This window comes from Metabacillus crassostreae, assembly GCF_016908395.1.
Lineage (GTDB): Bacteria > Bacillota > Bacilli > Bacillales > Bacillaceae > Metabacillus > Metabacillus crassostreae.
Window position 1 is genome coordinate 519,043 of the sequence record NZ_JAFBDU010000001.1, and the last position, 57,138, is coordinate 576,180.

Here is a 57,138-nt window from a genome sequence, read left to right on the forward strand (position 1 = left end):
GAAAAACTTATCCGAGGATTTAACAAAGGCTAGTGAAAGTAGTCTGGATTTTTGGGATAATGACATTGATGATGAGGTTTGGAATGATGTATAAACAGGGTGATATTGTTTTATTACCTGTTCCGATCTCTCAAATAGAAAGCAGCGTCCTGTTCTCGTCATTTCAAGTAATAGCTATAATAATGTAACTGACGATATCGTTGTTGTTGCCATTACTTCACAATTAAGGATTCTTGATTATTCGGTAATAATTGATTCAAAAGACTTAAGTGACGGTGAATTAAAAGTTAAATCAGCAATTAGAGCTGATAAGGTTTACACATTATCTAAAGAAATTGTTAGAAAGAAATTTGGACAAGTTAATATAGACGTTATGGAGCATGTACGTAATAAAATTAATGAATTAATTAAGTAAAGTAAAGAAAAGAAAAGAATTGATAAAGGACTGTGATTTTACAGTCCTTTTGATAATTGTGATATTTGTGAAATGTTGTACTTAAGGAAACGGGCGAGTGTTCAATAAGAGCAGTCGCTTTTTCACTAACGGTACAGCTTTGTTTAATAAGTCCAAATGATAAAAGAAATACCTGAAGTTCTGACAATATGGGGGGATTCAAGATGGAAAACTGGAGGAATAGGGCGATTTGGTTTGAACAAATTCCAGATAATCTTCAAGCTTCCTTAAACTTGAAAGAAGATAAATTTGATGGAATTCAGCTTGACACCATTCAATATTTAACACTTTGGCATCATAAAAAGAATAAGCTGGGCAACTTTATTGGTACTCCAGAAAATCTCCTCTATCTAGAATTAAACTGGTCCAATATCCAAAATTTACAAGGTGTAGAAAAAATGAAGAAATTAAAGCGTTTAGAGTTACATTATTGTACTAAATTACAAAATGATTCTGGTCTGTCTGATTAGTCGATACGCTAGAACATTTACATATTAATCAATCAAAGAAATTTGTACCAAGTGAAGAATTATTGTCTCTGAAAAATCTTCGGGTTTTGTGCCTCAATTCTTGCGGTAATATTGAGAATTTGAATTTTTTATATCAATTTCCTAACTTAATTGACTTTAGATTTGTTGATACTAATGTTTTAGATGGTGACTTAACACCAATTTTAGACCCTCCAACTATCCGAAGTGTGGGCTTTATGAATAAGAGACATTACAATATTAAAGAAGATAAGATGGATGCTTTATTAAAGGATAAAAATGGTGGAGAAGAATTTCAAACTGTTATCAAGTGTGGAAAATATGAGACTTATAGATATATATACTAATTCAGATTGTTATTGAACTAGCATGAATTTAATCACCTGAAACTTTGAAATATGACAATATCAATAAAACCCCATCTCATTGTGGAAAATATCTATTAACACAACCAGAAACTAGTAGTTAAAACGCCTTGAATCCTTAATAATACTGGGTTTTAGGCGTTTTTTATTGTATCAGTAACAAATGTAAGTGTTAAAACACGTCTAGAGGGTAAAACCTAAGGCTAAACATATCTCTCTTCCGCATTCTGGTCGGTTTGTGGAGTAACTCTAATATTGCGTATTAGTAAAAGATTGCGACACAAATTGTAGATGTGCTACATGCCAAAAGATGTATACAAAGGAAAAATGTAGTGATACAATTTACTTATTATAGAAATAGTAAAAAAGTAGGGGGATTGTATGAAAAGTTATATCACGAAGTCATTGTTTTTAACTGGTTTTATCTTGCTGTTTTCTTTTAACTCTGTTTCCGCATCTACAGATATTGAAGGATCGTATGCTAAAGATGCAATATTGGAATTAGTTGAAAAGGGTATTATTACAGGGGATGCAAATGGAGATTTTAATCTAACAGGTAAGATAACGAGACAAGACTTTGCTATTATCCTAGCAAAATCACTTGAATTAGACACTTCAAGTTCGTCAGTTACTGCTACGTTTTCAGATGTACCAGTTAACCACTATTCTTTTGCAAATGTAGAGGCTGCTGTTAAAGCTGGCTTGATAAGTGGAACTGCGGAAGGTAATTTTGGAATTAACGCAAATCTAACTCGTAAAGACATGGCAACTATTTTTGTACAAGCACTAGGAGCTGACGCGGTTGGTTATGGAGACAAGTTAACATCTGCTGATCAAGATAGAATTTTAGAGTGGAAAAGAGACTCAGAGGCTTATGCTGTTGACCTAGGATTAATGGTTGGTGAGTCGTCTAACAGTTTTAATCCTGAAAGAGAACAAGTTGCTTTAGTTGCCAATAAGTATTTAGTAAAAAAGAGTCAGTAGGTATTCTTCAAAGTATACTTAATTCAAGAAATTGAAAAAAGCCCTTCCGTAATTGGAGGGGCTTTTAAATGGGATAATTCATAATGTTTGATTAGTGTGGACTTAAACGATTTATTTATTCACATATAAAAGAAATCTCTTCTATCCACTTCATAAGCAAAACTTTTCAAAGCTCTACTAATTTTAGTCCATGTTTCAATCCTCGACTATACTCTGGATCACTACACATTGTTTGATACAGTTGTGCCTTCCTACATTAGCTTTCTTCGCAATTTCATTTTGAGTCAAACCCTTCTTATCAATCCATTTTCCAAACTTACTGCATTTTTAGCCTAATCTGAACATACTTCAACTCCTAGACAAGTAGTTTTGCAAGCGGTGTAGTAATAACACATATATATGCTCTCTTTTACTATTAAAAACTATTTCTGGTTAAGTGGAAACTATAGGGGATTTTTATTTATTCAAAAAATTAAACGCAAGTGTTGAAGATCTAATCATAATATTTCTAATTATACTATGTTAGATGCTTTTCCATTGGATATAATAACAGTTAGGAATAGAGGGAGGAAACTCACTCTCATTCTTAAAGTCTCAACTTCGTGTAAAATATCTATATCGTGAATAGAAAATGAGATGTACAGTCTAGGCAAGGGAAAGTATCATTAAAATAAGGTATTATTTGGGATTTATGGTGTTTCTTTATAAGATAAGACTTATTCATTTATCAGGTGCTTTTCCAAAATACATACGAAATCTGGTGATACTATGGTAGGCTCATTTTTTATTTATTTTGTATTGTTTTTTGTTATTGCAAGATTTCTTAGTTTTATAGGTAGTTTCGAAAAGATGCCAACAGTAAGAACTACACCAAAGAGGGATGCAATAGTAGCAGCTCTTATGGCTTTATTATTTGTAGCAATAATATAAACACTCTTCAAGTAATCACTTTTTCACTAACAAAAATTTAACATAATAGCTGAGTTCAAAAAGTGACGGAAATTTCAACTATAGAAATAGGTTTTTCATAGAATATAGAAAGTGAGGTTCATACATTCTTTAGTTTTTTCTTTTAAAACTCTTTTAAGGTATCAGACTGTGTTAAAAGAATTTTGCATTTTCATTGGACAGGAGGAAGAGTCTATGTTTTACGATTTACAAGGTGATACTGATATGACACCAATAGTTGGAATGTTATTTTCAGCTGTAAAAGAAAATAGTCTAAGGCTACAAGATATAACGAATGACATGTCACAAGATGAAGTAGATTACAAAGGACCAAATAATAAATTTAACAGTACAGCTCAGTTGATAAATCATATCATGTTTGTTGACCTTAATTGGATTTATAGAATAAATGGAAAACCACTTCCTGCTTCGCTAAATAAACAATTTGGTCCAATGATAGATGAAAATAATAGGTTACCGATGATCAAAGGAAAATCTATGGAAACACTTATGGATGACTATAAAGAAGTATTAAAAATGTTGAAAGATACATGTACAATATTAAATGATGACGATTTAGCTTTAGTCGTCACTTTTGGTCATGGTAATGAAAAGAAAGCAACTATTCGGTGGGGGCTATGGCATATGGCTGATCATAATCGCTATCATCAAGCTCATATCAATCAGCTAAGAAAATGGTATAAAGAATAAGCTTATTTTCACTTTGTTTGATCTTCAAAAAATAAAGCGCATATTTCAATTTAAGAATTAATTAGAAAATTTAGAAGAATATTAAAATAACCAGCAGAACTGTTGAAGAAGAAAGTCATATCGGTGTAAAAAACGAGTCAATGACAGATGAAATTGTACTAATAACATTTGATAAAGTCTATCCTTGAGTTATAGCTATACATAACGATTGCGGTGAATAGAAAGAGGAGGTACACAATGGAATACACTCTTATAATTGTTTGTTTTGTGTTAGTATTTTTAGTAATTTCTTTGTTCGGGAGATTGGATAAGTTAGACGGTCGTGTAAAGGTGTTGCAATATAACTTAGAACAAATATCTAAACATTTGGAACTACCTGAAAACCCGATAAATGATGAGTTACGTAAACTTATTAAGGAGGGTAAAGATATAAAAGCTGTTAAGAAAGCAAGAGAAACTTTAGGTCTCTCTTTGTTAGAAGGAAAAGAATATATTGATAAGTTAAAAATTGATGATAAATAACTCATAAAGCCGAGTCAATTAGAACAAGAAACCATCTTAAAATTAAAATTGTGAAATGATGTATTAAGGTAAAGCGTGCACTCCTTCAAACAGGGGGTGCATTTTTCTATGTCAACAAAAAGGAAATTAATGTTAAACTAAAGAAGCAACTTACTTTAATACGAAAAGAGATTGGGATATGTTCAAAAAAATAATGAGACATACTTGGAATACTCTTTCAGGGGTATTTGTATTGTTATTTTCAATTTGGCTGAGTGGTCCAGGAATAGGTGAAACAAACACACCAACTTACAGATGGTACTTTATGTTGTTATTCGTGTTGTGGGCAGTCGGGTTTCTATTACAGTTTAAAGAACGAACCAAGTTTATCGGAGTTTTTCTAACGCTTATTCCATTCGTACTTTATTTGGTGTTTTATGTAAGAGCAGTAATTCTCTAATGTGAACTTATACTTTCAAAAAGAACGTTCTAGGATAGCTCATATGCCCTTATACTATCTCAGGAACGCTTAGTCCAATATATTCAAGCTGCTTCACTTGAAGTGGAAGTGGATACCAATAATTCTATTAATAACTCAATAATTAAGTTAAGGTTTTAAATCTAGAATGATATTGCTTTTTCAATATCATTCTAGATTTTTGTGAAGATATTACAATGATTATTTCGTTTCGAATATTAATTTATTTTATCAGTATGTGCGATGGCTGAGATTTCAATCAGTTGCTCTGTAAATGCCAGATAAGTCACTCCGATGAGGCTGCCCGCTGGCCGATGTTGTTCAAGGTATTCCTTGAACAAGTCGACGACTGGCTCAGAGTGTTCTTTCGGATTTGTTAGATAGATTTCCACATAAGCTAGGTTGGACTTCGTAACTCCTAACTCTTTTAGTACATGATCAAGATTTTCAAGTGTTTGCCGGGTTTGAGATTCAATATCGTTCTCGCCAACGAACACTCCTTCTGTATTGTGTGAAAATTGACCTGAAACGTAAATAGTACCGTTGACATTGTATCCTTGGGTAATACCGTGATCCCAAAGATTGTGATTGTAGGTTTTTACATTACGCATTTTTTTCTCTCCTTTATTTTAAAGTAAGCTAAGTATAGAATGACTACAAAGAAAAAAATAGTACGCACTTTTTTCATAGTTACTACCAGAAAGGATAGTGTAAATATGAGTATGAATGACTATAAAGAAGAGGGTAATGTTCAAGAAACATCATTTGGTTATACCTTGTCAGTGATTGGTGGTAAATGGAAGATGCTTATAATTTACCTTTTAGCAGAAAACCAACCTGTTCGTTTTAATGAAATGAAAAGAAGAATTGGAGCTATTACCTTTAAAACATTAAGTTCTCAACTTAAAGAATTGGAAGCAGATGGGATCGTTCAACGGAAAGAGTATCCTCAAATTCCACCAAAAGTGGAGTACAGCCTTACAGAAAAAGCAGAAACTCTATTACCAGTTTTAGAACAGTTATGTGAATGGGGAGAAAATAACCGCAATAGTTTGTGAAATAGACTAATCAAACTACCGAGAGCGAGTGTTTAATAAAAACAGGAGCTTTTTCCCTACCGGAGCAGGTTAGTGCAATATAAGTTTAGATTTAATTGCTAATAATTGGTGATCAAGGTGGGGGTTTGCTTGAAATATTTAGCTATATTTATAATTATTTCTTTTACAGTATTATTTGCTTAAGATTACTTTTCAAGTATTACACAAGTAGTGGAAGTACCAAAATCAATTTTTGTTTTTCTAGTGGTTGGATTGTTTCTAATTAGTATTAATAGAAAAAGAAACTATGATAAAAACGCTATTTTAAAATGGCAAGTATTTATAACTTCATATATTCTACTTTTAAGGGGAGTATTTACAGTGTTAGGTGGAGAATCGGCTTCTGGTATATCATTTAGTAATAGAGTTATATGGTTTTTGTTACTTATTTCTCTCTTTGAAATTTTTTCTCAATGGAAGAAGCTAAAAAGTTCACAATCTATTTCCAGTTAAAAGGAACTGATACTTATTTTAAGTAAATGGTACTAGAATGAACGAACAGAAGAAGTTTTTCTGATCGCAGCGGTAAAGGTTCCAAACATAATAGAAATTCCTAACAAGTAAAAAAGGTTTGAAAAAGAGCCCATACATCTTATTGATATTATAAAAAAACGAACTGAATAAAATGTGGTCTAAGTTAGGGTTAAGTGCTTCAAAGAAGGTTGCTTTTTGAGATCACAACTAACTTTGTTGAAATATTTTGAGGAGGCGGGATTGTTAAAATGAGTTTACAAAATCAACTCATTATCGAATGGACTATTATTATACATTATGATGACGTTTCCTTTGCAGAGAGACTAGAACACTTAATAAAAGCACAGACAGAACAACTCAAAGAAGGAGAAGCACTCGAAATTCATCAAATCGTCTATGTTGGTGAAATCAAGGAAAAAGAAAAAACATATTTAATTATTTTAAATATCGTCCCAGAGAAATAAATTAAAGGGTTTGTGTTACTACGATAGTAATGTTCCTTCTTCCACGAAAGTAGCAGGTTAGCACAAGAAGTACTTTAATTCTTTCCGTATTTTAATATTGTTTTATATTGGGGGAAATGGAACTTTTGAGGAACACATTCAAATCAAGTATTTTATTTTTATTATTAGGAGCATTATTCTTAGCTGGTTGTAACGGGAATGAACATAACTTACAAGATGGGGATAAACATATAACCGAAGAAATGGATAACGTCATTTCTGATTACATTATTCAAAAATACTCAAGCTCATATTATGATACAGAAAAGCAATTTGAAGTCCACGAAGTATATGGCACGAATGAGTCAGATGGGGTCATAAGCGTCTATATGTGGTTTTATTATGCTGGTTTTAATAAATCTACTGGAATAGAAGAACAATCTGGGCATTCATTACCTGCCGTAATTCGATTAATTAAAAAAGAAGAAAATTATTCTGTTATTGAATACATCGAACCACAAGACGGTAGTTTCTATCAGTCCTCTCTTAAAAAAATGCTTCCTAGAAAATACTTAAAATTTGCTCAACAAGATAGTGGTAATATAGATGATGATTTACTAAGGTAGATGGATAAAAAAGTAAAACAATGGTTAGAGAAAGATGACTAATTATTAGTTAAATTTGATTCTCTGTTATTCAAGTAAATCTATAAAAAGGTGTTCAGTAAGAACAGTCGCTTTTTGACTAACGGAGCAGTTTACTTTAACAATAAGTGAAATATAAATAGCAAAATTGGTTAAAGGGAGGTTGCGATATGGAACTACGTTTGCCTAATACTATAAAAAGCTTTTTCTGGTTTCTTTTTCCTTTCATAATGGTGTTAATCAGTATTCAAAATATCTTTAATAATTGGGAACTAAACTACTATAGCTTCAATGAATTTGAGGATTTAGGAAGACTTTTGTTTGTTCTTGTAATAAGTGCTTGTGAAAGTGCTTTAATAATAGTGTTTTTATGGTGGATATTAAAATCCGTAAAGAAAGTCTCAAAAAATCTGAACAAATAAGCTAACAGGGCTAATCTTCAAGATGGAGTTTGGCTTTTTCTTGTTGAAGTAAAGGAGCAGAATAGTTTAAACAAGGGATCAAGTGATATTTATGGAAGAAGGATTTATGCGAATCGAAATGAAAATTTCAGATACAGAATATGAGGACAAAATAGATATGGCGTAACTTTGGTGAATACATTTCACTGGATGCGAAAAAAGCAGTAAACTCTGCAAAGTAAAATATTGCAAAAGTCAGGCAGATAATACTTACTTTGATGGTCGAGTAACCTTTTGGGTAGATGGCGATCTATTTTTTGAGGATAAAACAACCGATTTGTCAGGATTATGGCTTAATTTCATATCTTTCAAAGAGAATATGAATGACAAAGGTATGGTAGAGGTTTGCTTTCTTGACAGTGTACGAACTCTTTTTATTATAGGCACACCAGTTGGTTATCAACATAAATAACAATATGCACATTATACGTTTAATGACAGAGATGAATTGATTCATAGTGACCCTTTCACAATAGAAAGTAAGGTAATTGAAAGGGAGAAATTTGAGCAAGCTATTCGAAAAGGATTTAAAAAGTACCAAAATTTTGTAGTGGAAAATGAATTACCAATTTCAAGTTATCAATTAGAACAGATAATAAAGCAAAAAATATTAAGAATAGATGTTCCTTTCAAGTAATGGGGAAGGAGTTTAAATAGGAAGTTGCTACTGCAGCTTTTTCTTATGTAAAAGTAAGATTATGAAGAATTGTACTTAAACTAAAGGAATGCGTTGACCTTAAAAGGGATTGACGCTATTTTTGTGGGACTTATTCAACTATAGGACAGGATACTTCTATAAAGAAATTGAATTACTTAACTGCAATTATTCTTTAAAAAGGAAGATATTTATGAATTCACTTAAACTGAAAGAATGTTATGGAGTTGCTTCTTTAGCTTATTTTATTATGGCAGCTTCGGTGCTCTGCTACGGTTCATATTTGCCTGAATTTATGAGTACCACTTACATGGTATTCTGTTTATCAGTGCTATCTCTCGTTTACGCAGGTATGGGTGAAGGAATATGTAAAACAATCACTTTCATCGGGTTTATTTCAATAGGACCTCTTTGGCTCTTAGCTTTAACTGGTCTTTTTGATTTTCTCTTTTCTTAAATGATATTCTATCCTGTTTTACTTCTAATAGAAGTAAGGCTTTTTCTAGTCTGAAAATCATAATTGCTAGTGAGAACAGAAGCTTCTCAGACTTAAATTTTTTAGTTTACGTTCAAATATATTTTTAAATAGCATTTAGATTAAGGATGAATTGAAATTTCCCTATATACCAACAAAGTGTTAGTTTCTTAAAGACTTTGAAATGCTTTTTTAACGATAGAAGCACTATAGTAGAAAAGGGAGCGTCATTAGACGTTCCTTTTTAAGTTTATTATACATTTACCCTTTTGTTTAATAAGCAATAATCAATTCTTTAATATTTTCAGAAATTCATTCTCATTTTGTCACCCTTCCATATGTCATATAAATCTTTCTTTCTAATTAAAAAAACTGTAACTTTTTTGATTCTCATTCGATTAATAATTGAACACTTAATTAAGGGGGGGTATTGTTGTCAAACATAAACAACGTAGACGCATGGATTGCGGAAATATATGAACTTTACTACACAGATGTATATAAGTTTTTAATTTGTTTTACTGGTAATAAAGATGATGCAGAAGATCTTACACAAGAAGTTTTTATCAAAGTAATAAAATCTTACTCAAATTTTAATAAAGAAAGCAAGTTAAAAACATGGATACTTTCCATTGCTAAACATACTGCAATAGACCAAATGAGAAGAAAAAAGTTCTACTCCATTTTTAAAGAAATCTTTTTTAGTCAATTACCATCAAGTAAAAAATCACCTGATGAACAAATTCAAGGTAACGAAGATAGGAAAGAATTGTACAATGCTATTTCTCTATTAAAACCAAATTATAAGGCCGTAATAATATTAAGAGGTATTAATGAGTTTTCAATAAAAGAAACAGCTGAAATCCTTGGATGCACAGAATCAAAAGTAAAGGTAGATTATTACAGATCATTACGTCTATTAAAAAATAAATTACATATTGATTCTGAGGAGGTATTTAATAATGCTAAATGAAAAAGAAATTTTTGATAGTATCAAAAATTCACAAGATCTAAAACCTCGTAAAGAATTCGTACATCAGACAAAGTTAAATCTAATTATAGAAGCAAAAAAATATAATAAAAGGCAAAAAAAGTTAAAGTTGTCTTATTATTTTTCAGGTGTTGTAGCTGCGGTCTTGTTAGTTACTTGGATAACTTTTTTAGGTGGGACTCAATATATTGCTGAATCAGTTAGTAAAGTAAAGGCTTCATTTACATTTAAAATATCAACACCTGATAATAATAAAGATAAGACACCGATTTCAAATGGAAATGCAGAAGTATTTATATATCATACTCATAATACTGAGTCGTTTACGCCATTACTGAATATTGATGATCCAATAAAGTCTGCTCATAATGAAAAAAATGTAACTTTGGTGGGCGAAAAATTAGCTAATTCTTTGAAAAAAAGAGAAGTGAATGCCCTTCATGATAAAACTGATATTCAACAAATACTGAAAGACAAAGGATTAAGTTATTCATATTCATATGAAGTAGCAAAAGACATTATAATTAAAGCTCTTGATGAAAACTCGAAGATGAAACTTCTGATAGATATTCATAGAGAAGGAAGAACGAAGGAGTATACTACAACTAAAATTAATGGGAAAGATGTCGCTAAAATTGAATTTGTAGTTTCCAAACATAGTAGTAAATTCAAAGAAAATCTAGAAATATCTGAAAAAATTCAACTTGAATTAGAAACTGAATATCCAGGGATTACGAGTGGTGTTAAGGTTAATGGAAAAGAATCAATAGAACAAGATTATAATCAAGACTTATTTGCAAACTCACTTCTTGTTAACATAGGTGGAGCTGAAAATTCTTTAGAAGAGATATACAGAAGTGTTGAAATTTTTTCTAAAGTAATTGAAGAAGTATTAGATGAGATAGACTAAATTACTTTTGAAGCCATAAAATAGGTAAAATTCGTCTGAGTTTTTGTGAATAGCGATGGATTAATCTTCCACAAATGAGTGCAAGAGTTGGAGACCACTTTTGGATTGACAACTCTTTTTCTAGCATAAGATTTTTAAGGTAATATTCTAGTGTCACACCTTGTGTTTTTTGTGGCAGGATAGTTGAACAAACAAGAGAGAGGAAAATCTATCTCTCTATTATGTGTATTTGAAGCAAATTGCGTCATAAAAAATAGCTAAGTAGCACGTAAAAAAGACCTTAAGAAGGCCTATAAGGATTGTTGAGGAAATCTTGGATTTCTTCTGAGGAAATTCCCAATTCTAATGCAATTAATATTAAATCAACCCATTCTTTGTCCAGGTTATTTGCGCTTACTATAGAACTTAACATCTTTACCTCCTAAAATAATAACTATTTTAGGTAGTCCAGCCATCATAGTTAAACACCTTAGATCTGTAACTTTGCGTCCCGTTCTTTCGAAAAGTTTGCCTTTATCTGTTTAAAATTGTAAATAGTATAGTTAAATATTACCGTACATAATGGAAGAAATAAACAAAAAATAAGTGACATAAATCTACAATATTAAACAATTTAAGTGGCTTTTCGCATAATCGTTGAACTAAATAGCCTTGTTAAACTAATGGTGAAGGCTAGTTGAAGAAGGATTTCCTGCTTGGAGGTCGAATATAGATTAAAATATCAATTATAATTAGAACTTTTTAGGGAGAGTTTTATGAGTTATAAAATTGTGTTTTTCGATGTAGATGGGACTATTACCCATCACGAAGATTGCAGCATTCCTTCTTCTACTATTAAGGCTATAAAAACTTTGAAAACCAAAGGGATAAAAGTGGTAGCTGCAACAGGAAGACCGCTATCAATGTGTAAAGAATTACAAGAATTAGGTATAGAAACGTTTATAACAGCAAATGGTGGGTACGTGAAGCATATTCAGGAAGTTATTCATAAAGTACCAATAGATAAAAATATCCTACAAGAAGTAGTTGAATTTGCCAAGATAGAGAATAGTGGTTTGTCATTTTATACAGAAGAATTTTGTATGAATGGTGTATAAGAAAAGGAAATCTTAACGGCTTTGAAGGAAACTTTGTCTTTAAGTGAGTATCCTGAAACTAATCGATTTATTCATAATGAAGAAGTATTTTTAATGTGTTTGTTTGCAAACGATGAAACAGTTGAGAAGTACATACAAAAGTTCCCCCAACTATCATTTAAAAGGTGGCATCCTTATGTGTTAAATGTTTTGAAGGAGGATGTATCAAAGTCTCTAGCCATAGTGAAAACATTAGAATTTTTCGGTATCGATAAGTCTGAAGCTATTGCTTTTGGTGACGGTGAAAATGATGTTGATATGTTGGAATTAGTAGGGCTTGGTATAGCAATGGGGAATGGAAATGAAAAATTGAAAAATGTTGCGGATTTTGTTACAAAGCCATCTAATAAAGATGGGATTGACTATGCATTAAAAAAGTATGGAATTATATAGACTTATTAAAACTTGGTTCGGGCAGCGATGGTTCTATTAAAGAATGTCGCTGTTTTTCTTCTTGAGCTAAAGGGCAGTTTAATTAAACAAGAAAAGTCTAAATTCTTCTTATTAATTAATTCTTTTTTGTAATAACACTTTTAAAAAAGTATGGTAACTTATGTTAACGTTAATATAGATTGCAAACATTGGACTTCAGCTATTGTAAGCAGATTTGTGGAAGAATTTAAGATATATGATTGACATTAGGAAATGAATACAGAGTAAAGCAATTTATACATTGCACTGAGTTAGGATTGATGAAATAGTTGATGTGATGCTTCTATGTTTTTAGAAAAGTTCATGAAAGTATGGGTATATTTATGGATATAAAAACATTATGGAATTTAAGGGTTCAGGAATTTTATAGAAAAATGTTCAGGTACTATTCAATAATTGGTGCGAATGTTGTTTATTTTTTTCTGGTCATAGGTAGTATCTTTATTTATTATTTTAATTTATTTCTTCAGTGGATACCTTCTCAGATATCCGTTGAAGTAATTTTATCCCTATTTATAACTTTCTTTTTAACGAGAACGAAAGTTCGCACATTTGTTAAAAGGGCAGATATATTATTTTTGTTGGCAATAGAAGTGAAATTAAAGTCGTATTTTATTAAATCACTTGTATATAGCTTTGTTATTGATGTTATTAAATTGCTTAGTTTAATTACCGTTTTATTATCCCTATTTTTACACACAACTAATATAAATCTTCCCATCTTTATTTTTATAGTGGGGATTGTTTTTTATAATATTTTAATGAAGTGGACTGAACAATGGTTAGAGAACCAGGTACAATTTGTTTTACATAGGTTAAATAGGGTTATCTCAATATATTTAATGTGTTATTTTCTGTTTAAAAATGACTGGATTTTTGAGCTTGTTTTAATGAGTGTAAATTTCGCCTATTTAATTTATTTTATAGGAAAAAAAAGAAACTTGAATTGGGAGTGGCTAATAGGTGAAGAAGAAAGTGCCTTATTAAGAAACTTTAAATTTATTAATATTTTCATGGATGTCCCCAATCTTAAACGTTCTTTTCGGAATAGACGTTTGCTCACTATGATTGTGAAAAGGTGTATCCCATATAGCCAGAGTAGTACGTTCGTATATTTATACTCACACTTGTTTGTAAGATATAATGATTACTTTTACCTTTATCTAAGACTAACTGTAATTGGCATATTTGTTAATTATACTTTGCCAACAAGTGGATGGATTTTTACTCTCCTAATTTTATTTGCGACTGGATTTCAAGTCATTCCTTTACAACATGAAATTAAAGAAAGTGTATTACTTTATCCTATTTCTAAAGCCAAGATGAATGATTCTTTCTTAAAGTTTGTCTTGGTTATATTATATGCACAATTTTTCACTCTATATTTCGCTCAGTTGATTCATACTTCTACTGTTAAAATATACTATCTTGTAATTGGAAGTTTATTTGTTTATCTATTTGTATATTTCTTTGTATCAAAGAGAGTCAATGTCTCAGGAAGTGCCTTTAAAGAATAACGTGATATTCAACTAACGGAATGCTAGAGGAGAGTAAAGATGTTTAAAGAACACTATGTAATTAGAGCTACAAGAAGGCTATCGCCATTTGTTGAATTTGAAACATTAGGAACAATCGTACTTAATCAAAACGAAGACCACTATGAAATTGAATTTGTTGATGAACAAGGACAAACATTAAGCTTATTAACGGTTAACAAAAATGATATCAAGTTATTGAGGTAACGGGGTGCGAGTGTTCAATAAGTACAATCGTTTTTTACTAACGGCAGTAGAGTTAATTGTACCACCAACACTACTGATAGCATCTATAATTTTGTCTCACCATGCATTTAAAGTGATAAAAAATCACAAATAGTTTGAAAGCTCCTTCTTGAAGAAAATGGGTATATTATTTCTCCTAAAGATACAAATGAATTAAGAAAATTATTAAATGTTTAATAAAACCCTCTTCACCAAACGGGTAGCTAATCTTCAAGAAATAGATTGGCTTTTTCTTGTTGACGTAAGGAGCAAGGTTGTTGAAGGAGCCCAATATAAAAGAGTTGGGTGTGTTATAAAGTAAAAGGTACGGGGGTTTACAAGTTGAGTGTGGAAATTAAGAGTTATATAGAACAACCAATAAAAGCTAACGTACTTATGAAACTTTATAATAATGTAGGTTGGTGGGCAGAAAGAAAAGAACAAGATATTGATAATATGTTAAAGTGTGAAGTTTCAGTTGGTGCCTGGAAAGAAGGGATCCTTATAGGTTTTGCAAGAGCTGTTTCAGAGGGTAATTTTAGAGCTTATATTGAAGACGTTGTCATACATAAAGAATTTCAAAAAATAGGTATAGGCACGAAAATTGTGTCACGTTTGGTAGACGAACTATCTCATATTGATGTGATTAATTTGTTTTGTGAATATGAGCTAATCCCTTATTATGAGAAAAATAACTTTAGATATAGTAAATCTCACTTTGTGATGCACAGAAAATGAAACATACGTTACTAATGGGGGTGGATGCTGAACACAGGGTTAGCCTTTCTTAATTGAGGTGGGCAGGATGATTTTTCAAGAATAATAATTTAGGAGAAGAGCTATGAATATGAAGCGTGTTGATGTAGCATATACACTATTATTTGATGAGAAAACTAATAAGATTTTAATGGTGCTAAACAGGAATAATACTTGGTCTTTGCCAGGAGGAGCAGTTGAAGTAAAAGAAACTCTAAAAGAAGCAGCCATTAGAGAAGTTAAAGAAGAGACAGGTTATGATGTTACAGTTAACGATATTATTGCAGTCAATGAAGCATTTATTAACGACAACCATGTGTATTTCATCACCTTTCAGGGGCAAGTTTTAAAATCACCTGAAGAAATTCCAGCAGAGAATAATATTCTCAAAGTTGAATGGGTAGATTTGGATGAGGCAGAAAGATTAATGCCATATCACCCCGAAGGAATTTCAAAATTAATTAAAACATCTGGAGCCAGTTACACATTTCAAAAATAATAATTTTTATTAAACTACATGTGAACGATTTGCGTGCAGTTTGTAGAAAAATTATGTCAGTATAAGAGTAAAGCGATTTAAATAGGACATTGAATCAGAAAGTTTAATGCTCCTTCTCTAGTTAAATTTTTCTTAATATTTTCAAAGATAAATTTCTGTAATAAAGTAATGATGAAAAAAATGCTTTTGAATTGTTAAACTTAAACTATCGTAGTGTATTCCTTCAACAAGGGGTGCTTTTTTTATGTCAATAAATAGGGAATTAATGATAAACTAAAAGTGCAGTGTAGTGTAGTTGAGGTAGGGGAAAAGAATGGATAAGGAAATAACTATCGAAGAATACAATTCAAATTGGTCTAAACAATTTGCCGAAGAAAAGGTAAAACTAATAGAAATATTATCTGACAATATTATATCAATTGAACACATAGGAAGTACATCTGTTGTAGGGTTAGCGGCTAAGCCAATTATAGATATTGCTATTGGAGTAAATGATTTGGATGTAGTTGACAAATTTATAGATCCTTTAAAGCAAATAGGATACGAATTTGTTTACCATAGAGAGTTTCCAGAAAGACGATTCTTTAGAAAAGGACAATGGAGAGCGGGTTCACATCACTTGCATATTTATCAATTTGAAAGTGAACAATGGAACAATCAAATTTTGTTTAGAGAGTATTTAATAAATAATCCTGATGTTTTAATGAAATACAATCAACTAAAAATTGACTTAGCGAGAAATTTTCGTTTTGACAGAGTGTCTTATACAGAGAATAAAGCACCTTTTATACAAAAAATACTGCAAGAAGCGAAAGAAGAATAATCAAATTCTTTTTTTGTGCAAACGGCTGCGAGTGTTCAATAAGAACAGTCGTTTTTTCATTAACGGAGTAGGTTTGTTTAATTGCTTTTAAATGACCGAAAATCTGTGATTAGAAATAAACCTTTAGAAAAACTTAAAATTAAAATTACAAAAATATTAGTATTTTTAACTTAAACAAAGATTTTAATATACTTATAGGGGTTGTATATGAAAAAGTTACAGTTAATAATAGCACTTCCCTCTGCTATACTTTTTTTGGTTTCTTACTTACTAAATAATTATTTATGTTTGTTCATTTCGCTAGGTGGAATCTTTATAGCCACAGTAATTCGGATTATCAGGATAAATAAGAGAGGGTACGTGCTTGGTCATCCTGATGCTGAAAAATATGATTATCACGTTTAAGAAAATGCAGAAGTCAATATTGGAGATGATGAACGATAATAAGTTTCACTTTGAAATTACTAATAGGGATAAAGTATCTGTATATTTGATGACGTTCGGAATGCCCGCTTTAAAGGGGCAAGGCATTTTTGTTATTCGACCCAGTAAGCATTTACTTTAATAAAGTATGACAATTGATAAAGAATAAGGGGTATTTGCACAGTGTAAAGAATTATTTAAGGTATATCCCAAAAATTTGTGTAGATATGAAACTTGAATTTTATGATTTAGATTCTTTAAATGATATAGAGTTAAAGTTTGCGGTAATTAGTGCTATTTATAAGAGGAATTAGTGCTATTTATAGAGGAAGTTGTGATTCATTTAATGTAACGTATGTTCGTTCAAGAAACAGTTACTTTTCGCTAAAGGTGCAGAATAATGGAAGAAGGAAGAAAAATCGCTTAAAGGAGGAAATATATGAAATTTGTTATGATATTTGGACCCCAAGCAGTTGGGAAAATGACTGTAGGACAGGAATTAGCTAAATTAACAGATTTGAAACTTTTTCATAATCATATGACCATTGATTTACTTTCACCTTTATTCGGTTTTAATCCGGAAATGTGGAGGTTAGTAAATCAATTTCGAAAAGAAATATTCGAGGCTGTTGCAAAGAGTGACTTAGAAGGCTTGATATTTACCTATCTGTGGGCGTTCGATATGCAAGAAGATTGGGATTATGTTAATGAAGTTTATGAGATATTTGAGTCAAGAGGAGGGACTGTTTATTTGGTAGAACTTGAAGCAGTGTTGGAAGAAAGACTTGAGCGAAATAAAAGTCCACATAGACTTGAACACAAGCCAACAAAAAGAAATGTTGAATGGTCAGAAAAAGAACTAAGGGAGACACAGGAAAAGCACAGATTGAATTCATTTGAGGGTGAGATCAAAAAAGAACATTATTTAAGAATTGACAATACAAATTTGAGTCCACAAGAAGTGGTGAAAATGATAAAAGAACAATTTAATTTATAGATATGCAGCGGCATGTTTTTCAACTTAAGGAGAGCGAATGTTCTATAAGTAAGAACATTCGCTTTTTTACTACTGGAGCAGGACAGGTTAATTGAATAGCATTATACTTAAGAATCATCTCTTCCAATTAGAGGTGTTTTTTTTAGGAGAAGCTTCTATAAGAATAATATCATATTGATTATGAATAATTATTTATTGACTAACGATAAATGATGTTCTAAGATAAAACTAACTTATCGTGTGTGTTTTTATGTGAAAATGTCTGATTATAGAATATATTTTAAAGGAAGTGGTCATCATTGGATTCTCAATAATTTTTTTACTGGTGATAGGCATTATTGCAATAACTTCAATTATTATTCCAATTATATCTTTTAGAAAGAAAGGGAAAGGGAAACCCCCGCGTAGAATTTCTTATACAATATTAGTTTTGTTGGTTTTGCACTGGGCATTTTTCTTATCTAACGGTTACACTTTATTACCAATAAATATTGCAAATGCCATTTTTATGCCAATATGGTTAATGTTATGCGCAGCAGGATATGTCACAGTTGTATATGAATTTAAAAACAACAAAGGTTTTGCCCTCCCAGTTGCTGGCTTTGCAACAATAAGTTTGTTATTTAGCATTTTCATTAACGGAATATCAAAAATGTAAATCGTTATTTGGTTAGTGAAGCTTTAAAATTGAAGAGTGAGTAAAACCCTACTTATACAGCCAACAGTCGTCTAAAAAACTAGAAAACTGTTGCTAAAAAAAGAGATAAAAAATCATCTATAACGATAACAATGAGTCAAACCCTATAGCTATCAAGGGTTTGGCTCTTTTACTAGGTTTCTATTAGTAGGCTGTATTTAAACTATTTTCTAAACACTAAGCCACCACTATTTTTATAATAGGCTCCTTAATTCTTATATGTTAAAATAAGTTAACAATATTTGGGATTCTAGGGGGAGCAATTAATGAAATACATAAAGCCTTTTTTAGTATTTGAATGGATTACAATTTTAGGAGTCTCAACAGCAGCTTATATACGTTTGGATTTTCCACTTTATATTTGTTTAAGCTTTGTTCTATTAGGAATTATCCTTACTCTATTCTATTCAAGACGCTATGAAAAGAAAGAAGAAAGGTTCAATAATTCCAAATGAATTTTGCATTAAGGAATCTGTATAGACTATACATCTGATTAAATGGAAGTTGTTGAACTTACGGTGCAGTTTAGCTAAAGAAGAATAGAATAAAAAGTATTCTGCATTATTGTGAAACAAGTACAGAAAATGTACGTCTAATGAATTAAAGGGATTTTAATTGAAGAAAATCGCTTTATTTATATATTTAATTCTTATGTTGGGATTATTGTCTTGTTCAAAACAATAGGAACAAAGTGGTGAAAAAAATCACGAACATGGCATTAAGGTTGATGATAAAGGTATGATGATGTGAATGTATATCAGGAGGACAATCCAATGTTAATCGGTACTATTGAGGAAATTGTGCGTCATCCCGTAAAGTCCTTTTATGGGGAAAGTGTAAAAAAAACAAAGGTAATGGAGTATGGATTTTATGGAGACCGTAGCCATGCTTTTTTAGATAATACGAGACATGATAAATATTTAACAATCACTCAATTTCCAGAAATGGCTCGCTATAAAGCAAGATTTTTAGGGGAGGAGCTAGAAGATCAGTATCCTGAAGTCGAGATCAGGACACCTGAGGACAAGATTTTCAAATGGGGAGATGAAGAATTAACGAATGAAATAGAAAACAAAGCAAAACGCAGCATTTCACTTGTGACATATCCTCCTTACCATGTCCCTTTTGGTGCAATTGAAGAAGAACATCTTCAACTTGTTACAGATGCTTCATTAGATAAATTAAAGGAAATATGGGGGAAATCGGATCTAGATTACAGGCGTTTTCGTCCTAATTTACTTATATCGTTAACAGAAAAAATTCCTTTTATAGAAGACAAATTGATCGGTAAACGAATTAGAATTGGCAACGATGTGGAAATTGAGTTAAAAAGACATTGTGAAAGATGTATGATTATTACTGTAAACCCTGAAAGTGCAGAACAAGATCCTACTTTACACAAAAAAGTTATAAGTGAAAGAAATAATTTTTTTGGCGTTTATGCATCTGTTATCAAAACTGGTGAAATACATGTGGGTGATGAAGTAGTACTCCTTGATAAAGAAATTGAGTTTAATTAGGTATGGTGTCATCATCTTGAAACGAAATTTTAAGAAAGGGTGATTTTTATATTAATTTTATTTGGTATCTTACTATCTTTCATAACTGTTATGCTGTTTATATTTTTATGTGCAAAGATAATCCTTACTATTATCAAGAAAAATCCATTTCCTAAGAAAATTTTGTTTGCAACGTTGTCTGGGGTTGTTCTGGTTTCTTCAATTTATATATATGAAACATACTTTTTTACGTTTAGTGAAATTAATAGAGCATCTATTCAAAAGGGACCAGGTCCAGTAATATCACCTACTGAAGAATATACAGCTAATGCTTATTATGAACCATATGGTGGTGCAGCAGGTGGTGTTAATGTAAGGGTGGAAATTACAAACAATTATGTGAAAAATAAAAGTCAAGTTGTTTATTATAGTGATGCAAAAAGTAATTTTGCTATGAAGTGGTTGAACGAGGATACATTGTACATTATAAATGATGAACCTGATTTTCCAAATTCAAATAGAAGTATAGAACTAGAAATTGGTAAAGAGATTTATCATAGAAATGGTTTGGCTTGTAAAAGTTTGTTAATGAAAGACGAATATGAGACTTGCTACCAAAACTAACTTATAAGTTTTATAGGGGGGAGTTTTATGAATTCAACAAGAATAATGCTATTGGGAATAAGTATTATGTTATTAGGTGCAATTATTACACTAGATACTACAACCACAACAAGGGGTGGACTTTTAATATATCCAGGATTTTTAGTGGTATTGTTTGGTTTCTTCTATGGCTTCTATAAAAAGGATTAGAAGCTTGATAGTGCCAGACAGAAAAGCGGGATGAAGTTATACATTAAATTTATAAAGAAAGATTTAAATTGAGGATATTAATATGAATAAGGAACGAAAAATGACTATTTTCATTATAGTAATAGGCATTTCAATATTGGGGATTTTAGGTTTTAACTATTTTGATAGTAGAATAAATGGGGATCCCGAAAAGATAAGGGATACCGCACAAATACTGAAAGAAAAAATGGAAAAGAAATACGATATTGTTATTGAAAATAGCGAAGGCTTTTACACACACACTGTTGGTTATGCTGCAACCTTAACAACTGAAGATGGGATAAGCTTTGATGCGTGGAACCGACCAAAAGACATTGTGGATTTTTATATGGAAGAACTGTGGAATAAAAAGGGTTTGGATAAATGGGGGTATGCAGAAAAGTTTATTGAAGATGTAGAGGATATTACCCTCAATATAGGTTATCGTGAAGAAGCAAGCAGAAAAATAAGTCAGCTTACTAAACCTATTGAGGAAGTGAAAAATGATTTATGGATAACCATTTATGTTGATTTGAAGCAGCCTTTTAGGGAAGAAAAAGCAATAGAAATAGAGAAAGGTATATTTAATTATTATCAACAATTGCTAAAAGATAATGGGGAAGACATCGAGTTGATTGTTAGGCACGATGAAAACTCTCAAAAACAAGACACAGGTTCTTATATGATAGTAAGAGATACAAACGGGAAGATCCCTACTATTAGAGATATTGAAAGTATTTCAAACACTTTTTTTGGAGGGTAATTTACTTGAAAAACGTTTCAAGATTTAAACCAGAGTATGTGACAAGCTCGTTAATCGTCATAGTTAGCATCATTTTATTATTAACACTATTTACTGGTACAACATCAATAAAAGAAATAATGACATATAGTTTAATTATTGTATTACTTTCTTTTTTAACCGCAGATATTAGGAAAAACTCAAATAGTAGGAAATCACCAGCTGCTGCTTATAAGTATGTTTTAGTTATATTTCTGTTCTCATTTTTAACGATTTTTTAAATAGTTCTTATTCAATAATGGGAGCAAATCATATATCAAAGGATTTCTTTGTGCAAAAGCAGGTTTGCTTACCTTTCAATTAGAAATATATAGAAACCTTGGTTAGTAGGGGGTGTTCAATTGTTAAAGTTTTTGCAGGTTATTTTTTCAGTAGCGGTCATTTCACTTGCAGGGTATGGATTGATAACAGAGGATTTTAGATTTCAACCATATATGATGTTGTTGTTGGGTGTAACGATGTTGGTAATGGGATTAAGAGAATTTCAAAAGGGCCAAAAAGGTTACGGCTTGTTAAGTATAGTTGTATTTTTATTAGTGTTATTTGTATCAATAAATAGTTTCTTATTGAAGTAACGGGTGAGGATCAATAATAACTCTTTTTTAAAATAATTGAAACTGACAATTTAATTAGTGCGTTGAAATAAATGAGGTGAGACTGTTGGCTATCAAGACAAATGAAATTAAGGTGGTTATTGGTGCAGGTGAATATAATAATAATCCAGGCTGGTTACATACCCAACATGAAGAACTCAATTTATTAGATGTAAGCACTTGGAACAAAAAGTTTGATGTTAATTCGATTACAGCAATATTAGCTGAACACGTTTGGGAGCATCTCACATATGAAGAAGGTATAAAAGCTGCGAAAATTTGTTATCAATTTCTAAAACCTGAAGGTTATATTCGTTGTGCAGTACCTGATGCATTTTTTCAAGATGCTGCCTATCAAAATATAGTTAAAATAGGGGGGCCAGGTCCTAAAGAACATCCCGCAGCTAGCCATAAAATAGTACATAATTACAAAACGATAAAGCAAATGTTTGAAACCGCTGGATTTAAGGTAACTTTACTTGAATATTGTGATGAAAAAGGTGCCTTTCATTTTCATGAGTGGGATGGAGCAAATGGTGTTATATTTCGTTCAATAAAATATGATCCAAGAAATCAAGGAGATAAGCCTGTTTTCCCATCGCTGATTGTAGATGGAGTAAAGCATTAGTTATAGGATATAGGATACATTCCTGAACTAAGACAGGTGCGTTTTTTATGTCTATAAATAGTGAATTAATATTAAACTTTAAAAGCGGAAGAGTTAAATAGTTGAAAATAAGTAAAGAGTTTGCAAAGAGGGGAGATAAAGTGAACGGATCGCGAAAAAAAGCACAGCATTTGCAAGCTCGGATAAAACGTGATGTTGCAAATCGCAATAGGATAAGAATTATATATGGTTTCCTTATTGTAATGGGTATTTTTGTTTTGTTAGGTGTATCTTTTGCTTTTCTAAGAACATTTTATGCTACAGATCTTTATCAAACATTTATCTATGATTGGATAGGAACTGCATTTTTGTTTTTGGGAGGACTGACCCTACTTCTCTTTATAATTTATTTTAGCTTAGTAATCACATTAAAAAATCCTCAAAAAATAAGCAGAAATAAGGTATTTGTATGGGGAGGAACAGGAATAATTTGTCTCATCTCAGGTGTATTCATTTTTCAAGAATTAAGTTCTTTAACAATTAATAGTGTGAGAGATATGAAGGATTACTCAAACGGTGTGATGAAAAGAGATGATCTTAAAGTTGTGGATGTATATACCGGAAGCTCATCAAAAATAACATTAATCAACACGGAGGAACAAGAACTCTATCTGCTGGAAAGGGTATTTAACATAGAAGAAGGTAAAACATACAGCTTCACATATTTGGAACGGACTGGAAATATTTTGAATGTTGAAATGAAGTGATTTCATCACTTAAAACAAAAACAGGTTTGTAAACAATGGAAGGAAAGTTCATATGAAGAATGGATTTAAAAGGTTAATATACATATTTGGTGGAATTATTATATTGTTTTTATTAATAGTTTTAGCTTTTAAAATAAACGGTATCCTTCACAAGCAAGAGCAAGACGAAGCAATTAAAAAAACTCAACATTATTTAGCTGAAAACTATCAAGATATGAATTATGAAATACAAAATACTTCGTCGTCCACTGACTTTAAGCATTATGGTTATTTTGAACATGGAGTAACAGTTGAAAACAAGGATACAAATGATACCTTTTTAGTATTTTATGATAAAAAAATGAAGCGAATGGAAGATTCGATTAACATCGATCAACAAGAGGAACATTTAGAACGTGAAATAACACCCAAAATTGAAAAATATATAAAAGAACATTTTGGAGATACAAGATATATATATGTTAGCTACGACGTAGCAATAGGAAAACCTCTGGTTATTGTAAAGTTTAATGAAAACCATAGTAATTTAACGCAAACTGATTTTAATACATTTATTACGTATTTAAAAGAAACAATTGGTCTCGAACACGCAAATGTAATCGTTGATTATTGGACTAGAGATTTGTCCTTTCATTTAGAATATTAATATGTGTAGATACTCCAATAGTTTAAAAACTCTAACTATGAAGTGTTTTCGTAAAAATAGATTGAGTATCATCTATTTTTGTGTGTTTTTTATCTATTGTAAATTTATCCCACATATATGGTATAATAATGGAATAATGATAAATACCACTAAAGGAGGTATTATTATGATTTGGTTATTTTTGTTAATACCTGTTGTTATTATTGGGAGTATAGCGGTTTATTTTGAAAAGAAGTCCGGGATGACTCAGCCTGATGAAAATAAACAAGCAGATCAATTAGGAGAAGTTCTAAAGCATAATCAAATTAATATTTCTGGAACAGATTAAGATAATTTAAGAAATAAAAGTCGATTCTATGCAATATTTGAAATCGACTTTTTTATATTATTCAAAATGATACAAGTATATTAGGTTGTATAGATGTTCGTAACTGCACAGACTTGGTTATGGACCGATTTGACTATGGTGCTAACAATTTGCCAGCATCAAGGTTACTTCTTAAAAATAAATGGAGGAGATTTCCTTCCAGAATAGGGGCTGGAAATTGTTATCTATTATTTACACAGTTTTATTAATTGTTAGTTTCATATTATTAGTGCGAAGAAAAGCAGAAACAGAAGCTTATTTTTCGTTAAAAATAGTTGGATATTTTATATTAGGCTCATTCGCTATTAATCTCAATCAATTCACACTACCTCTAGGGTTTATACTGTATTTGTTGTTTTTTCGACCTAAGCTAAATGTAGATGTAAAACAAATGGCCGCTGTTTTTGGTGTGGCTGCATTTATATTGGTTCATTGGATTTTGCCATTTGCGATCAATGAATGGCAAAGCCGGCCAATAATGATCGAACGTGAGCTTGATTCAGTTTATACCCTGAACTTTCAAGATGAATATGATCAAATTAAGGAAAAATTAAAGATAGTACACAACCATTTAAGGCTGGATGATTTTGAAGTGAACTATGGTCAAAATGGTCAAATAACAGATTTACGATGGCAGCTACTCGAACAAAATGGCAACAATTATACCCTTTATCAAATTCGATATGACACTGAAAATAATAGGTATGAGCTTAGACGCAGTCAGCTTGATTCATGGCTACAATATGATCGACTAATTGCAGCTGATTATTTCTTTGATAATCTTACTATACTTGATATTAAAGATATTACTCTTGCAAAAGGTAACTTTTCTTCCTATGTGATAAGAAGTTCTGGGCAAAGAACTTATCATGAGTTGGGAAGTGGAAATTCCCTTTTTATATCAAATGGAGATATACATTTAATCGATGATGAAAAATTACCATTTGAAGGCTATTATATTTCAACATTCGCCTTGAAGAAAACAGAAGAAAAAAAAGATGATAATGGAAATATAATATTTGAAAGCTTTGAAGGTGCCGAATCAAGTGATTATCTGTTTGATGTGAATTTTAGTGAGGAATAATAGAAATCTTGATGCGTTCTTTGTAAAAGTAAGATTCATTACAGAGTGTGTTTAATTAAAAGTGAGGTTTCATTAATGAAAAAATATCTGAGCGTAATCTCCCTGGTATTGATTCTTACATTTATCATATTAATTTTTGTTATTCCAGAGGTGTTGACACCTTTACCAGAATCATTAGATTTGTTTTTATTATTATTCCTATTACTAGGTGCATTTTTCACAGCATTTTTTAGTGTGAAGGGACATTTAAAAACCATTACTTTATCTATTTCTTCACTTGGTATGCTAATTTTATTGATCACCTTTGTTTTTGTTATTGGAATCATGTTGTTTGGTAATTTTGGAACATAAGTAGTTTGGTAAAAGAGATGGAGCTTTTTTCGAGGATAAGTTTAATAAATCAAATTATATATAGAGTATATTTGTCATTTCTATCATGCTATAAAGCAATTATTGACTACCTTTTTAATGGGATAATGAAATATGTCTTATTAGGGATCGTGTTTGGAGTACTTTCTTTAAAATATAAAAACGATCGTGAATGATCATAAAATTAATTTTTTTAATGTAGAGGGTGCGTTTTAATAAGAGCACTAGGTTTTTCACTAATTGAGTGTGATTTTAATGGAAAACTTATTAGACATAGCTGGTGGAGGTGCTATTCCTACAATAACTCCGCATCTACTTATTTGCCTATTAATAGAACTTTTTAAAATCTAGATTGTGACATGGTGTTTTAAACAAAAAAGCCGGTTAGTCGTAAATAAACGAGTATGTAAATGAAAAAAATATACTTGCCTAAAATGTAAAAGCAGACCACAAAAGAAGTCCGCTTCTACTAGAATTACTCAAGTTAAATTAGTAACCACCGAAGCCGCCGCCAACGTAAGAAGTACCAACGATGATTAAAAGGATAAACAACACAACGATTAGTGCAAAACCTGCACCTGAACCATATCCACCTGCGCCCATATGTTACACCTCCTTATAATGAGGTTAATTTATAGTATGTTTGAAAATTAATCATGATTGGATTAATGAATCAGTATTTCTTTTTTTTGAAAACAAAAGGACACTCAATCGAGTGCCCTTGGAAGATGTATATATGAAATGATGTAGGTGTACTAATAGCTTATGCTGTCAATACAAGTTTGAACTGGACAGTCGTTGATTTTGGTTATTTTAAATTTTAAATTAAATATAGAGACAATAGATTATGAGTTAACGGTATTTTTAAGAAGAACGCTAAATCTGTAAGCAGTTTAATAAATTTAGTATATATTTTCGATCTGCATGTAAAAGATGTTTGACACTAAGGGTAGGACTGTTTATGATAAATGTGTAAAAGATCTTTTACATATCAATGTAAGTATAAGGGTGATTTTTCTTTGCAAAACAAAATTAAAGAATATCGTGAGAGTCGAGGTATTTCTCAAGGAAAGTTAGCAGAGCTTTGTCATGTAAGTAGGCAAACAATAAATGCAATAGAAAATAATAAATATGCTCCAAGTTTACAACTAGCATTTGATTTGGCTAAACAGCTTGGAGTTAAGGTTGATGAGCTTTTTTATAATAAATAATCATTAAAGAGGTGGAACCAAATGGGGAAATTAAAAAGATTTAGTATTGTTTTATCTTCATTACTATTAATAGGAACATTTGTTTTTGGGTTAATAGAATGGTTTAGATTTGAAATTATTAATCTCAATGTAATATTTGCAGGATGTCTTTCATTATCATTTTTATTAAATTCTATTACGTGGGGTGATATGCAAGGAGAGCATGCAAAAGATGAATTAGACATGCATATAAAAACGCAAAGTGCAAAAATAGGTTATTTTATATTAATGGTTCTTGCTATATTAATTTTAGTGATTTCTGAGGGTGCAGTGAATTTCAATGAAATGACAAACCTCCCTTTAGGACTGTTAGTATGTTTAACCTTCACTGTTCTTCCATTAACAGAGTATTTTTATTCAAGAAAATATAAATAGAAATAAATTTTTGAAGTTTGTTAAGGAATAGAAAATGAAAAAAGAGAGGTAGCACTATGAAAATTAGCGAAACGAAAGATTCTGCATTAATTGCAAAATTAAATAAACCAGTTCACGATTTACATTATTCTCTCTATCCGAAATATTTTAATGAATATAAATATGAAGAAATCAATGAAGTATTTAAAAAGCTAATAGAAAATGAAAAGAATATTTTTCTATTATTAGAAGAAAACGAAGATGCAGTAGGTTATGCTTGGATTGAGATAAGAGACTATCCAGAAAATGCGTTTAAAAAACGTTATCAATCAATTTATGTGCATCAAATTAGTATAGCTCCAACACAAAGGAAAAAGGGCTATGGAACTGCTTTGATGAATTTTATTGATCAACGTGCTATTGAAAGAGAAATAGATTTGATTGAGTTAGATTATTGGATAGATAACAAAGCTGCAGAAGAATTTTACGAAAAACATAAATTTGTAAAATATCGTGAATTTGTATATAAACAATTATAAATTTGTAGAAATTCCTAATAATGAAATGCTACTTTTGATTATTGTACGAATGGGCAGGTTGTATGATCATATATGGAATATTACATATGTTAAGTTCAATAGTAAGAATATTGAAAGTACCTTGTAAGTAATGGGAATTATTTCTTTTTTGGTGGTAGAATAAATTAGCTAAACATTATAAAGATAGAATTAGGAGATCTCATGAAAATAATTTTAATTGTTATACCATTATTTTTAAATATATGGATAGTCTTATTTCAACTTGATTCGTTTCTTTTGCCTTTGCTAGCCAGCTTAGTGGTTGGCTTATATAAGGGCAATCAATCTGGAACGATAAAAAGTACCTTTAATCTATATAAAGTAAATTATTCACTAAGAAATCAACTACGACTAATTGAGCTAATTGCTGCAATTTTGCTATCCCTAAGTACAGATATATTATCAATAGTTCAATATTTAACGGAGGGATTTTCACTAGAAAATACGATTTATTTAACGATAATATTAGTATATTCAGGTGTTTTCGGCTTCATTATTTTTAGATTTTTATTATTAAATCTTCTTCAGGAACATTATGAAAATAAAAATCTGAGGTTTTAATTTTTTATATGACTTGAGCATTCCTTTACGAGTGAACAGCGATTGTTTTCGTTCCACATGACAAATCCAGCTGAAAGGAAGGCGTTTTTTCTTGTTAAAGAGAAATAAAATACGAAGAAGAATTACTGGTTTTCTTATAATATATGGAATAATATCATTTTTCTATACTTTAATTGGTAGTGGTAAAATAAATTTTAGTGCAATTATCTTAACTATATCAATGCTTATTTTGTTTGTAGCTTTTAATAGCAAGGAAGCAGATTAAATATCTAAATACATATTAAGCAAGCAAAATTTATAATCCCTTGTATATTGTAGTAAGGTAGATGTTAGGTGCTAGAGCATCTATATTTAGGAAAACACATAGAATATATTGTTATAATCATAAAGGTTATTTTATCTATCATCCATTTTGGAGGTTATTTTATGAATAATAGTCATCCTCGTCCTTGGCCCGTTCCAAGGAAACCCTGGGTTATGAAACAAACATGGGAACATTTACTTTTTGCACATTGGAAGATTGATATAGATTTTATAAGACCTTATATACCAGAATATTTAGAAATCGATACATTTAATGGTGATGCCTGGATTGCTGTTGTTCCATTTGAAATGAGGAATATCCGTCTAAGATACCTCCCAGAAATACCCTTTACTTCAAGTTTTGCTGAAATTAATGTTCGAACATATGTTACTAAAAACGGAAAACCAGGAGTTTACTTTTTTAGTTTAGATGCTGCCAATTTGTTAGCTGTACAAGTAGCTAAAACTTTTTTCTACTTACCATATTATTACGCAACTATTTCTTCTGTTAAAGATGGAGACTCAATAAAATATCATTCAATTAGACATAAACAAAAAGGGGAATATGAATTTACTGCTTCATATAAGCCAACATCAGAGATATTCTTTGCGCAAACAGGCACCCTAGAAAGCTGGTTAACAGAAAGGTACTGTTTATACACATCACACAATAACAAATTATATATCTCAGAAATAAATCATGATCCCTGGCCATTACAACATGCAGAAGCAAATATAACTTGTAATACGATGATACCGATAAGTGATTTCCATTTAGAACAAAATAAACCATTACTCCATTATTCAAAGGGAATAGACGTAGTATTATGGGGGTTAGAAAAAATGTAATAAATTTATTTTAAAAACTATCATTAATTAATGAAAAACCAGCAGCACTTGTGTTCTAAATGTTCATTAGTGCTTTTTATAGTTCATCAAAATACGGTTGATTTAAAAACAACCATTTGTAGTGGGAAATTAGGTATTTGTCTGTCTGTTTTTTTCATTCCTACCGATCCACTTTAGATAATTCAAGGAATGACTATAATTGGAATGCTATTTGTTTGTTATTCAAAAAAAGCGATTTGATGAAAATAACGAAGAATAAGGATCAATCTCCAAAACTTTCACTAGGAAGCAGCCTAGATGAAGCAATAGCTTTCATCTTTATGATAGAATCTAATAGGAATATTAATTATAGATACTTTAAAAAGTGAGGATATACGATGATAGCAAAAACAGAAGAAGATTTTAGTGGCTTGAAGGAAATAGGTAAAATTGTAGGCTCGATAAGAGATGAATTAGTAGAAAGAACAATTCCTGGCATAACAACCAAAGAACTTGATGATTTAGCTGGAAACCTTTTCGAGAAAGCGGGTGCAGTGTCAGCTCCAAAGGGTGAATATGATTTTCCTGGCTATACTTGCATTAGTGTTAATGAAGAAGTGGCACATGGTATTCCGGGTTCTCGAGTTATTAAAGGAGGCGATTTAGTTAATATAGATGTTTCTGGCTCTAAAAATGGATATTTCGCAGATACAGGAATCTCGTTTGTAGTAGGTGAAGGAGAAGAAATATTAACGACAATATGCAATGTTGCTAAGAAGGCATTTGAAGAGGGACTTAAAAAAGTAAAGCCCGGTGCCAAAAAAAGCGGAATAGGAAAAGCAGTATTTCAAACGGCGAAAGAGAACGGATTAACTGTTATCAAAAATCTTACAGGACATGGTATTGGACGAAACATACACGAAGCTCCTGATCACATTTATAACTATAATGATACATGGGATAATGAATTATTAAAGGATGGTATGGTCATCGCATTTGAACCTTTTATCTCAACTCTAGAAGAAGAAGTTTTCCAAAAAGACGATGGCTGGACTTATGCTACAGAAAAAAGCTTTGTTGCCCAAATTGAGCATACGATTATCATTACGAAAAATGGTCCAATTATCGTTACGCTTTAAATCAACTAGGGAAGTATATAGAGTTAGTTTTATCGTCATAGATTTAATGGAAGTGTGATTTTGGTCAAATGGAAGATGTGAAATTCATCTATTAGGCTGATAGATTAGAAATATTGGTATAGCTGAGCCACTATTTTGACGTAGTATCACTAAAGAGTATGGTTTATGAACTATCTATCAGTAAAACTTTTAATTAATTTGGTAAGATAGTTAAAGTGAAGTTAAGTTACATATTAAATAATAGTATAAGTAGAAGACCAAATCCCACTTGATTTGGTCTTTTACTTTTTTATTTCTATGAAAAGTATTTATTATTAAGCTTTAAATAAAGGTAATTGTAATTATATGTTAAAATTAATGGTGTGTTTCTGAATGAATGATCTTAAACGGAGCAGGTTTGTTCAATAAGAAATCATAAAAGGAAGAGCATTTACTATAAAATAAGATTTGAAGTATTAATGTCTAATAATGCAAAAATTGAGTTGATTCACAATTGTATGGAGGGATAGTTATGTGGATTATATTAGGGGTTATTGCAATAGTGGTAACTTGTATAAATCTTTATATGTATGCAGCAGGAAAGGATTATAAGCTTGCTATGGCGATGGGATTATCATTTACAGCATTAACACTTTGTGCAGAATACAGTCTTGTTTCTGATTGGGTAGAAGTGGAAGATTGGTCAGCTTTAATGGATGTAGTACCTGGTATGGAAAGGGCATTATGGTTTTTGACAATTGTTTCTATACTACTAAATATAGCACCTATATTTTTAGAACGAAAAGGTAAGAAATAATTTCTTATTATCACATCATTTATATAATATGCACTGATATTGATAGATTAAATAAAGATATTTATCATTTTATATCATCTGAAATGTTTAATGTTGTTATTATTGAAGGCCTGACGGTCTTGTATTTTGAGGAAATTAGAGAAAAAATAGATTTGAAGATATTTGTTGATTGCCTGTCAGATGAGAGATTATTTAGGAGATTAAAAAGAGATATAAACGAACAAACCTTTGACGAAATCTCTTCAGAATATCTTGATTTGGTTAGGCATCGTCATAACGAGTTTGTTGAACCTACAAAATGGCACGCAGATTTAATCTTAAACGGTTCCATTACTTCTAATAATTCCTTAGATATAGTTCGTAAATGGGTATTAAATTAACAAAACGGGTGGCGATGATTTAACAAGATCTTTGCTTTTTGCTTATTGAAGTAAAGGTGCAGGCTAGTTGATCAAGATTTTCATCAGTGTAGATTAGAGGGAGTGAAATTGTGAGAAAATCTTTATTTTTTTCTAGCATCCTAATCGTGTTTTTAATTGTAAGCAGTTGTAGTAATAATTCTGTAAGGAAAATTAAAGCAGATTATTTTGATATTGGTTTAGGACAAAGTTTGTACAAATAACTATAACATTTATCTATAATGACCAAATTTCAGGCACTTTAGTAATTGACGATAAGGGTATTTTTAATCTTAGTGATAGCGTTGAAAACTATCAAATCGAGCCAACAAAAAATGATATATATAAACAAGCAAAAGAAATATATAACAATTTGAAACAACAATACTAATATTTCTTGGTAAATTTGGATTAATCGTTTGATATAGTTGTTTTGTGAAACTCTTCACTTAAATAATCAGGTGCGAGTATTCAATAAGAACAGTCGTTTTTTTACTAACGGTGCAGGATAGTTTAATAACAAAAAATCCCAAAACTAATGTATAATCAAATATATTATATAAAAGGTAGAGCGATTGTGGGATCTTCACCAAAATTAATCGCTATCCAGGTATGTTAAAGGAGGGATTTTATGAAGCTCAGTCATAATATAGATTTGTATATTATATTGATGCTTACAATTGGCATTCCAATAGTGACGATTATTCCAGGGGTTAATTTACCTTTTTATATAATTTACCCAGCTCAAATTATAGGTTTAGTTCTTATTTTTCTTGGTTTAGCTGCATCAATTGTACGTCTTCAATCATATAAACCAAACAAGTAGATTCCTTCAAGAAGGAAAGCTTTTTCTATGTCAACAAAAAGGGGATTAATGTTAATTAAACAGAGGTTTAATTTAACACCTCAGCAATACTGATATAATAAGTTATATAATGTTGTAATATCAAGAAGATACTGTAAATCACAAAAAATTGATCTTTTGCAAAACAGGTGATGATTATGAAAATATTCATAAAAATTATTGATTTTCTCAACAAACAAAAAAATAAGGACTTTTTGTGGGATAAAAACCAAGACTTATCCCAAGATGAAAGAGAATATCTTGAAAGAATTCCAATACAAAATCCATATGGTATTGCAGGATTGATTTTTAGTGCAATTACATTTATGTTTCCTCAATTCGGCATCTCTTTTATAACACTTATCTTTTGCATAATAACGTTTTTTACATTTGATAAAGAAAAAGAAGATAATCCTTGGACATTTTTCATAGGGATAATACTATCTTTGTTGGGAATAAATATGTTCATTTTAGGTGAAACTCCTCTTCTCCTCTAATAATCTATAATGTTTTAGGTATTGAGTATGGTGTTAACCACAAAGAACGAAATGTAATAGTATGTTTTAATTATCATTTGTCTCTATAAGGAAACAAGTATGTCCTTCATCAGATTTTGATTATATGAAAGATAACCTTTTTGAATAAACGGGTGCGAGTGTTCAATAAGAACAGTCGATATTTCTCTAACGAAGCAGGATAATGCAATATTTGATGTGTGGTTTTGTGACTTATATTTGAGATAAGTAAAGAAGGTTTTAACTAACTGCAAAAGAAAAGATTAATGAAAAAGAGATTAGAATATTCTAATCTCATACTGCTATAGTCAACACCCACAACTATCAGACATGTTACCATTTTGAGACAAATCTAAACAAGGAAAATTCATTTCTTTCCATGCTGCAATACCTCCGGTCAACTCTTTCACTTTATAGTCACGTTCTAATAAAAATGTTGCTACTTTGGCAGCTGTGTTACACCAGACATCCCAACAGTAAACAATAATTTCCTTATCTTTCGGTATTTCATCTAAACGATCTTGTAGCTCTTGTTGCGGAATTATATGGGCATCTTTAATTGTTATATTTCTTACGTGATTAGGACCGTTTCTTACATCAATTAAAAAGTATTTTTCCGGATTGATTTGTACCAATCTCAAATAATCCATAGGGCTAATTGTTGATTCTAGACGTGCATTAAAATAATCAAGTGCATTCATATTTTGTACCTCCAGTATTTATATTCCGTTCCAAATCTTAACAAGAAACTCCTTTAATAATTGTCTTTCTTGGTCCCTTAAAGGAGCTAAAACATCTAATTCCGTTTGGATTAAAAATTCCCAACGTGAATCTAATACACCTTTTCCTTTGGTTGTAATTAAGAGACTATAAGATCTTCTATCATTAGGATTCCTTGTTCTCTCCACAAATCCTAAGCCTTCTAAGTGGTCAATATGACTAACCATTGTTGTTCGATCAATTTGCAGTTTGTCTGAGATATCTTTTTGTGAAGAGTAAGGGTTACCTTCAATAAATAAGAGAACCCCATATTGTCTGGCGTTAATGTCAAATGACGCAAGTCCATCAGCGAACTTAGATTCCATTTCCTGAAGGACTTTTCCAAGCAAAAAACCATAAGATTGATTCCATTTTCCCAAAAATTAATGACACCTCCTAAAAAATAATCAGTATATTATATAATCAGCATAACTGATTAATATTAAAAAATCAACCAGATACGTTCACGATTTTTAATCAAATAATTGTGAAAAAGTATGTGAAGTAATACACTTAAAATAACGGGGGCGATTGCTCAATAAAGGGTGATCGCTTCTTCTTGTTGAAGTAACGGTGCAGTAGAGTTGAATAAGAACTTTGATGAGTTTTAGTCAGATAATGTTATAAAATCTAAAATTATTTGGTGGGTGAAGTTATGGAGGTTAGGTTAAAAAGAGCAACAGATAATGATGCACAATCTATTTTTGATATTCAAGTTAAGGCATTTATGCCATTGTTGGATAAGTATAAAGACTATGATACTAATCCAGCAAATGAAACTATCGACAGGGTATTAACGAGAATAAATAGACCTGATGGTGGTTTCTATAAGATATTGGCTGATAATAAACTTGTTGGTGCTATCTGTGTTCTTTGGATAGAAGATGTACATTTTTGGATTAGTCCAATGTTTATTTTACCTACTTATCAAAGAAAAGGGATAGCTTAGAAGGCTATAATTTTAATTGAAGAAATGTTCCCTCAAGCAACCAGTTGGGAATTAGCTACATTATTAGAGGAAGCAGGAAATTGTTATTTATATGAAAAAATGGGCTATAACCAAACAGGAGATAGCAAGACAATAAATGATAAAACAACCCTTATTTTTTATAAAAAGGTTTGTTAAGCTACCATGAAAGAACGTAATAAGCTTTCATTTTCTGTGGTGAAGCTTTGCTTCATGGATGGATAACGGGTGCATTCCTTCAGCAAGGGATACTTTTTTCTATGTCATCGAAAAAGAAATTAATGGTAAATTAAAGGGGTGAATTCGTTGAATTATAAAATCATAATTTCTATTGTAATTTTTTTATGGTTAATTTTGTTGTCGTGCTTTAAATTAAGTTTACCAATTGTAATGACTATTATCGGTCTAAACATTGTATTTGCGGTCTTAGTTTATATAAATATAGGAATAAAACTGTTAGATTACATATTTTTAATCCTACTAATATCTGCCTTACTGTCATTTGAAAATATAATAATTTCTATTTTTGGTGCTGTTAATGCTGGTTATTTAGGTTTCAAATCAAAAACAGAAAAAAGAAAAATAATATAGAAAGTTTAGTGAATGGAATAAACAACTGAGAGTTGTTGCACTAATGGTTGCAAGGTTTAAGAACGGAGATGTCATTGAGACAGCTTTTTTTATTAAACTATAGGGCAGTAATCTTCAATAAGAATTATGGATTTATATGGTAAAATCTATATAAAAGGAGTGGGGTATATGAATGAAATAGATATTGCGATGACTATATATATTATTTATATGATTGTAGCGACTTTTGTAAGTTTTAAATATGGTTCGACTATGATTAGAAAAACAGGATTGTTTTTACCCCAAACCTTAATTGCAGGAACAATTAACTTAGCATTAGGTGTATGTGCAATCATAGGATGGTTCTTTTTCGCTTGGCGTGTAAATGAATTTCTATTTTTTGGAGGATTAGTGTTAGGTATCGGTTTATTAGTTGTAGGTGAAGCCGTTTTGATTACAGCCTTATTTCTGAAACGAAAGAAATGGATACAAATTTACAATGAAAACTTTAATTAAAGGAATAGTGATACTTCACTAACAAGTGCATTAAGAAATAATCCGGCTACCATTAAAGGTGGCTTTTTTATTGTACCAAAGGTGCAATATTATTGAATTGAAATTTTTAGTATAAAATTCACCTAATCAACCATTATTTGGATTATAATTACTATGGAAATACAAATGAAACGAGGGATATGATTGGAACTTCTATCAATTGAAAAACAATTTGCAGATGCTTTAAAATCCGTTGCTCGAAATTTAGTAATAAAGGAGTATATTCAGCAATCTTCTGAACTTTATCCGTTATTTCAAAGTGCTGCTAAAAGATTTGTGACAGGTGATTCAAGAGAAGATGGATTATCTATTGGTGATTTACTTATCAATAAGGGTTACCGCATTTCGCTGGAATCTCTCGGTGAAAATACTACAAACAAAGAGGAGTGCGTTAGAGTTAAAGATGAGTTTATAGCGTTGATAAGGGAATGTGGAAACCATGGAATAAGTTCTCGGATTTCTTTTGATTTATCTCATATCGGTTTATCTGTTGATCCTAAACTTGCCTATCAAAACTTACTAGAGATGTCAAAAGAAGCACAATCTTATAATCTTTCTCTTATGATTAGTATGGAGGAATCGGCTAAAACGGATCAGATACTTCATTTATATAAAAGAGTTGTTGTCGAATATCCTAACGTTGGGGTTACACTACAAGCTCAACTATATCGAACACTTGATGACCTTAATGAATTGCTTAATTATCCTGGGGCAATTCGTATTGTTAAAGGGGCATATCAAGAACCAGCAGATATTTGTATCCCTCGTTCAGATGAGTTGGACCAACGATATTTAGAATTAGTGGATTTATGTGTTAAAGCTGGACATCAGGTTTCAATTGCTTCTCACGATGAAGCTATATATAAACAGATTTTGGAGCGTGGTTATTTACAAAATACGTATGTAGAAGCAGAAATGTTATACGGAATTTGTCCTGAACTTTGTAAACAACTTAAAGACAAGGGGTTACCTGTTCGGGTATATTTAACATATGGTGTGGAGTGGTATCTATACCTAACTCATAGAATAGCAGAATATCCACCTAACATTTATGTTGCTATTACGGATATGATTCGTGGAGAAGGAAACTCTTCTCAATTTTACTAAAATAGAATGTGAAAAAATCTAACTGAACTAAAGTGTACGATTCTTCGATAACGAAGGATCGTTTTTCTTATTCAGCTAACGGTACAGAATAGTTTAATAAGCAATAAACAGGGGATGATGAAACTTTCACTCAAAAAATCTGTATATTTACTAAAGTAAATATACAGTGAAGGTCTTAGTTTGGAACCTCATTTTCAAACGTCCCATTGCATTGAAAATGTAACCAAACAAGAAGGAAGTATGAAAATTTTTTAATATTACAGGGATATTCATATTTTGTGGATTAGCATTGACTATGCGGTTTCGTCTAAAATACGAGGGGAGGATTTAGATGAACAATACATTAATAAAGCTTAAAAACGGTTCACTAATAAACGGTTATGTTAGTTCAGGTTTTCAGAAAGTCAGACAGGAATTCATTAAAAACTTTAATGAAAGAAGAGAGTTAGGAGCTGCATGCACCATTTATTTGAATGGTGAGAAAGTTGTAGATTTATGGGGAGGAATAAAAAACCATCAAACAATGGAACCCTGGATGAAAATACTTTGGTAACTGTTTTTTCTTCAACAAAAGGTTTTGCAGCACTTGCAGCTGCTATTGCACATTCTAAAGGTTACTTTGACTATGATGAAAAAGTATCAAGCTATTGGAAAGAATTCGGTCAAAATGGTAAAGAAAATATTACAGTCCGACAATTATTAAATCATCAAGCTGGATTAAGCACTATTAAGGACCTCCCTCTAAATAAAATATGTGATTTTGATACTAAAAATGTAGTAACTGAATTGGAGAAGAAAGAGCCAGATTGGGAACCAGGAACTAGACATGGCTATCATTGTTGGACAATCGGGTGGTTAATTAGTGAATTAATTAGAAGAACAGATCCTAAAAATCGTACATTAAAGGAATTTTTTCATGATGAAATTGCAAAACCTCTAAATGCTAAATTTTATATTGGTTTGCCGGACCATATTGATGATTCTAGAGTGTCTACTATAAAAGGATTAGGATCTGTTTTAGACCTGTTTAAAAACTTCCGAACTTTTCCTAGAAGTTTATTATTAGCATTTATGAATCCTCAATCACTTACTAGCAAAAGTATGGTTGATTCTAAAAATTTACTAGCACATTCTAATTTTAATACAAGAGAAATACGGAAAATTGAATTTCCATCTGGTAACGGAATAGGATTAGTGCGAGATATGGCTAAAATATATAGTGAATTTGCTAATGGAGGAAATAACTTAAAACTAAAAAATGAAACATTCGAGGAATTGATGAATAACCCTCAACCGACTCAATTGGGTTTTAAAGATGTTGTACAAACTGTTGATACAGCTTTTCAAGTAGGATTTTTTAAACCAATAGAAACAGGTTCACATTATGGTTCCCCAAAATGTTTCGGTCACCCAGGGGCTGGAGGTTCATTTTGTTTTGCAGACCCAGAAAATAAAGTGGGATTTGCTTATGGTATGACAAAAGTGGGAACGTATATGTTTGATGACCCTAGAGAGATAGCTTTACGAAATGCTTTTTATGAGTGTTTATAAGTTATTTCTTATTAAGCTAACGGTGAGCTTATGTTGAACAAGAGCGACGAATACATTGAGCTATTTGCTGCGCAGTACAAATATACTGTGCTTTCAAACAATTTCTCATCTTCCCTAACTTTGTGAAAGAATGTACTTAAAGTAACGGGTGCAAGAGTGGAACAAGGAAAGTTGTCGATGCGGCAGCTCCTATTGTGTTAAAGGTGCAGTTTAGCACAACAAGTCTTTGCTCTTCATGCGTGAGAATTAAACAGTAGAAATGAAGTGAAAAAATAACCCAAGGAGGGTATTATGCACCCAACAGAAGTAATAGAGCTCATCGTTGTAGGTGTAGTTATTGCAGTAATCATAATTATTACATTGGGGTGGTTTTCGAAGACGAACCAGAAGTAACTTATCATTATTGGGTAGAGAAGAATAACATTTACCAAGTCAGCTTTTCGACTAAAAAAGAAAATTTAGACGAGTTAAAGTTCAAAGAAAGTGAATAAGCTAATGTTTTAACAATATTGTTTGTTGCTCTATGTTGCACTAACAGGTGCGAGTGTTCAATAAACACTCTCTTTTTCACTAACGGAGTAGTATAGTTTAATAAAAATTAACAACAATAATTAGAATTTTTAGTAATAATGTATAAGATTCCACTATGGGGGGATTGACGATTTGTATTTCCAGAGCTATTTATCTGTGTTAAAAAGTAATTATATGTTACTTGTAATTGCGTCATTATTATCATTTCTAACTTTCTTTATTTGGGCGGGTTTACCTGTCTTTATAATAGGAACTGCTGTAGCAGAATTAACTACTAATTTGGGAGTTATTCATTTTTTCATTTGTGTTTCAGGAGGATTTCTATACTCAGTAATGTTTATACCAATCAATCTTCAAGTAGCTAAAAAAATTGCTGAGCTTAAGAATCGAAGTGTGGTGAGTTCTTTTTTACGTATTGAAACGATATGGATATTAATTGTCTCTGTAATTTTTGAGACCATTTTTGTTATTCTAATTGTTCTTCAACTATAGGTGCAGGTTAATTGAAAAGGAATAACATTTTATTTACTTGATAATGACTATTACAAAGAGGTGAATAAAATGGCTATAATCTTTGTGGGGTTATGGGTTGGTTTAACAGTACCAATTGCATTATCAGTTGTTTTTGCACTGCTTAAACCAATAGTTATGGTTGATAATACGGGAATAAGTATGCTAATCATTGGACTATTAGTTGCTTTTGTTGATGGTTATATAGGGATTAAAATATATGACAAGAAAATTGAACCTTGGTTGGAGAGGCGAAAGCAGAAAAGAAATTTCCCTTAAACTAACAGGTGCTAATCCTAAAAACCGTTGATTTGCTTAGACAGCTCTTTTTTCTTCTTCAACTCCCTCAGTTAGATTAATATAGCTCTTAAATACTCGCTTATTCGCAGGATTTCAAACCACTAGTAAGTACAGTGACGGGTAGAGTGGAATGAGTATTCAGCATAAAGGCTACATGAAGGCATGCAGAAATAGAGGAGTATATGTCAACTCCATCTTTTACCATATAATGCACGATTCTCCACGCCGCCCCTGGAGGCTTTCCCTCCCATGTCTCAACGGGTCTTTGCCCTCTCATTCCTTCGTCATGCCTATCCAAGGGGTGGAGGCCGGTTTTGCTAACGGAATGGGTCAGTGCCCTTGTGTTTAAGTATTCCAGTACTCGGTGCTTTCTTTGAGATCCTACGAATAAGCCAACATTCAATAAAATTACTTTTGCTGTTTCATATGTTCGGGTAAATCACTTATGCTGCTAAGGGTGCCAAAGGATGTACTTGTTCAGCACAATAAGGTTCATTACGTTTAGCAATTCCAACTATCATTCTTGAGAATTTACCAATCAGTTTCATGATGGACTTCATCTTTTTCACTTGGACATTGTGGGCATGAATCTCTCTGAACTCAGGGTTGTTCATCACAAGGCACATGGTTGCTAGGTATAAAAATCTCCTTAAACGAGATCTTCCTCTCTTGGAAATGACTATTTGCCCTTTCCATTTTCCAGAGCTAGCCTCGACTAAATGTAAAATCGCATGACGTAATAGAGAATTGCCATGTGCAAACTGACTTAAATCACCAGCTTCACCTAAAATCCCACCTAACATTATGCTAGTCAATCCCTTAATATTAAGAAGCTTATCTGAGAAAGTAATACTTTTAAGAGCTTCAGATACCTCTATATCTACTACTTCCAATTGGTTTGTGGCGAGATCAAATTCTTCAAGTAATTGTTTTAGGTGTAATTTATGGGCATCATGTGCTTTATCATTACCAACAGACTTCTTAGCTAGTTTAACGAGTGCTTCAGCTTTCTTTATACCAGGTTGACGCTTCATCATCTTTCTCCACTCTGTAACAATATCCATAGCTTCCATCGAACGTATTTCTTTTGGTGTAGGGAATAAACGAAGAGTAGCGATTGCACCTTTACATGTAACGTTTTTAAAAACTTTTCTCAGTTCTGGAAAAATAATATCAACCCAACGGTGGATTTGGTTCGCAGTACTGACATGTCGTTTAACGATAGAATCTCGGTTAGCCATTAGTACTCGCAGCTTTTCAAAAGCCTCCGTAGTTGGACGTATAAAGGAATAGTATCCATTCTTCACCATATCAGCGATAACCAGAGCATCTTTTTTGTCACTTTTGGACTGCGTATTATCTCTGTTTTCTTTATTCTTTTTAACAAGATGGGGATTAACTGATACCACATCAATATTTCGGTCGTAAAGCCACTGGGACAGATTTAACCAATAGTGTCCTGTGGGTTCCATACCAACAATTTCGGTATCAAGGCCTTTCGTGGTTTTAGGTGTTGAATCCATTCTAGTAACCTTGCAAATCCATCATCGTCATTTTCAAAAGACAGAGGATCACCGACTACGATGCCGCGAAAAATGTCTACCCCCTCAGCAATAAGGATAGAAGCATGTATGTGTCGTATGTCGTGAAAGCGGATGATCGTGACTTTTGCTTCTTTACATATTTTCCTCATTTCACGTAATACGTTTCGTGGGTCTTGTATCGATCAATTCTCGGTTGAAATAACAAGACCGAGTTTTTGGAACTGTTCTCCAGACCGCTTTTTCCATTGTACTTGTGTCTTCTTATGTGCAAGGAGTTCGTCAATGAGAAAATCTGGTATAGGAACCTGACGCATTGAATTCTTTGTTTTGGGACTAGAGAATAAATAGCCTAATCCAGTAATACGGGAAACAGAACCGCACCTTTTCAGGCTATCTTGGTTATGGTCATCCTCAAGGAAATGCTGATCTAAGGGAGACGATTTCCACACATGAAGAGGGTATAAAATATAAATACTAGTTCTTCTTCTATCCTCATTACATCAGGTGCCTAGCAGGCTCTACATCTGATTGTTCAATGTTTTCTCAAGCCGGGAGATGCTGTTGCTCTTTAGGATCCGCGATTTGCTTCTCTCTCCCGATTTTTCAATCTACAGGACTGAGGACCTTTTTTTGGTATTTTCATAATTGTTAAGAATCTGTCGGTTGAGATGACGGTGAGATTAGATCTCAGAACACAAATTTGAAGGCACCAATCCTTTTGAAGAAAAGGGGTGGAGCCTTCGCTGCATTTATTTAGGTGCTATTCCTGTCCAAAAAAGATCTACTAAAGACTGAGCTGTTTTTTCATATCCTCCTAATTCAGTTATTAATTCTGTTTTGTTTTTAATCATTGTTACGGTAGAAAATGCATGTGCGAGTAACAATGGGCTGGTTGTAACGATTTCACCATTTTCCATTGCTTGTATAAATATATTTTCCATTGCCTTATGAATGTCTTTCTCTGATTCACGAATTTCACGGATATGATTTTCTGTAAGGGAAGAACTCGCTTCTTGTAATAATGTTTCAAAATCAACATGAGGTCTCTTTAGATGTTCTAACGTAACTTCATATAATTTGCGCTCTAATCCTTTCGAACTGTTTAATAGTTCCTCCACACGTGTTGTAATACGCTGAAACATGCTTGATACAGCGGTAGTGAATAGTGTTGCCTTATCTTTAAAATAGTAATAAACACTGGCTTTTGTTACATTGCTGGCTTCAGCTACTTGTTGCATTGAAACAATTTCGTATCCATATGTCATAAATAGGTGTGCAGCTGCTTTTGAAATTCGCTCCCTGGTTATATTCATTTCAGCCTTAACTTTAGGTCTGCCAGGTGTTTTCATAGATTTTTTATTGTCCATGCATGATGTTCCTCCTTCTAGTTCAAGATATTGGCACATTTAACTAGTTGATTAATTAACCTTCCGGTATATATAATTATACTTAGTTATATATTAATTTTAATGTAATTTATAAAAACAAACAAACATTGAAATGAGGGAGTCTATGTGAAGAAATCGCTTTTAACAACATTCAGCAAGTATATGACAGGGAAAGTAAGTCGCTGGATTGTCATTGCCGCCTGGATTATAGCAACTGTGGTATTAACCATTGTCTGGCCGCCTGTAAGCGAAACTGAGGTTAATAATGCCCCGAACTTAAGTGAAGATTCACCTTCAGTAGAGGCAGAAAATCTAATTAAAGAAGAATTCCCTAATTCTTCAGGAGTGCCGGCGTTACTTACATGGCATAATGAAGTAGGTTTAAACGAAGAAAATTTAAAAGCTATCCAAGAAATATCAGAGGATTTATCTGATAAACCGTTAGAAGGGCAATCATCTACACCTTCTTTGCATAAGATGCCAATACCTGCATTGCAAAAAATGATTTCAGAAGATGGTACCACACTCGTACAACCTATATTTTTTAAAGAAAACATTGAGACTAGTATTCTGGAAAAAAGTTTAGATAAGATCAAAGAGCAAGTAGAAGAGAAGGTTTCTTACGACTCTTTTGCTACAGATATTGATGATAAAGACAAACTAAGCACTCGTGTGACAGGTCCAGTAGGAATTCAAGTAGATGCTACAAGCCTTTTTGAAGGAGCAGATGTTACGTTACTCATTGCAACAGTTTTATTAGTATTAATTCTCCTTCTTGTCATTTACCGTTCCCCAATTTTAGCTATTATTCCTATAATTGGAGTAGGTTTTGCCTACATGGTCCTTAGTCCAATTCTGGGTATTTTAGCAGATACGGGATGGATTACAGTCGACTCACAATCTATCGCCATTATGACCGTATTATTATTTGGAGCTGGAACAGATTACTGCTTATTTTTAATTTCTCAGTATCGTGACGAACTTCGCAAAGTAAAAGATAAGAGAAAAGCACTTATTCATGCATTTAAAGAAGCTTCAGGTGCAATCGCGATGAGCGGGTTAACAGTTGTTATTGCTCTGCTTGTTTTAATTGTTGCTAAATATGGAGCTTACCATCGTTTTGCGATCCCTTTTAGCTTATCTATTTTTGTTATGGGAATAGCAAGTTTAACGCTTATTCCGGCTTTATTATCTATTGTGGGTAGAGCTTCCTTTTATCCATTCATTCCCCGTACTCCTGAAATGGAAGAGGAGGTGGCTAAAAAGAAAGGTAAGCCGGTACGTATACGTAAAGAGAAAAGTCGTTTTGGAAATTGGGTAGGAAAAATTGTAACGACTAAACCGTGGGTCATTATTATCGCTTGTCTAGTCTTCTTTGGGGCTTTCTCCATGTATTCCAGTCAAATTAAGTATACTTATGATTTATTATCTTCTTTTCCTGAAGATATGCCATCACGAGAAGGCTTTCAAGTTATTTCTGATGCTTACTCCCCTGGTGAATTAGCACCGGTTCAGGTTGTCATTGATACGGAAGGGAAAACAGTAGACGTAGAAAAAGAATTACAGAAACATAATTTTGTAGATACAGTATCTGCCCCGCAAAATGGTGTTGAAAATGAAAATTTAAAGGTATATGATGTTACGTTTAATGTGAATCCATATAGCCTAGAGGCGATGGAATCTATTCCCGAGTTAAGAGATGCAGCTGAACATACATTAACACAATCAGATATATCTTCTGCGGAGTCAAAAGTATGGATCGGAGGTCAAACGGCTACACAATACGACACCATGATCACTAGTAATGAAGACACTGATCTCATTGTTCCTTTAATTATTGTCTTCATATCTATTCTGCTATTAGCTTACTTACGTTCCATTGTAGCCATGCTGTATTTAGTTGGAACAGTTGTTTTATCTTATAGTGCAGCTTTAGGATTAGGATGGTTTATTATCCATAATGTAATGGGTGTGGATGCAATACAAGGAGCCATTCCTTTATATGCATTTGTTTTTCTGGTAGCTCTTGGAGAGGATTATAATATCTTCATGATCTCAAGCATTTGGAAAAAAAGAAAGCACATGCCATTGAAACAAGCGATTAAAGAAGGGGTAAGTGAAACAAGTGGTGTAATCACTTCAGCTGGTATTATTCTAGCAGCTACCTTCGCCGTTCTTGCAACATTACCAATTCAAGTTTTGGTTCAGTTTGGGATTATCACTGCTTTAGGTGTTCTTTTAGATACATTTATAGTTCGCCCATTCCTTGTACCTGCCATTACTTCTGTGTTGGGGAAATTTGCCTTTTGGCCAAGTGAATTGAAAATGATGCAAGAAAAAGAGAATTAATCAATAAAAGGATGTGACTGAACTTTTGCACATCCTTTATATTTAATAATGGAAGTGAGTATACAGATGAAAAGAAAAATGAACTACATTCTACTTGGCATTACTTTATTACTGGCAGTGTTTTTTCTTGGATTTTTCACATGGTCACAACAAACCTATAAGCCATCTTCAGAGCTCAATACACTTATCGAAAAAGATGAAATTAATTATGAAAAAGATTGGATTATCTTCAATCAGCACTCAAATAATAAAATAGGGATTGTGTTATATCCAGGTGCCAAAGTAGAGCCTGAAGCATACAGCTACTATGGAAAACAGTTAGCCAATAAGGGGTATTTAGTTGCAATACCTCATGTTCGTTTTAATTTTGCATTACTTGATTCCAACAAAGCACAGGAGATAATAGAGAACTACCCATCAGTTGAAAAATGGGTAATAGGTGGACATTCATTAGGAGGAGTTACAGCTGCGAAATTTGCCTATAATTATCCTAAAAAAGTAGATGGAGTTTTTCTATTAGGTTCCTATCCTAGTGAAGGTAATGAGTTTTCAAAAACGATGACTCCTATGCTATCTATCTATGCAGAAAAGGATGGCTTAACGACAGTAGATAAAATTAACGAAACCAAGAAGCTTTTGTCCAGAAATGCAACAATGCATGAAATAAAAGATGGCAATCATGCTCAATTCGGTTTTTATGGTAAACAGAAAGGTGACAATGAGGCAGGTATATCTATCAAGATGCAACAAGATGAAATGATAAGTGTTACTTCAGAATGGATTAAGGAAATCAATTAATGAAGTGATCTATAAGATTATTTGTAAAGAGGGAATTATATTGAATACTATTAATAATTGAAACTATGTTATTTAAATTCCTTAAGCTCAATAGAATCAGTACAGTAATATTTGATGAGAAGAATCAAACCCCATTGAAAGATGGGGTTTTTTAGCTTCATACCAAATAAATTTGAACATAACTTAAGTCAACAAAAATACTGTAAAGACCGGTTCTTTTATCCAAGCTGACCTGGTATTTTGCTGTCGTTACTTTCTGGAGAAGTGCTGTTAAAGCGTGTACTATTGTTTGAAGTAGAAACGCTATTCATGAGCCACTTGATTGGTTATTATTTTCATCCATGACTTCTTCACCTGCCTCCTTTACCTTTCCGCCGATGTCTTTAAGATCGGATGTAGCTTCTTTGGCAGTAGAAAGAATTTCTGTGGACCCCTTTTTGACTTGGTTGACCTGGCCGACAATATCATCATTTACCTTTTCATATAAGTTTTTAGCATCGTTGATGGCTTCCTTTAAAATAGATAGAGGCGATTTCATTCGATCTTGCAAGTCACTTTTAACGCCGGAAGGAAACGCATTCTATCAAATTTAAAGATAAGACAGCCCCTTAAAAAAAAAACAGAATCTAGATGGTTTAAATGCATTGGAAAATGAAGTTCGAGCACAATCAGGAAAAAAGATTAATAAAAACTTTTCAAACATGTTGCTAGAGGATATTTCTGATATGCTTCCCTAAAGGTAGTAGGTTTAATAATAAACCACAATCCAAACATGTTGATTGGTCAATACTTATTTAACTCAGATATATTACTTTTAACCAAAATTAATCCCCACCCAATTTTGACAGGGTAGGGATCGGGGGTTCGAATCCCTCTCGGGTCATCAGAGTGAGCTTCAGTTCCTTATTTTGGGATTGGAGCTTTTTTATTTTTCTAAGCACTAACCTATTTAGTTTTTGAATTGATTACGTGAGCCTTTGCAAAAGAGCTCTTTAATATATACTTTTTCCACTCTAAAGATAAGTGTTATTAACACGTCGTCATGGGGAGTGAAATACAAGATTCTTTCCTTTTTACGCCAAAAAGATCAAAACGTATAGGGAATTATTTGTTACGTAGTAGACTGATTTTATGCAATAACGATTTAGATAAATGTGGAAAATATGAACAATTAGCCGTTATGTTCTGTTATGATTTTAGTATGAAGATTTGTGATATTGTGAAGTTATTCACTTAAACTAACGGAGAAGTAATCTTTAATAAAGAAAATGGGTTTTAATGTTGAAATTAGGTTATTAGGTGGGAGGGGATTGGATTTCAAAATAGAGTAACTGAAGATTTTAAAATATATTTTATATAAACATTCATCTTAAATAAAAATATATGGAGGTATAATTATGTGGTTAATATTAGGGGTTATTGCCATAGTAGTAACTGTTATAAATCTTTCTTTGTATACAGCAGGAAAGGATTATAAGCTGGCTATGGCTATGACATTATCATTTACAGCATTAACTATTTGTGCAGATTACAGTTATCTAACTCGATGGATAAAAGCAGAAGATTGGGGGGGGTTATCGGATGTAGTACCTAGTATGGCAAGTGCATTTTGGTTTTTGACAATTGCTTCTATCTTAATAAATATAACACCTATATTTTTAGAACGAAAACGTAAGAAAATAATGACTTAATATCACATGATTTATATAAATTCAAACTATTGTGTAAGTCGGTATGTTTAACTAAAGGGTGCTTTTCTGTAATAGCAGCAGGGATGCCTTTTTATATTTTAGGCACAAGCAAAAGGGAAATAATGTTAGAATTAATTTAGTGAAAATGTTGTTCGGTTAACGGAGCATTTTAGTGGAATAAAAAAAGTAAAGTTAGGGGTTTGTTCAATGGTATTGAGTAAAATAAAGAGAAGTGTGAGAAAGCATGGAAACAAATAAAGAATATGATGTATCAAAGTTTAGAAGGTTCTTATTACTTTTCCCTCCATTGTATTTAATTCATGATATTGAAGAAATCCTCACAGCAGAGAAGTTCCTTGAAGAAAATTCAAATATAATACCTTTTAGCGTCACAACTTTGGAATTTTCATTTGCTTTTACTTTACTATGGATTTTTGCTTCAATAGGCTGTTATAAAGCATTCTTGGGGAACAGGTTTATTGGCATGAAACCAACTACTTTCCTTGCATTCTTAGTACCTGGAATTCTTTTAGCCAATGGTATCGGTCATATATTACAATTCTTTTTCTTCAAAGATTATGTTCCAGGCATAATTACATCATTATTGATTTTAATTCCTTATTCGTTTTTTACGGCTAAGTTTCTTATTTCTGAAAAAGTAATTACTAAAATAAGACTTCTAAACTATTTTATATTAGGGTTTATAGCCCAAGCTCCTCTTGCACTAATGGCACTTTATATTTCAAAAATCATAATATAAATTTTATGAGCTAACGGAGTGCGAGTGTTCAATAAGAACAGTCGCTATTTGAAAACGGAGCAGTTTAGTTAAAGTTGCAATACTCAAATTTTCTTATTTCTTGGCAGGAAGTAAGGCTCTTTTTGCTGAATAAATCACCTTAAAGTAATGAGTTGGAGGAGACAAAAATGGATAAAAATTATGATGAGTATATTAACAATGCAATTGACTGGGCTAAAAGTCATCTGAATTCTAAAGAATATTGTTTTATTTGTTTGGCTTTTGTAGAGGATGCATTAGAAAGAAGTAATAACATTGAAATCTTTGGTGGAGATTTTGCAAAGGAATCCGCAGATTTATATGGGGCAAATAAACAAACAGGTATACCTCCAAAAGGAACCTTTGTTTTTTATGATTGCATAGGAGTCATTGATGGTGAACGGAAAAATTGGGGGCATGTAGGCTTATCTATTGGTAATGGAGAGGTTATTCATGCTTGGGATAATGTAAGGATTAATAATTACCTAGATGTAGAAAAGTTAACTGCTGCTCCAGGTTGGGAAAAACCAAAATTTATTGGATGGGTTCCACTTGAACGTATTATGGTTGGGTTTCAAAAGAAATTTTATTAATGTTATAAAAGAATGTAAAAAAGTGTACTTAAACGAACGGGTGCAAAAGTTTAATAAAAATAAAAGCTATATGGCTGATTAGCAATCAGCGTGATTAAATGATAATTGAAATCGATGGTTATTTTCATAAAGCTCTACTAACAGGTAAAAAGTGTACTAAACAAAAGTTGAAACAAATGTATCTTGAAGTCAAAGAATTGCCAATTGATATAATAGATCTTCCAAATGTGTTTAGTAGGTTACATGGATTTGAGCAAATCCCTTATGACAAGGACTTGGTAGTTAATTTCGTAATTGATTCCGATACGGATAGGATAAATACACCTTCTTATTAAAGTAAAGGGTACAATTTTTCAACAGAGACATCGATTTCTTGTGCTAATGCAACAGGATAGTTTAGATTTTGAACTTTTGATAGAATAACCGTCTATATATTGGTTCAAAAGTTATTTTATGTCTTGATTGCATTAGCATTATTTATGATTACTGGATGTTCTAAAGTAGGAGAAACTACCAAAGTACCTTGAACCATACTCATGCCATTTAATTTACTCTTTCCTTATGTACAAAATAACGTTTATCTAAAATAAAACACATCTCAAAATTTTAGTCTTTATTAAAATAATGAATACTGTTACACTATAATTACCAAATAATGGAGTTGGAGGACTATAGTGAGTGAGATGAAAAAGAAGATAAGGTTATCTAAATCTTTTGTTTATTCGCTAATGGTTATTGTAGGATTTTTCCTATTAATGTTTCTTTCAGATTACTTGGAAAAACAAGATGTTTATCATGAAGCAAAACAGCCTTCTGAAGATGCTTTAATAGAATTCCTTAAAGTTGAAAAACAGGTAGAGGTTGAGCCAGATGAGTATAAAGTTGTGTATAAAGAGATAGAGTTCAAGAGTTATTTCGAAAATAGTGACATAGCAGAAAACGATGATTATTGTGATGTAACATATATATTTGAAATTGACGGTGAGAAATACGAGGTTGCTACACTTGTAGGAGAGATTAAAGGTGGTTGGAGATATATTAGTAATACCTCAACTGTTAAACAGTTAACCCAAAAAACAAGCGACGGTCAGAGTGTAAACAAATCTCACATGAATAAACAGGTCATTAGGTTGTAGTGTCTTATAAACAAAAAACCTACCTTTAATACCTAATAATTCGTAATAAATCATTAGATAGTGAAAATTCCTAGAAGTATTTTAATTGAGGATTTTAAGTTTCAACAATATATGATGTTGGTAATGGGATTAAGAGACTTCCAAAAGGGTCCAAAAGCTTATGGCTACATATGTATAGTAGCTTGTATATTTATTTAGCTCCACCCTAAGTTGCTAATTGAATTAAAGGTTGCTTTGCTTAAATAAGGAGCAAGGCATTTTTCTTATTCGAGTAACGGGTTATAAAAATGATTCAGGACAAGAAAGATAAGATTTTAGGAGACTCAGAAAAGAAGAAGGATTTTACTGATACAAATTGGTTTATTTTTATATGTTTAATTATCGCAGGTTTTGCTTCGGTCTTCATTATTAAATAGTTTAGTATTGATATATGGGTGCTTAAGATTATATGTATAAAACAGGAAAAGATTATAAACTTGCGATGGCAATGGGATTATCATTTACATCATTGACACTCTGTGCAGATCATAGCCTTGTACCTACTATGGAAAAGGCATTATGGTTTTTGACAATTGTTTCTATTTTACTATATATAGCATCTATACTTTTGAACTAAAAAATGAAGGCTATGTTAAAGGAAAGGTTGATTTATAGTAAAATGGGTTGGTGACACCTACCATATATCTAATAAAATTAAACACACGCCAATTGGATATTTTTAAAAAAACGAGTTTGTGAAGATATTAATAGAATAAAGATATAAACGGGATTTATAAGAGATGAGGTGTCGAAGTGCTACAGCAGATAAGATTAGCAAATTGGATAGTAGAAGTCGATATTGATAAGACTCGAGAGTACTATAAGAAAGGTATAGATGTATGCAGCTGTTTATACTGCAACAATTTTGTAGAAGCTTGTAAGCATTTAGATACTTCAGTAGCAAAGCTATACAACGAGCTAGGAATTAATCCTGCTATGCCAGCACATCTTTCTCAATTCCCAACTGAAGAAACTATGACAAAATTATACATAGGAAATTATCATTTAGTCGGCAGAGTATTGGAAGGAGTATTAAGTACATCGTCCAATTGGAATGAAACAAACACTATTGAAATAAGGAATTTCATATTTGGATTTTCAGAAGACCTAGAGTTTGTCCCAGAAAGTTTTCCTAATCCTGTCCTTCAGTTAGATTTTGAGGCAGAAATTCAATGGGTACTTGATGAAAAGTTAGATGAAAATTAAATTGTTGAAGTTTCTTGTCCATCTAAACTGAATAATAGTTCAATTCTTCTTCTACAATAAAAGCGCGTTTATTCAAGAAGGGATTCTAAATATGTAAGATTTTAAAGGAGATTGGAGTTTTTTTTATGAAAAAAGTAGTTTTAGCAGGGGGAACAGGCTTCATCGGTGAATATTTTCATAAAAAATTTGAGGAACGAGGATATGAAGTATATATCATATCAAGACAAAAACAACATATTTCTTGGGATGATCAAAAAGGGATTATAGAGGCATTAGAGGATAGTGAGCTTCTTATTAATCTTGCAGGAAAATCTGTGAATTGTAGATACAATGAAGGAAATAAGAAAGAAATTATGAATTCAAGGATTAGAACCACTACAATCCTTGGAGAGTCAATACAGGCATGTAAAAATCCACCTAAGATTTGGATGAATTCCAGTACGGCGACGATTTATCGACACGCAGAAGATCGTCCGATGACAGAGGAAAATGGAGAAATTGGGTCCGGATTCTCCGTTAATGTTGCAACAAACTGGGAGAAAACTTTCTTTTCCTTTGACTTACCAAAAACGAGACAAATTGCATTACGTATAGCTATTGTATTAGGTAAGAACGGTGGAGTCATTATACCTTACCGAAATTTAGTGAAATTTGGACTTGGAGGTATTCAAGGAACGGGAAACCAAAAGTTTAGTTGGGTACATGTAGAGGATTTGTTTCGAATCGTTCTCTTTTTAAAAGATAAAGAGGATTTAAGTGGTGTGTTTAATTGCTCTTCACCACAACCCGTTAGTAATCGTAAATTGATGCAGAAGCTAAGAAAAACAATGAATGTTCCATTTGGTATACCATCACCCAAATGGATGTTGGAGATTGGCTCACTTCTAATTAAAACTGAAACAGAATTGGTATTAAAAAGTCGGTGGGTGCTTCCAGAACGGTTAGAACGAGAAGGTTTCACGTTTACCTTTGGAACTCTTGATAAGACCTTGCAAGACATTTTGTAAATTGAGATGTTCAATAAATTAGATTGTGAAGGGTTACTCTTAAACGGGTGCAAGTGTTCAATAAGAACAGCTGCTTTTCACTGTGCAAACAGGTTAAACTAATAGCAAGCAAAAGATTAATGTATTGCAAAAAGCTGTAGATATGTAGACGCGGTGTTGAGGTGAGGTTCATATGTTAATGATTTATAAAAATGTAAAGGGCAAAAGTTATAAGAAATTAATAGACTTACTCTCAAGAAATTGCAATCGTTTTGCTTTTGTTGAAGATAGACGAATGATGGAGATTGAAGAAGAGCGTCTTGACTATGTTGAAGAGATGATATCCGATATTAAATGGCATTTAATTGAAAGACGAATACAAAGTGAATGGGAAACCACAAGACTTGCTGAAGACACTGCTTACGTTTTCTATTTTAAAATGAATAATGCTACAACTCAATTTTTAAAAGAACGTAGTCATTCACTTTTTGGTTGGAATGGTGAGCTACCAGAAGATTTGATGTTTTATCACGATGATAAATGTATATTAGCTGTGTGTTCTCACGAAGAGTATTTTTTTGTGGAAGAAACAATTTGGGAAACTTTTTTATTGAAATAACTGGTGCTTTGTTTAATAAGGAGCAAGGTATATTTTTATTGTACTAATGGAGGCTATAAGCATGATTCATGACAAAAAAGATAAGTTTTTAGGAGACTCCGAAAAAAAGAAGGTTTTTTTTGATACGGATTGGTTTATTTTCATATGTGTATTAATCGCAGGCTTTATTTCGGTTTTCATTATTAAATAGTTTAGTATTGGTTAACATAAAGACTTTTGGGTTGTGAGCACCGGCGATTCTTGTTTTTTTATTACAAAATATATGATATTTAATAGAGCAACAATTCTGAAGGAAGAAATAAATCATTTGAGGTTATTATTTTATGTACTCTTGGAGAATTACAAAGTATAATCCTCTAAACAGAGATGAATATGGTTTCTATAAGGATAATAACGAATGGACTTCATATACAGATTTTGATACGAAAATCGATAAAAGTGAATACCTTGAAACTGAGCAAAAGTATATAGACTCTATTTTTTATTTTATGGAGGATTTGGGAATAGAAGCTGTGTACCTAAGTGATTTTGAGGGAGAAACGGACGAGCTTGAACACATTTTACCCATCAGTTCAAACCAAGAACTTAGTTTACAAGGAATAAAAGAAATAGCTATGTTAACTCTACGCGAAGTTGTTTGGTGTAAGTTGACTTTACAAGGAAAATTCTTTGTTCATTTCGGTTACGATTATTATATGTACATAGGAGCGTATAAGGATTGTCCAAAAGCTAAAATGAAGATAGAAAAAAGTGGTTTATTTATTGAAAACTACACTTCGCCTTATTTAGGTTAGAAAAACTGTTTTTGAACTAACAGGTGCTTATGTTGGAGTAGGTCCTTCATGATAATTATATTTAAAGAATCTGTAAGGTGTGTTGACTTTGAATAATAGGTTAAATTATTTAAAAATAACGATATGGATTTATCTTATTTCAGGAGTTATAAGTACGTTTCTACTTGTATTATTTGGTGGCTACGATCATCAGCAATCCAAAGGAATAGCAATAGTGTTCTTTACCTTTTTATTACTCTCTTCAATGATATTTTATTATTTTGTTAAGAAGATGTTAAGGCTAGGCAAATAATATGAGGAGAGCAATTCACCAAAGTGATGTGCTCATTTTTAATATTATTATTGAACAATGAATTATAATGAAAGTAAAGAGGACAAGTTGTACAGAGAGGTTAGAGATTAAGGAGTTGAATTAAGGGTGTGTAATGAAAAGGACATTCAAAAGCAGTTTTATAAGATTTATAAAGGCCTAATTAGCTCCTCTGAATTCGAAGAATGGCTTTATCATACACCTGAAATTGAAAGGGTTTATGGTGATACCTTTTACTTTAACCTACTTGATTTGAATTATAGAAGTAGACACATTAAAAACGAATTAGAGAAAGTTATTGAAAGAAAAATTCCAATTGGTGAGTATGAACAATTGAGGATTGTTTCATTATTAGAAAACATAATTAATGAAAAAAGTGAATTAGTAAAGATTTTAGAGCATTTATACGACGATTATTGTAGGGGATATTCCTTTCTTCGATTTTTAGAGCTTAATTATGTTACTGGAATAGAAGAAATACCCAAATTGCAACAAAAAGAACAATGGGATAAAAACGAATTTGATCGGAAAAGAGAAATATTAATAGATATTAAACCTAAGATGGTTAATGAAGCAAGGAGATTGCTAACATTTTTTCAAGATGGATTACTAGTAATAAACACTGTAAATGAATATGATGATTATCGTACAGAAGAGGAAAAGATAGAACTACATTATATTGAAAAAATGATTAATGATTAAATCGTTGTTGTGCTAATGGGTACAAGGGTTCAAAATCAAGAAGGAACTATAGTTCTTTTTTTTATTGAAGTAACGGGGAGTGTAGTGTAATTAACACAAAAGCTCGTTCCTAGAAGATACTCTTAACCCAACTCAAAAAAAATTTTTGAAGGAGAACCCCGAAGGACTTTCACCCCACTATGATTCCTCATGCTATAACTCGAACTCACTAAATTTGAGAACATCGACAGTAAATCACATTTTTTAGCCATTTTCTAGTAAAAAACGCTGAGTATAGAAACCATCTATGTCACTGTATCCCTCTGAATCTGGTTCTATAAGCATTGCATGAATCTTAACAACAGGCATTGCAATCTCAAGGACTAATGTAAATCGTCAGCTCTACAGCTCTCCCTTTGCTGGTGGTAGGGTGAGACTGAATACGATTAATTCGCAATCCAACAATACAGTGTATATAAACGATATAATATTTTTTCAAACCTTGTGAAAAGGTGTATAGAAGCACGTTAATAGAATAAGGATAATGCAAAAAAAATGTTGAATTTTCTCTTTAAACGAATAGGGGAGTTGTTTGTTAAATGAAAGATGTTAGGAAACTAATTCATACAAGGAAATTAGGGGTAGAAGAATCGGATATAAACTCAACAGAAGAAAAGTTAGGGGCAGTTTTTCCAGAACAATATAAAGAACTTTTCAAGTTAGTTAATCATGCAGAAATCGGTGAATGGATACTTTATCCTATTAAAGATCATAGAAATACGAAAAAGACCTGGGATGATGTTGTTAGACAAAATACTGAAGTCAGAGAAGAGAATATGTCGAAAGACCTTATTGCGATTGGTGATGATGGTTCGGGAAATAAATTATGTCTTAAAGTAAACAACGGAATAATGGGCAATGAAATTTATCTATGGTATCACGAAGATACAGAACTTGAAGAATATGCTCCTGATTTGAAAGAATTTATAATTTCAATATCAGAAGAAGAGAACGATGATTTTGAGGATGAGTAAACATATCACAAAGTATAATATAGGCATGCCACATGTTTTCGAATATTAGTATTGAAAATATCTTCTATATGATGCGGGTACAATATTATTTCAATAAGTTATAGTTTCACTGATATATGCAAAGTCAGCAGTACATAATAAAGTAATACTAAAGCAAAATAAGGTATAGTATATTGGTTGAATAGATTTTCTTTAAAGAAAAGTAGGTGAATAAAGTGGGGAAATATCAATTGGATACGAAAGGTCAGGTAGCTGTGACAAAGTATCATGAAAAGCAGAGACCTGCGAAATTTGATAAAAAAAAGCAACTTGAAAAAATACGTGCGGAGTATCTGGAAAAAAAGCAAAAACAAACAGATAAATAGTATAAATGAAAACATAGGAAGACTAACATCTACCTGTGTTTTTCTTTTTTCAATTGATGAAGAGTTTCAACAAAATTTTGATAAAAGGGAGGAAAATTCCTTTTATTCCTAAAGTATTAACTTCTTGTGAAATCTATTTTTCAAAACTAAATTTAATCATTTGCAACGTCTGTAATCTTAGCAATATTGGTTCTTCGCTAAAAAGTGAAAAGGGATGAAATTGAGTAACAAGGTCGTAGAAGGA

73 protein-coding genes, 4 pseudogenes and 1 riboswitch (1 of these 78 only partly in view) are annotated in these 57,138 nt (G+C 31.8%); of the genes and pseudogenes, 69 read left to right on the forward strand and 8 right to left on the reverse strand.

Going from position 1 to position 57,138, the window contains the following annotated elements:
- The 8 genes from JOC75_RS02840 to JOC75_RS02870 all read left to right on the forward strand — a co-directional run.
- Nucleotides 1–94, forward strand: partial view of a DUF2281 domain-containing protein gene (locus JOC75_RS02840; protein WP_204952598.1) — the 3' portion only. Its footprint begins 104 nt before the window's first position; 94 of the gene's 198 nt are visible here — the last part of the coding sequence; the start codon falls outside the window, past its left edge; the stop codon is at nt 92–94.
- 102 nt (nt 95–196) lie between these two features.
- A complete protein-coding gene (locus tag JOC75_RS24440) occupies nt 197–415 on the forward strand; it encodes a type II toxin-antitoxin system PemK/MazF family toxin (RefSeq protein WP_420828007.1) in 219 nt (72 codons plus the stop codon).
- 203 nt (nt 416–618) lie between these two features.
- The gene (locus JOC75_RS23810; protein ID WP_239589256.1) at nt 619–924 is read left to right on the forward strand and encodes a hypothetical protein; all 306 of its coding nucleotides are present in this window, start codon (nt 619–621) and stop codon (nt 922–924) included.
- Nucleotides 925–1,160: 236 nt separating this feature from the next.
- The gene (locus JOC75_RS24140) at nt 1,161–1,289 is read left to right on the forward strand and encodes a hypothetical protein (protein WP_275580236.1); all 129 of its coding nucleotides are present in this window, start codon (nt 1,161–1,163) and stop codon (nt 1,287–1,289) included.
- Nucleotides 1,290–1,688: 399 nt separating this feature from the next.
- On the forward strand, nt 1,689–2,291 hold the full coding sequence (locus tag JOC75_RS02855) for an S-layer homology domain-containing protein (protein ID WP_204952599.1): 603 nt from the start codon (nt 1,689–1,691) through the stop codon (nt 2,289–2,291).
- Nucleotides 2,292–3,434: 1,143 nt separating this feature from the next.
- Complete coding sequence (locus JOC75_RS02860) at nt 3,435–3,950, forward strand: DinB family protein (protein ID WP_204952600.1); 516 nt, start codon at nt 3,435–3,437, stop codon at nt 3,948–3,950.
- Nucleotides 3,951–4,187: 237 nt separating this feature from the next.
- On the forward strand, nt 4,188–4,472 hold the full coding sequence (locus JOC75_RS02865; RefSeq protein WP_204952601.1) for a hypothetical protein: 285 nt from the start codon (nt 4,188–4,190) through the stop codon (nt 4,470–4,472).
- 178 nt (nt 4,473–4,650) lie between these two features.
- On the forward strand, nt 4,651–4,911 hold the full coding sequence (locus JOC75_RS02870; protein WP_204952602.1) for a hypothetical protein: 261 nt from the start codon (nt 4,651–4,653) through the stop codon (nt 4,909–4,911).
- A 236-nt stretch (nt 4,912–5,147) separates the two neighbouring features.
- Here JOC75_RS02870 and JOC75_RS02875 read toward each other — a convergent pair whose 3' ends face one another.
- Complete coding sequence (locus JOC75_RS02875) at nt 5,148–5,540, reverse strand: RidA family protein (protein WP_204952603.1); 393 nt, start codon at nt 5,538–5,540, stop codon at nt 5,148–5,150.
- A gap of 105 nt (nt 5,541–5,645) precedes the next feature.
- On the opposite strand from JOC75_RS02875, the gene JOC75_RS02880 reads away from it, so the two are divergent.
- From JOC75_RS02880 to spoIIP, 7 genes are all read left to right on the forward strand, one after another.
- On the forward strand, nt 5,646–5,987 hold the full coding sequence (locus JOC75_RS02880) for a winged helix-turn-helix transcriptional regulator (RefSeq protein WP_204952604.1): 342 nt from the start codon (nt 5,646–5,648) through the stop codon (nt 5,985–5,987).
- A gap of 761 nt (nt 5,988–6,748) precedes the next feature.
- Nucleotides 6,749–6,964 carry a hypothetical protein gene (locus JOC75_RS02885; RefSeq protein WP_204952605.1) on the forward strand — a complete coding sequence of 72 codons (216 nt, stop codon included), beginning with the start codon at nt 6,749–6,751 and terminating at the stop codon, nt 6,962–6,964.
- A 125-nt stretch (nt 6,965–7,089) separates the two neighbouring features.
- Nucleotides 7,090–7,569, forward strand: coding sequence for a hypothetical protein (locus JOC75_RS02890; RefSeq protein ID WP_204952606.1), 480 nt, complete (start codon nt 7,090–7,092; stop codon nt 7,567–7,569).
- 188 nt (nt 7,570–7,757) lie between these two features.
- Nucleotides 7,758–8,009, forward strand: a complete 252-nt coding sequence (locus tag JOC75_RS02895; RefSeq protein WP_204952607.1) for a hypothetical protein — start codon at nt 7,758–7,760, stop codon at nt 8,007–8,009.
- Between the two features lie 887 nt (nt 8,010–8,896).
- Nucleotides 8,897–9,160 carry a hypothetical protein gene (locus tag JOC75_RS02900; protein ID WP_204952608.1) on the forward strand — a complete coding sequence of 88 codons (264 nt, stop codon included), beginning with the start codon at nt 8,897–8,899 and terminating at the stop codon, nt 9,158–9,160.
- A gap of 451 nt (nt 9,161–9,611) precedes the next feature.
- Nucleotides 9,612–10,151 (forward strand): RNA polymerase sigma factor, encoded by a 540-nt coding sequence (locus JOC75_RS02905; protein WP_204952609.1) that lies wholly within the window; start codon nt 9,612–9,614, stop codon nt 10,149–10,151.
- Nucleotides 10,141–11,079, forward strand: a complete 939-nt coding sequence (gene spoIIP, locus JOC75_RS02910; RefSeq protein WP_204952610.1) for a stage II sporulation protein P — start codon at nt 10,141–10,143, stop codon at nt 11,077–11,079. The genes JOC75_RS02905 and spoIIP overlap by 11 nt, the downstream gene beginning before the upstream one ends.
- A 280-nt stretch (nt 11,080–11,359) precedes the next feature.
- Here the strand turns inward: spoIIP and JOC75_RS24145 are convergent, their stop codons facing one another.
- Entirely contained in the window at nt 11,360–11,491 is a 132-nt protein-coding gene (locus JOC75_RS24145; protein ID WP_204952611.1) for an anti-repressor SinI family protein, read from the reverse strand.
- Nucleotides 11,492–11,517: 26 nt separating this feature from the next.
- A riboswitch (cyclic di-GMP riboswitch) is annotated at nt 11,518–11,601 on the reverse strand.
- A 233-nt stretch (nt 11,602–11,834) separates the two neighbouring features.
- Here JOC75_RS24145 and JOC75_RS02920 point away from each other — a divergent pair.
- From JOC75_RS02920 to JOC75_RS03015, 20 genes and pseudogenes are all read left to right on the forward strand, one after another.
- Nucleotides 11,835–12,608: pseudogene (locus JOC75_RS02920) on the forward strand (Cof-type HAD-IIB family hydrolase).
- A 362-nt stretch (nt 12,609–12,970) separates the two neighbouring features.
- Nucleotides 12,971–14,164: an ABC transporter permease gene (locus JOC75_RS02925; protein ID WP_204952612.1), complete on the forward strand. Its 1,194-nt coding sequence runs from the start codon at nt 12,971–12,973 to the stop codon at nt 14,162–14,164.
- A gap of 39 nt (nt 14,165–14,203) precedes the next feature.
- The gene (locus JOC75_RS02930) at nt 14,204–14,389 is read left to right on the forward strand and encodes a DUF4926 domain-containing protein (protein ID WP_204952613.1); all 186 of its coding nucleotides are present in this window, start codon (nt 14,204–14,206) and stop codon (nt 14,387–14,389) included.
- A gap of 414 nt (nt 14,390–14,803) precedes the next feature.
- Nucleotides 14,804–15,145 (forward strand): GNAT family N-acetyltransferase, encoded by a 342-nt coding sequence (locus tag JOC75_RS02935; protein WP_204953491.1) that lies wholly within the window; start codon nt 14,804–14,806, stop codon nt 15,143–15,145.
- 103 nt (nt 15,146–15,248) lie between these two features.
- Complete coding sequence (locus JOC75_RS02940; RefSeq protein WP_338036543.1) at nt 15,249–15,662, forward strand: NUDIX hydrolase; 414 nt, start codon at nt 15,249–15,251, stop codon at nt 15,660–15,662.
- Nucleotides 15,663–15,975: 313 nt separating this feature from the next.
- Nucleotides 15,976–16,485 carry a GrpB family protein gene (locus JOC75_RS02945; protein ID WP_204952614.1) on the forward strand — a complete coding sequence of 170 codons (510 nt, stop codon included), beginning with the start codon at nt 15,976–15,978 and terminating at the stop codon, nt 16,483–16,485.
- Nucleotides 16,486–17,347: 862 nt separating this feature from the next.
- Complete coding sequence (locus JOC75_RS02950; RefSeq protein WP_204952615.1) at nt 17,348–17,905, forward strand: DEAD/DEAH box helicase family protein; 558 nt, start codon at nt 17,348–17,350, stop codon at nt 17,903–17,905.
- Between the two features lie 963 nt (nt 17,906–18,868).
- On the forward strand, nt 18,869–19,057 hold the full coding sequence (locus JOC75_RS02955) for a hypothetical protein (protein ID WP_204952616.1): 189 nt from the start codon (nt 18,869–18,871) through the stop codon (nt 19,055–19,057).
- A 318-nt stretch (nt 19,058–19,375) separates the two neighbouring features.
- The gene (locus JOC75_RS02960) at nt 19,376–20,122 is read left to right on the forward strand and encodes an MOSC domain-containing protein (protein ID WP_204952617.1); all 747 of its coding nucleotides are present in this window, start codon (nt 19,376–19,378) and stop codon (nt 20,120–20,122) included.
- A 162-nt stretch (nt 20,123–20,284) separates the two neighbouring features.
- Nucleotides 20,285–20,725 (forward strand): DUF5412 family protein, encoded by a 441-nt coding sequence (locus tag JOC75_RS02965; RefSeq protein ID WP_239589257.1) that lies wholly within the window; start codon nt 20,285–20,287, stop codon nt 20,723–20,725.
- 27 nt (nt 20,726–20,752) lie between these two features.
- Nucleotides 20,753–20,914 carry a hypothetical protein gene (locus JOC75_RS02970; protein ID WP_204952618.1) on the forward strand — a complete coding sequence of 54 codons (162 nt, stop codon included), beginning with the start codon at nt 20,753–20,755 and terminating at the stop codon, nt 20,912–20,914.
- A gap of 82 nt (nt 20,915–20,996) precedes the next feature.
- Nucleotides 20,997–21,695: a hypothetical protein gene (locus JOC75_RS02975; protein WP_204952619.1), complete on the forward strand. Its 699-nt coding sequence runs from the start codon at nt 20,997–20,999 to the stop codon at nt 21,693–21,695.
- Nucleotides 21,696–21,700: 5 nt separating this feature from the next.
- Nucleotides 21,701–21,955: a hypothetical protein gene (locus JOC75_RS02980; RefSeq protein ID WP_204952620.1), complete on the forward strand. Its 255-nt coding sequence runs from the start codon at nt 21,701–21,703 to the stop codon at nt 21,953–21,955.
- Between the two features lie 120 nt (nt 21,956–22,075).
- Nucleotides 22,076–22,309 (forward strand): DUF3953 domain-containing protein, encoded by a 234-nt coding sequence (locus tag JOC75_RS02985; protein ID WP_204952621.1) that lies wholly within the window; start codon nt 22,076–22,078, stop codon nt 22,307–22,309.
- 85 nt (nt 22,310–22,394) lie between these two features.
- Nucleotides 22,395–22,955 carry a class I SAM-dependent methyltransferase gene (locus JOC75_RS02990; RefSeq protein ID WP_420827997.1) on the forward strand — a complete coding sequence of 187 codons (561 nt, stop codon included), beginning with the start codon at nt 22,395–22,397 and terminating at the stop codon, nt 22,953–22,955.
- Between the two features lie 140 nt (nt 22,956–23,095).
- Complete coding sequence (locus JOC75_RS02995) at nt 23,096–23,701, forward strand: hypothetical protein (RefSeq protein WP_204952622.1); 606 nt, start codon at nt 23,096–23,098, stop codon at nt 23,699–23,701.
- Nucleotides 23,702–23,753: 52 nt separating this feature from the next.
- Complete coding sequence (locus JOC75_RS03000; protein WP_204952623.1) at nt 23,754–24,347, forward strand: hypothetical protein; 594 nt, start codon at nt 23,754–23,756, stop codon at nt 24,345–24,347.
- A 166-nt stretch (nt 24,348–24,513) separates the two neighbouring features.
- Entirely contained in the window at nt 24,514–24,675 is a 162-nt protein-coding gene (locus JOC75_RS03005) for a hypothetical protein (RefSeq protein ID WP_204952624.1), read from the forward strand.
- Between the two features lie 217 nt (nt 24,676–24,892).
- Entirely contained in the window at nt 24,893–25,798 is a 906-nt protein-coding gene (locus JOC75_RS03010) for a hypothetical protein (RefSeq protein ID WP_204952625.1), read from the forward strand.
- 75 nt (nt 25,799–25,873) lie between these two features.
- Entirely contained in the window at nt 25,874–26,149 is a 276-nt protein-coding gene (locus tag JOC75_RS03015) for a histidine kinase (protein ID WP_204952626.1), read from the forward strand.
- Nucleotides 26,150–26,656: 507 nt separating this feature from the next.
- Here the strand turns inward: JOC75_RS03015 and JOC75_RS03020 are convergent.
- A complete protein-coding gene (locus JOC75_RS03020; protein WP_204952627.1) occupies nt 26,657–26,770 on the reverse strand; it encodes a YjcZ family sporulation protein in 114 nt (37 codons plus the stop codon).
- A gap of 416 nt (nt 26,771–27,186) precedes the next feature.
- Between JOC75_RS03020 and JOC75_RS03025 the strand changes: the two genes are divergently transcribed.
- The 10 genes from JOC75_RS03025 (at nt 27,187) to JOC75_RS03070 (ending at nt 33,715) form a co-directional block, all read left to right on the forward strand.
- Nucleotides 27,187–27,378, forward strand: coding sequence for a helix-turn-helix transcriptional regulator (locus tag JOC75_RS03025; RefSeq protein WP_275580237.1), 192 nt, complete (start codon nt 27,187–27,189; stop codon nt 27,376–27,378).
- Between the two features lie 21 nt (nt 27,379–27,399).
- Nucleotides 27,400–27,792: a DUF2178 domain-containing protein gene (locus JOC75_RS03030; RefSeq protein WP_204952629.1), complete on the forward strand. Its 393-nt coding sequence runs from the start codon at nt 27,400–27,402 to the stop codon at nt 27,790–27,792.
- 56 nt (nt 27,793–27,848) lie between these two features.
- The gene (locus tag JOC75_RS03035; RefSeq protein WP_204952630.1) at nt 27,849–28,310 is read left to right on the forward strand and encodes a GNAT family N-acetyltransferase; all 462 of its coding nucleotides are present in this window, start codon (nt 27,849–27,851) and stop codon (nt 28,308–28,310) included.
- Between the two features lie 201 nt (nt 28,311–28,511).
- Nucleotides 28,512–28,910, forward strand: coding sequence for a hypothetical protein (locus JOC75_RS03040; protein WP_204952631.1), 399 nt, complete (start codon nt 28,512–28,514; stop codon nt 28,908–28,910).
- 426 nt (nt 28,911–29,336) lie between these two features.
- Nucleotides 29,337–30,062 carry a YqjF family protein gene (locus JOC75_RS03045; RefSeq protein WP_204952632.1) on the forward strand — a complete coding sequence of 242 codons (726 nt, stop codon included), beginning with the start codon at nt 29,337–29,339 and terminating at the stop codon, nt 30,060–30,062.
- Between the two features lie 377 nt (nt 30,063–30,439).
- Complete coding sequence (gene map, locus JOC75_RS03050; RefSeq protein WP_204952633.1) at nt 30,440–31,180, forward strand: type I methionyl aminopeptidase; 741 nt, start codon at nt 30,440–30,442, stop codon at nt 31,178–31,180.
- A gap of 511 nt (nt 31,181–31,691) precedes the next feature.
- Nucleotides 31,692–31,976: a hypothetical protein gene (locus JOC75_RS03055; protein WP_204952634.1), complete on the forward strand. Its 285-nt coding sequence runs from the start codon at nt 31,692–31,694 to the stop codon at nt 31,974–31,976.
- Between the two features lie 83 nt (nt 31,977–32,059).
- Complete coding sequence (locus JOC75_RS24445) at nt 32,060–32,356, forward strand: nucleoside/nucleotide kinase family protein (RefSeq protein WP_420827998.1); 297 nt, start codon at nt 32,060–32,062, stop codon at nt 32,354–32,356.
- 649 nt (nt 32,357–33,005) lie between these two features.
- Nucleotides 33,006–33,200 carry a hypothetical protein gene (locus tag JOC75_RS03065; RefSeq protein ID WP_204952636.1) on the forward strand — a complete coding sequence of 65 codons (195 nt, stop codon included), beginning with the start codon at nt 33,006–33,008 and terminating at the stop codon, nt 33,198–33,200.
- Nucleotides 33,201–33,376: 176 nt separating this feature from the next.
- Complete coding sequence (locus JOC75_RS03070; protein ID WP_204952637.1) at nt 33,377–33,715, forward strand: cell division protein FtsK; 339 nt, start codon at nt 33,377–33,379, stop codon at nt 33,713–33,715.
- 326 nt (nt 33,716–34,041) lie between these two features.
- Here JOC75_RS03070 and JOC75_RS03075 read toward each other — a convergent pair whose 3' ends face one another.
- Together JOC75_RS03075 and JOC75_RS03080 are read right to left on the reverse strand one after the other, a co-directional pair.
- Nucleotides 34,042–34,434 (reverse strand): rhodanese-like domain-containing protein, encoded by a 393-nt coding sequence (locus JOC75_RS03075; RefSeq protein ID WP_204952638.1) that lies wholly within the window; start codon nt 34,432–34,434, stop codon nt 34,042–34,044.
- A gap of 18 nt (nt 34,435–34,452) precedes the next feature.
- A complete protein-coding gene (locus tag JOC75_RS03080; protein ID WP_204952639.1) occupies nt 34,453–34,872 on the reverse strand; it encodes a MarR family winged helix-turn-helix transcriptional regulator in 420 nt (139 codons plus the stop codon).
- A gap of 275 nt (nt 34,873–35,147) precedes the next feature.
- Between JOC75_RS03080 and JOC75_RS03085 the strand changes: the two are divergent.
- The 8 genes and pseudogenes from JOC75_RS03085 (at nt 35,148) to JOC75_RS03115 (ending at nt 40,562) form a co-directional block, all read left to right on the forward strand.
- Nucleotides 35,148–35,618, forward strand: a pseudogene (locus tag JOC75_RS03085) (GNAT family N-acetyltransferase).
- A gap of 147 nt (nt 35,619–35,765) precedes the next feature.
- Nucleotides 35,766–36,050 (forward strand): hypothetical protein, encoded by a 285-nt coding sequence (locus JOC75_RS03090; protein ID WP_204952640.1) that lies wholly within the window; start codon nt 35,766–35,768, stop codon nt 36,048–36,050.
- A gap of 168 nt (nt 36,051–36,218) precedes the next feature.
- Nucleotides 36,219–36,545, forward strand: a complete 327-nt coding sequence (locus tag JOC75_RS03095; protein WP_204952641.1) for a hypothetical protein — start codon at nt 36,219–36,221, stop codon at nt 36,543–36,545.
- A gap of 183 nt (nt 36,546–36,728) precedes the next feature.
- Nucleotides 36,729–37,691 carry a proline dehydrogenase family protein gene (locus tag JOC75_RS03100; protein ID WP_204952642.1) on the forward strand — a complete coding sequence of 321 codons (963 nt, stop codon included), beginning with the start codon at nt 36,729–36,731 and terminating at the stop codon, nt 37,689–37,691.
- A gap of 331 nt (nt 37,692–38,022) precedes the next feature.
- Nucleotides 38,023–38,244: a hypothetical protein gene (locus JOC75_RS23815; protein ID WP_239589258.1), complete on the forward strand. Its 222-nt coding sequence runs from the start codon at nt 38,023–38,025 to the stop codon at nt 38,242–38,244.
- Nucleotides 38,238–39,242, forward strand: a complete 1,005-nt coding sequence (locus JOC75_RS03105; RefSeq protein ID WP_239589259.1) for a serine hydrolase domain-containing protein — start codon at nt 38,238–38,240, stop codon at nt 39,240–39,242. The genes JOC75_RS23815 and JOC75_RS03105 overlap by 7 nt, the downstream gene beginning before the upstream one ends.
- Nucleotides 39,243–39,905: 663 nt before the next feature.
- A complete protein-coding gene (locus JOC75_RS03110; RefSeq protein WP_204952643.1) occupies nt 39,906–40,265 on the forward strand; it encodes a hypothetical protein in 360 nt (119 codons plus the stop codon).
- A 69-nt stretch (nt 40,266–40,334) separates the two neighbouring features.
- On the forward strand, nt 40,335–40,562 hold the full coding sequence (locus JOC75_RS03115; protein WP_204952644.1) for a hypothetical protein: 228 nt from the start codon (nt 40,335–40,337) through the stop codon (nt 40,560–40,562).
- A 464-nt stretch (nt 40,563–41,026) separates the two neighbouring features.
- On the opposite strand, the pseudogene JOC75_RS03120 reads toward JOC75_RS03115, so the two are convergent.
- Nucleotides 41,027–42,276, reverse strand: a pseudogene (locus JOC75_RS03120) (IS110 family RNA-guided transposase).
- A gap of 233 nt (nt 42,277–42,509) precedes the next feature.
- On the opposite strand from JOC75_RS03120, the pseudogene JOC75_RS23820 reads away from it, so the two are divergent.
- Nucleotides 42,510–42,755: pseudogene (locus JOC75_RS23820) on the forward strand (aminotransferase class I/II-fold pyridoxal phosphate-dependent enzyme); the annotation flags it as partial.
- Nucleotides 42,756–42,876: 121 nt separating this feature from the next.
- On the opposite strand, the gene JOC75_RS03125 reads toward JOC75_RS23820, so the two are convergent.
- Nucleotides 42,877–43,494, reverse strand: coding sequence for a TetR/AcrR family transcriptional regulator (locus JOC75_RS03125; protein ID WP_204952645.1), 618 nt, complete (start codon nt 43,492–43,494; stop codon nt 42,877–42,879).
- A 147-nt stretch (nt 43,495–43,641) separates the two neighbouring features.
- On the opposite strand from JOC75_RS03125, the gene JOC75_RS03130 reads away from it, so the two are divergent.
- Both JOC75_RS03130 and JOC75_RS03135 read left to right on the forward strand, forming a co-directional pair.
- A complete protein-coding gene (locus tag JOC75_RS03130; protein WP_204952646.1) occupies nt 43,642–45,864 on the forward strand; it encodes an MMPL family transporter in 2,223 nt (740 codons plus the stop codon).
- 66 nt (nt 45,865–45,930) lie between these two features.
- Complete coding sequence (locus tag JOC75_RS03135) at nt 45,931–46,662, forward strand: alpha/beta fold hydrolase (RefSeq protein WP_204952647.1); 732 nt, start codon at nt 45,931–45,933, stop codon at nt 46,660–46,662.
- A 307-nt stretch (nt 46,663–46,969) separates the two neighbouring features.
- On the opposite strand, the gene JOC75_RS03140 is transcribed toward JOC75_RS03135, so the two are convergent.
- Nucleotides 46,970–47,212: a hypothetical protein gene (locus JOC75_RS03140; protein ID WP_204952648.1), complete on the reverse strand. Its 243-nt coding sequence runs from the start codon at nt 47,210–47,212 to the stop codon at nt 46,970–46,972.
- An 847-nt stretch (nt 47,213–48,059) separates the two neighbouring features.
- On the opposite strand from JOC75_RS03140, the gene JOC75_RS03145 reads away from it, so the two are divergent.
- The 13 genes from JOC75_RS03145 (at nt 48,060) to JOC75_RS24155 (ending at nt 56,894) form a co-directional block, all read left to right on the forward strand.
- Nucleotides 48,060–48,353 (forward strand): hypothetical protein, encoded by a 294-nt coding sequence (locus JOC75_RS03145; RefSeq protein ID WP_204952649.1) that lies wholly within the window; start codon nt 48,060–48,062, stop codon nt 48,351–48,353.
- A gap of 244 nt (nt 48,354–48,597) precedes the next feature.
- Nucleotides 48,598–49,113 carry an HXXEE domain-containing protein gene (locus tag JOC75_RS03150; RefSeq protein WP_204952650.1) on the forward strand — a complete coding sequence of 172 codons (516 nt, stop codon included), beginning with the start codon at nt 48,598–48,600 and terminating at the stop codon, nt 49,111–49,113.
- A 167-nt stretch (nt 49,114–49,280) separates the two neighbouring features.
- Nucleotides 49,281–49,724, forward strand: coding sequence for an NlpC/P60 family protein (locus tag JOC75_RS03155; RefSeq protein WP_204952651.1), 444 nt, complete (start codon nt 49,281–49,283; stop codon nt 49,722–49,724).
- A 674-nt stretch (nt 49,725–50,398) separates the two neighbouring features.
- Entirely contained in the window at nt 50,399–50,860 is a 462-nt protein-coding gene (locus tag JOC75_RS03160; protein WP_204952652.1) for a hypothetical protein, read from the forward strand.
- Between the two features lie 792 nt (nt 50,861–51,652).
- On the forward strand, nt 51,653–52,105 hold the full coding sequence (locus JOC75_RS03170; RefSeq protein ID WP_204952653.1) for a hypothetical protein: 453 nt from the start codon (nt 51,653–51,655) through the stop codon (nt 52,103–52,105).
- Nucleotides 52,106–52,230: 125 nt separating this feature from the next.
- Nucleotides 52,231–53,112 (forward strand): TIGR01777 family oxidoreductase, encoded by an 882-nt coding sequence (locus tag JOC75_RS03175; protein ID WP_204952654.1) that lies wholly within the window; start codon nt 52,231–52,233, stop codon nt 53,110–53,112.
- A 172-nt stretch (nt 53,113–53,284) separates the two neighbouring features.
- Nucleotides 53,285–53,710 carry a stage III sporulation protein AH gene (locus tag JOC75_RS03180; RefSeq protein WP_204952655.1) on the forward strand — a complete coding sequence of 142 codons (426 nt, stop codon included), beginning with the start codon at nt 53,285–53,287 and terminating at the stop codon, nt 53,708–53,710.
- Between the two features lie 61 nt (nt 53,711–53,771).
- Entirely contained in the window at nt 53,772–53,900 is a 129-nt protein-coding gene (locus JOC75_RS24150; RefSeq protein ID WP_275580239.1) for a hypothetical protein, read from the forward strand.
- 133 nt (nt 53,901–54,033) lie between these two features.
- Nucleotides 54,034–54,504, forward strand: a complete 471-nt coding sequence (locus JOC75_RS03185; RefSeq protein WP_204952656.1) for a hypothetical protein — start codon at nt 54,034–54,036, stop codon at nt 54,502–54,504.
- An 88-nt stretch (nt 54,505–54,592) separates the two neighbouring features.
- Nucleotides 54,593–54,796, forward strand: a complete 204-nt coding sequence (locus tag JOC75_RS03190; RefSeq protein ID WP_204952657.1) for a hypothetical protein — start codon at nt 54,593–54,595, stop codon at nt 54,794–54,796.
- A gap of 126 nt (nt 54,797–54,922) precedes the next feature.
- A complete protein-coding gene (locus tag JOC75_RS03195) occupies nt 54,923–55,516 on the forward strand; it encodes a hypothetical protein (RefSeq protein ID WP_204952658.1) in 594 nt (197 codons plus the stop codon).
- Between the two features lie 578 nt (nt 55,517–56,094).
- Complete coding sequence (locus JOC75_RS03200; protein WP_204952659.1) at nt 56,095–56,529, forward strand: SMI1/KNR4 family protein; 435 nt, start codon at nt 56,095–56,097, stop codon at nt 56,527–56,529.
- Between the two features lie 230 nt (nt 56,530–56,759).
- On the forward strand, nt 56,760–56,894 hold the full coding sequence (locus tag JOC75_RS24155; RefSeq protein WP_275580240.1) for a hypothetical protein: 135 nt from the start codon (nt 56,760–56,762) through the stop codon (nt 56,892–56,894).
- The last annotated feature ends 244 nt before the right edge of the window (nt 56,895–57,138 follow it).

Coding starts and splice junctions, on each gene's coding strand:
- JOC75_RS03030 (WP_204952629.1), top strand. CDS start 27,400: ATGGGGAAATTAAAAAGATTTAGTATTGTTTTATCTTCATTACTATTA.
- JOC75_RS02875 (WP_204952603.1), bottom strand. CDS start 5,540: ATGCGTAATGTAAAAACCTACAATCACAATCTTTGGGATCACGGTATT.
- JOC75_RS03185 (WP_204952656.1), top strand. CDS start 54,034: ATGTACTCTTGGAGAATTACAAAGTATAATCCTCTAAACAGAGATGAA.
- JOC75_RS02870 (WP_204952602.1), top strand. CDS start 4,651: ATGTTCAAAAAAATAATGAGACATACTTGGAATACTCTTTCAGGGGTA.
- JOC75_RS03145 (WP_204952649.1), top strand. CDS start 48,060: ATGTGGTTAATATTAGGGGTTATTGCCATAGTAGTAACTGTTATAAAT.
- JOC75_RS03045 (WP_204952632.1), top strand. CDS start 29,337: ATGAATAATAGTCATCCTCGTCCTTGGCCCGTTCCAAGGAAACCCTGG.
- JOC75_RS03020 (WP_204952627.1), bottom strand. CDS start 26,770: ATGGGCGCAGGTGGATATGGTTCAGGTGCAGGTTTTGCACTAATCGTT.
- JOC75_RS03115 (WP_204952644.1), top strand. CDS start 40,335: ATGGCTATAATCTTTGTGGGGTTATGGGTTGGTTTAACAGTACCAATT.
- JOC75_RS23815 (WP_239589258.1), top strand. CDS start 38,023: ATGAACAATACATTAATAAAGCTTAAAAACGGTTCACTAATAAACGGT.
- JOC75_RS02940 (WP_338036543.1), top strand. CDS start 15,249: ATGAATATGAAGCGTGTTGATGTAGCATATACACTATTATTTGATGAG.
- JOC75_RS02970 (WP_204952618.1), top strand. CDS start 20,753: ATGAATTCAACAAGAATAATGCTATTGGGAATAAGTATTATGTTATTA.
- JOC75_RS02945 (WP_204952614.1), top strand. CDS start 15,976: ATGGATAAGGAAATAACTATCGAAGAATACAATTCAAATTGGTCTAAA.
- JOC75_RS03155 (WP_204952651.1), top strand. CDS start 49,281: ATGGATAAAAATTATGATGAGTATATTAACAATGCAATTGACTGGGCT.
- JOC75_RS03135 (WP_204952647.1), top strand. CDS start 45,931: ATGAAAAGAAAAATGAACTACATTCTACTTGGCATTACTTTATTACTG.
- JOC75_RS24145 (WP_204952611.1), bottom strand. CDS start 11,491: ATGTTAAGTTCTATAGTAAGCGCAAATAACCTGGACAAAGAATGGGTT.
- JOC75_RS03005 (WP_204952624.1), top strand. CDS start 24,514: ATGATTTGGTTATTTTTGTTAATACCTGTTGTTATTATTGGGAGTATA.
- JOC75_RS02865 (WP_204952601.1), top strand. CDS start 4,188: ATGGAATACACTCTTATAATTGTTTGTTTTGTGTTAGTATTTTTAGTA.
- JOC75_RS03075 (WP_204952638.1), bottom strand. CDS start 34,434: ATGAATGCACTTGATTATTTTAATGCACGTCTAGAATCAACAATTAGC.
- JOC75_RS03125 (WP_204952645.1), bottom strand. CDS start 43,494: ATGGACAATAAAAAATCTATGAAAACACCTGGCAGACCTAAAGTTAAG.
- JOC75_RS03055 (WP_204952634.1), top strand. CDS start 31,692: ATGTGGATTATATTAGGGGTTATTGCAATAGTGGTAACTTGTATAAAT.
- JOC75_RS02975 (WP_204952619.1), top strand. CDS start 20,997: ATGAATAAGGAACGAAAAATGACTATTTTCATTATAGTAATAGGCATT.
- JOC75_RS03095 (WP_204952641.1), top strand. CDS start 36,219: ATGAATGAAATAGATATTGCGATGACTATATATATTATTTATATGATT.
- JOC75_RS24445 (WP_420827998.1), top strand. CDS start 32,060: ATGTTTAATGTTGTTATTATTGAAGGCCTGACGGTCTTGTATTTTGAG.
- map (WP_204952633.1), top strand. CDS start 30,440: ATGATAGCAAAAACAGAAGAAGATTTTAGTGGCTTGAAGGAAATAGGT.
- JOC75_RS03180 (WP_204952655.1), top strand. CDS start 53,285: ATGTTAATGATTTATAAAAATGTAAAGGGCAAAAGTTATAAGAAATTA.
- JOC75_RS03015 (WP_204952626.1), top strand. CDS start 25,874: ATGAAAAAATATCTGAGCGTAATCTCCCTGGTATTGATTCTTACATTT.
- JOC75_RS02880 (WP_204952604.1), top strand. CDS start 5,646: ATGAGTATGAATGACTATAAAGAAGAGGGTAATGTTCAAGAAACATCA.
- JOC75_RS03070 (WP_204952637.1), top strand. CDS start 33,377: ATGAAAATATTCATAAAAATTATTGATTTTCTCAACAAACAAAAAAAT.
- JOC75_RS03150 (WP_204952650.1), top strand. CDS start 48,598: ATGGAAACAAATAAAGAATATGATGTATCAAAGTTTAGAAGGTTCTTA.
- JOC75_RS02855 (WP_204952599.1), top strand. CDS start 1,689: ATGAAAAGTTATATCACGAAGTCATTGTTTTTAACTGGTTTTATCTTG.
- JOC75_RS23810 (WP_239589256.1), top strand. CDS start 619: ATGGAAAACTGGAGGAATAGGGCGATTTGGTTTGAACAAATTCCAGAT.
- JOC75_RS02895 (WP_204952607.1), top strand. CDS start 7,758: ATGGAACTACGTTTGCCTAATACTATAAAAAGCTTTTTCTGGTTTCTT.
- JOC75_RS02925 (WP_204952612.1), top strand. CDS start 12,971: ATGGATATAAAAACATTATGGAATTTAAGGGTTCAGGAATTTTATAGA.
- JOC75_RS24150 (WP_275580239.1), top strand. CDS start 53,772: ATGATTCATGACAAAAAAGATAAGTTTTTAGGAGACTCCGAAAAAAAG.
- JOC75_RS02950 (WP_204952615.1), top strand. CDS start 17,348: ATGAAATTTGTTATGATATTTGGACCCCAAGCAGTTGGGAAAATGACT.
- JOC75_RS24140 (WP_275580236.1), top strand. CDS start 1,161: ATGAATAAGAGACATTACAATATTAAAGAAGATAAGATGGATGCTTTA.
- JOC75_RS02935 (WP_204953491.1), top strand. CDS start 14,804: ATGAAACTTTATAATAATGTAGGTTGGTGGGCAGAAAGAAAAGAACAA.
- spoIIP (WP_204952610.1), top strand. CDS start 10,141: ATGCTAAATGAAAAAGAAATTTTTGATAGTATCAAAAATTCACAAGAT.
- JOC75_RS03000 (WP_204952623.1), top strand. CDS start 23,754: ATGAAGAATGGATTTAAAAGGTTAATATACATATTTGGTGGAATTATT.
- JOC75_RS03175 (WP_204952654.1), top strand. CDS start 52,231: ATGAAAAAAGTAGTTTTAGCAGGGGGAACAGGCTTCATCGGTGAATAT.
- JOC75_RS03040 (WP_204952631.1), top strand. CDS start 28,512: ATGAAAATAATTTTAATTGTTATACCATTATTTTTAAATATATGGATA.
- JOC75_RS02960 (WP_204952617.1), top strand. CDS start 19,376: ATGTTAATCGGTACTATTGAGGAAATTGTGCGTCATCCCGTAAAGTCC.
- JOC75_RS03035 (WP_204952630.1), top strand. CDS start 27,849: ATGAAAATTAGCGAAACGAAAGATTCTGCATTAATTGCAAAATTAAAT.
- JOC75_RS02885 (WP_204952605.1), top strand. CDS start 6,749: ATGAGTTTACAAAATCAACTCATTATCGAATGGACTATTATTATACAT.
- JOC75_RS02930 (WP_204952613.1), top strand. CDS start 14,204: ATGTTTAAAGAACACTATGTAATTAGAGCTACAAGAAGGCTATCGCCA.
- JOC75_RS02860 (WP_204952600.1), top strand. CDS start 3,435: ATGTTTTACGATTTACAAGGTGATACTGATATGACACCAATAGTTGGA.
- JOC75_RS03200 (WP_204952659.1), top strand. CDS start 56,095: ATGAAAGATGTTAGGAAACTAATTCATACAAGGAAATTAGGGGTAGAA.
- JOC75_RS02955 (WP_204952616.1), top strand. CDS start 18,869: ATGAAATACATAAAGCCTTTTTTAGTATTTGAATGGATTACAATTTTA.
- JOC75_RS03065 (WP_204952636.1), top strand. CDS start 33,006: ATGAAGCTCAGTCATAATATAGATTTGTATATTATATTGATGCTTACA.
- JOC75_RS02900 (WP_204952608.1), top strand. CDS start 8,897: ATGAATTCACTTAAACTGAAAGAATGTTATGGAGTTGCTTCTTTAGCT.